At 44.1% G+C, this 57,671-nt stretch carries 51 protein-coding genes (2 of these 51 only partly in view); 37 read left to right on the top strand and 14 right to left on the bottom strand.

Going from position 1 to position 57,671, the window contains the following annotated elements:
• From BLT41_RS09105 to nifJ, 6 genes are all read left to right on the top strand, one after another.
• Positions 1-248 carry the 3' portion of a Fe-S-containing hydro-lyase gene (locus BLT41_RS09105; RefSeq protein ID WP_092160310.1) on the top strand. 307 nt of this gene lie to the left of the window's left edge, so only the last 248 of its 555 coding nucleotides appear in the window; the start codon falls outside the window, past its left edge; it ends in the stop codon at positions 246-248.
• 57 nt (positions 249-305) lie between these two features.
• Positions 306-1,625 (top strand): malic enzyme-like NAD(P)-binding protein, encoded by a 1,320-nt coding sequence (locus tag BLT41_RS09100; RefSeq protein WP_092160308.1) that lies wholly within the window; start codon positions 306-308, stop codon positions 1,623-1,625.
• 197 nt (positions 1,626-1,822) lie between these two features.
• Entirely contained in the window at positions 1,823-3,361 is a 1,539-nt protein-coding gene (locus BLT41_RS09095) for an SLC13 family permease (protein WP_092160306.1), read from the top strand.
• Between the two features lie 261 nt (positions 3,362-3,622).
• Positions 3,623-3,877 carry a hypothetical protein gene (locus BLT41_RS17315; RefSeq protein ID WP_139167345.1) on the top strand — a complete coding sequence of 85 codons (255 nt, stop codon included), beginning with the start codon at positions 3,623-3,625 and terminating at the stop codon, positions 3,875-3,877.
• A gap of 55 nt (positions 3,878-3,932) precedes the next feature.
• Positions 3,933-6,065, top strand: a complete 2,133-nt coding sequence (gene pta, locus BLT41_RS09090) for a phosphate acetyltransferase (RefSeq protein ID WP_092160304.1) — start codon at positions 3,933-3,935, stop codon at positions 6,063-6,065.
• A 171-nt stretch (positions 6,066-6,236) separates the two neighbouring features.
• Complete coding sequence (gene nifJ, locus BLT41_RS09085) at positions 6,237-9,785, top strand: pyruvate:ferredoxin (flavodoxin) oxidoreductase (RefSeq protein WP_092160302.1); 3,549 nt, start codon at positions 6,237-6,239, stop codon at positions 9,783-9,785.
• 92 nt (positions 9,786-9,877) lie between these two features.
• On the opposite strand, the gene BLT41_RS09080 is transcribed toward nifJ, so the two are convergent.
• Positions 9,878-10,468, bottom strand: coding sequence for a hypothetical protein (locus tag BLT41_RS09080; RefSeq protein ID WP_092160300.1), 591 nt, complete (start codon positions 10,466-10,468; stop codon positions 9,878-9,880).
• A gap of 394 nt (positions 10,469-10,862) precedes the next feature.
• Between BLT41_RS09080 and BLT41_RS09075 the strand changes: the two genes are divergently transcribed.
• The 9 genes from BLT41_RS09075 (at position 10,863) to dxs (ending at position 20,892) form a co-directional block, all read left to right on the top strand.
• Positions 10,863-11,549 (top strand): phosphoadenosine phosphosulfate reductase family protein, encoded by a 687-nt coding sequence (locus BLT41_RS09075; RefSeq protein ID WP_092160298.1) that lies wholly within the window; start codon positions 10,863-10,865, stop codon positions 11,547-11,549.
• On the top strand, positions 11,549-12,259 hold the full coding sequence (locus BLT41_RS09070) for a uracil-DNA glycosylase (protein ID WP_092160296.1): 711 nt from the start codon (positions 11,549-11,551) through the stop codon (positions 12,257-12,259). Before BLT41_RS09075 ends, BLT41_RS09070 begins: the two co-directional genes overlap by 1 nt.
• A 211-nt stretch (positions 12,260-12,470) precedes the next feature.
• On the top strand, positions 12,471-13,547 hold the full coding sequence (gene ispG / locus BLT41_RS09065) for a flavodoxin-dependent (E)-4-hydroxy-3-methylbut-2-enyl-diphosphate synthase (RefSeq protein WP_092160294.1): 1,077 nt from the start codon (positions 12,471-12,473) through the stop codon (positions 13,545-13,547).
• A complete protein-coding gene (locus tag BLT41_RS09060) occupies positions 13,548-15,290 on the top strand; it encodes a proline--tRNA ligase (protein WP_092160292.1) in 1,743 nt (580 codons plus the stop codon). It abuts the gene before it with no gap.
• Positions 15,291-15,368: 78 nt separating this feature from the next.
• Entirely contained in the window at positions 15,369-16,772 is a 1,404-nt protein-coding gene (gene xseA / locus BLT41_RS09055) for an exodeoxyribonuclease VII large subunit (protein WP_092160290.1), read from the top strand.
• Positions 16,773-16,789: 17 nt separating this feature from the next.
• Positions 16,790-17,689 carry a M23 family metallopeptidase gene (locus tag BLT41_RS09050; RefSeq protein WP_244512234.1) on the top strand — a complete coding sequence of 300 codons (900 nt, stop codon included), beginning with the start codon at positions 16,790-16,792 and terminating at the stop codon, positions 17,687-17,689.
• 25 nt (positions 17,690-17,714) lie between these two features.
• Positions 17,715-17,957, top strand: a complete 243-nt coding sequence (gene xseB / locus BLT41_RS09045) for an exodeoxyribonuclease VII small subunit (protein WP_092160288.1) — start codon at positions 17,715-17,717, stop codon at positions 17,955-17,957.
• On the top strand, positions 17,947-18,837 hold the full coding sequence (locus BLT41_RS09040; RefSeq protein ID WP_092160286.1) for a polyprenyl synthetase family protein: 891 nt from the start codon (positions 17,947-17,949) through the stop codon (positions 18,835-18,837). The genes xseB and BLT41_RS09040 overlap by 11 nt, the downstream gene beginning before the upstream one ends.
• Before the next feature lie 135 nt (positions 18,838-18,972).
• The gene (gene dxs / locus BLT41_RS09035) at positions 18,973-20,892 is read left to right on the top strand and encodes a 1-deoxy-D-xylulose-5-phosphate synthase (RefSeq protein WP_092160284.1); all 1,920 of its coding nucleotides are present in this window, start codon (positions 18,973-18,975) and stop codon (positions 20,890-20,892) included.
• 75 nt (positions 20,893-20,967) lie between these two features.
• Here the strand turns inward: dxs and BLT41_RS09030 are convergent, their stop codons facing one another.
• The 3 genes from BLT41_RS09030 to BLT41_RS09020 form a co-directional block, all read right to left on the bottom strand.
• Positions 20,968-21,486, bottom strand: a complete 519-nt coding sequence (locus tag BLT41_RS09030; RefSeq protein WP_092160282.1) for a hypothetical protein — start codon at positions 21,484-21,486, stop codon at positions 20,968-20,970.
• Between the two features lie 131 nt (positions 21,487-21,617).
• Entirely contained in the window at positions 21,618-23,297 is a 1,680-nt protein-coding gene (locus tag BLT41_RS09025; protein ID WP_092160280.1) for a long-chain-fatty-acid--CoA ligase, read from the bottom strand.
• Between the two features lie 113 nt (positions 23,298-23,410).
• The gene (locus tag BLT41_RS09020; RefSeq protein ID WP_092160278.1) at positions 23,411-24,049 is read right to left on the bottom strand and encodes a hypothetical protein; all 639 of its coding nucleotides are present in this window, start codon (positions 24,047-24,049) and stop codon (positions 23,411-23,413) included.
• Positions 24,050-24,188: 139 nt separating this feature from the next.
• On the opposite strand from BLT41_RS09020, the gene BLT41_RS09015 reads away from it, so the two are divergent.
• Positions 24,189-25,154, top strand: a complete 966-nt coding sequence (locus BLT41_RS09015) for a chemotaxis protein (RefSeq protein ID WP_092160277.1) — start codon at positions 24,189-24,191, stop codon at positions 25,152-25,154.
• 60 nt (positions 25,155-25,214) lie between these two features.
• Here the strand turns inward: BLT41_RS09015 and BLT41_RS09010 are convergent, their stop codons facing one another.
• From BLT41_RS09010 to BLT41_RS08995, 4 genes are all read right to left on the bottom strand, one after another.
• Positions 25,215-25,493, bottom strand: a complete 279-nt coding sequence (locus BLT41_RS09010; RefSeq protein ID WP_092160275.1) for a hypothetical protein — start codon at positions 25,491-25,493, stop codon at positions 25,215-25,217.
• A gap of 20 nt (positions 25,494-25,513) precedes the next feature.
• Positions 25,514-26,503, bottom strand: a complete 990-nt coding sequence (locus tag BLT41_RS09005; protein ID WP_092160273.1) for an NAD(P)H-dependent glycerol-3-phosphate dehydrogenase — start codon at positions 26,501-26,503, stop codon at positions 25,514-25,516.
• Positions 26,504-26,702: 199 nt separating this feature from the next.
• A complete protein-coding gene (locus BLT41_RS09000; protein ID WP_211477657.1) occupies positions 26,703-28,055 on the bottom strand; it encodes a multiheme c-type cytochrome in 1,353 nt (450 codons plus the stop codon).
• A 19-nt stretch (positions 28,056-28,074) separates the two neighbouring features.
• Positions 28,075-28,644 (bottom strand): cytochrome c3 family protein, encoded by a 570-nt coding sequence (locus BLT41_RS08995; RefSeq protein ID WP_092160409.1) that lies wholly within the window; start codon positions 28,642-28,644, stop codon positions 28,075-28,077.
• A gap of 287 nt (positions 28,645-28,931) precedes the next feature.
• Between BLT41_RS08995 and ahbB the strand changes: the two genes are divergently transcribed.
• The 8 genes from ahbB to BLT41_RS08955 all read left to right on the top strand — a co-directional run bounded on the left by ahbB (position 28,932) and on the right by BLT41_RS08955 (position 36,414).
• On the top strand, positions 28,932-29,408 hold the full coding sequence (gene ahbB, locus BLT41_RS08990; RefSeq protein ID WP_092160406.1) for a siroheme decarboxylase subunit beta: 477 nt from the start codon (positions 28,932-28,934) through the stop codon (positions 29,406-29,408).
• Positions 29,409-29,472: 64 nt separating this feature from the next.
• Positions 29,473-30,741, top strand: a complete 1,269-nt coding sequence (hemL, locus tag BLT41_RS08985) for a glutamate-1-semialdehyde 2,1-aminomutase (RefSeq protein ID WP_092160272.1) — start codon at positions 29,473-29,475, stop codon at positions 30,739-30,741.
• A 90-nt stretch (positions 30,742-30,831) separates the two neighbouring features.
• Positions 30,832-31,875, top strand: a complete 1,044-nt coding sequence (locus BLT41_RS08980) for a cobalt-precorrin 5A hydrolase (RefSeq protein ID WP_139167344.1) — start codon at positions 30,832-30,834, stop codon at positions 31,873-31,875.
• Positions 31,761-32,615 carry a precorrin-3B C(17)-methyltransferase gene (gene cobJ, locus BLT41_RS08975; RefSeq protein ID WP_092160270.1) on the top strand — a complete coding sequence of 285 codons (855 nt, stop codon included), beginning with the start codon at positions 31,761-31,763 and terminating at the stop codon, positions 32,613-32,615. The genes BLT41_RS08980 and cobJ overlap by 115 nt, the downstream gene beginning before the upstream one ends.
• Before the next feature lie 139 nt (positions 32,616-32,754).
• On the top strand, positions 32,755-33,156 hold the full coding sequence (locus tag BLT41_RS08970) for a cytochrome c3 family protein (RefSeq protein ID WP_092160268.1): 402 nt from the start codon (positions 32,755-32,757) through the stop codon (positions 33,154-33,156).
• A gap of 68 nt (positions 33,157-33,224) precedes the next feature.
• A complete protein-coding gene (locus BLT41_RS08965) occupies positions 33,225-35,201 on the top strand; it encodes a V-type ATP synthase subunit I domain-containing protein (protein ID WP_092160265.1) in 1,977 nt (658 codons plus the stop codon).
• A 292-nt stretch (positions 35,202-35,493) separates the two neighbouring features.
• Complete coding sequence (locus BLT41_RS08960; RefSeq protein WP_092160263.1) at positions 35,494-35,679, top strand: hypothetical protein; 186 nt, start codon at positions 35,494-35,496, stop codon at positions 35,677-35,679.
• Entirely contained in the window at positions 35,680-36,414 is a 735-nt protein-coding gene (locus BLT41_RS08955) for a ubiquinone/menaquinone biosynthesis methyltransferase (RefSeq protein WP_092160261.1), read from the top strand.
• Between the two features lie 5 nt (positions 36,415-36,419).
• Here the strand turns inward: BLT41_RS08955 and BLT41_RS08950 are convergent, their stop codons facing one another.
• Entirely contained in the window at positions 36,420-36,629 is a 210-nt protein-coding gene (locus BLT41_RS08950) for a DUF2065 domain-containing protein (RefSeq protein ID WP_092160402.1), read from the bottom strand.
• Positions 36,630-36,769: 140 nt separating this feature from the next.
• Here BLT41_RS08950 and BLT41_RS08945 point away from each other — a divergent pair, with 140 nt between their 5' ends.
• From BLT41_RS08945 to BLT41_RS08925, 5 genes are read left to right on the top strand one after another with little or no spacing between them, the layout of a single operon-like run.
• Entirely contained in the window at positions 36,770-38,080 is a 1,311-nt protein-coding gene (locus tag BLT41_RS08945; RefSeq protein ID WP_092160260.1) for a nucleotide sugar dehydrogenase, read from the top strand.
• Between the two features lie 5 nt (positions 38,081-38,085).
• On the top strand, positions 38,086-38,784 hold the full coding sequence (gene mqnB / locus BLT41_RS08940) for a futalosine hydrolase (RefSeq protein WP_092160258.1): 699 nt from the start codon (positions 38,086-38,088) through the stop codon (positions 38,782-38,784).
• A 59-nt stretch (positions 38,785-38,843) separates the two neighbouring features.
• On the top strand, positions 38,844-39,812 hold the full coding sequence (locus BLT41_RS08935; protein ID WP_092160256.1) for a polyprenyl synthetase family protein: 969 nt from the start codon (positions 38,844-38,846) through the stop codon (positions 39,810-39,812).
• A gap of 29 nt (positions 39,813-39,841) precedes the next feature.
• Entirely contained in the window at positions 39,842-42,334 is a 2,493-nt protein-coding gene (locus tag BLT41_RS08930; RefSeq protein ID WP_092160254.1) for an HDOD domain-containing protein, read from the top strand.
• 46 nt (positions 42,335-42,380) lie between these two features.
• Complete coding sequence (locus BLT41_RS08925; protein WP_092160252.1) at positions 42,381-45,359, top strand: AIR synthase-related protein; 2,979 nt, start codon at positions 42,381-42,383, stop codon at positions 45,357-45,359.
• 65 nt (positions 45,360-45,424) lie between these two features.
• Here the strand turns inward: BLT41_RS08925 and BLT41_RS08920 are convergent, their stop codons facing one another.
• From BLT41_RS08920 to BLT41_RS08905, 4 genes are all read right to left on the bottom strand, one after another.
• Positions 45,425-45,697 carry a YciI family protein gene (locus BLT41_RS08920; protein ID WP_139167343.1) on the bottom strand — a complete coding sequence of 91 codons (273 nt, stop codon included), beginning with the start codon at positions 45,695-45,697 and terminating at the stop codon, positions 45,425-45,427.
• Between the two features lie 73 nt (positions 45,698-45,770).
• Positions 45,771-46,187 carry a MarR family winged helix-turn-helix transcriptional regulator gene (locus BLT41_RS08915; protein WP_092160248.1) on the bottom strand — a complete coding sequence of 139 codons (417 nt, stop codon included), beginning with the start codon at positions 46,185-46,187 and terminating at the stop codon, positions 45,771-45,773.
• Between the two features lie 265 nt (positions 46,188-46,452).
• A complete protein-coding gene (groL, locus tag BLT41_RS08910; protein ID WP_092160246.1) occupies positions 46,453-48,039 on the bottom strand; it encodes a chaperonin GroEL in 1,587 nt (528 codons plus the stop codon).
• A 58-nt stretch (positions 48,040-48,097) separates the two neighbouring features.
• The gene (locus tag BLT41_RS08905) at positions 48,098-48,370 is read right to left on the bottom strand and encodes a co-chaperone GroES (RefSeq protein ID WP_092160244.1); all 273 of its coding nucleotides are present in this window, start codon (positions 48,368-48,370) and stop codon (positions 48,098-48,100) included.
• Positions 48,371-48,882: 512 nt separating this feature from the next.
• Between BLT41_RS08905 and BLT41_RS08900 the strand changes: the two genes are divergently transcribed.
• Positions 48,883-49,155 carry an HU family DNA-binding protein gene (locus BLT41_RS08900; protein ID WP_092160242.1) on the top strand — a complete coding sequence of 91 codons (273 nt, stop codon included), beginning with the start codon at positions 48,883-48,885 and terminating at the stop codon, positions 49,153-49,155.
• Positions 49,156-49,365: 210 nt separating this feature from the next.
• Positions 49,366-50,736 (top strand): MATE family efflux transporter, encoded by a 1,371-nt coding sequence (locus BLT41_RS08895; RefSeq protein ID WP_092160240.1) that lies wholly within the window; start codon positions 49,366-49,368, stop codon positions 50,734-50,736.
• 92 nt (positions 50,737-50,828) lie between these two features.
• Here BLT41_RS08895 and cbiM read toward each other — a convergent pair whose 3' ends face one another.
• The gene (cbiM, locus tag BLT41_RS08890) at positions 50,829-51,440 is read right to left on the bottom strand and encodes a cobalt transporter CbiM (RefSeq protein ID WP_092160238.1); all 612 of its coding nucleotides are present in this window, start codon (positions 51,438-51,440) and stop codon (positions 50,829-50,831) included.
• Between the two features lie 289 nt (positions 51,441-51,729).
• On the opposite strand from cbiM, the gene BLT41_RS17445 reads away from it, so the two are divergent.
• The 6 genes from BLT41_RS17445 to BLT41_RS08865 form a co-directional block, all read left to right on the top strand.
• Positions 51,730-51,903 carry a hypothetical protein gene (locus BLT41_RS17445; RefSeq protein WP_170830344.1) on the top strand — a complete coding sequence of 58 codons (174 nt, stop codon included), beginning with the start codon at positions 51,730-51,732 and terminating at the stop codon, positions 51,901-51,903.
• A gap of 175 nt (positions 51,904-52,078) precedes the next feature.
• Positions 52,079-52,264 (top strand): FeoB-associated Cys-rich membrane protein, encoded by a 186-nt coding sequence (locus BLT41_RS08885; protein WP_092160236.1) that lies wholly within the window; start codon positions 52,079-52,081, stop codon positions 52,262-52,264.
• A 760-nt stretch (positions 52,265-53,024) separates the two neighbouring features.
• A complete protein-coding gene (locus tag BLT41_RS08880) occupies positions 53,025-54,857 on the top strand; it encodes a biotin/lipoyl-containing protein (protein WP_092160234.1) in 1,833 nt (610 codons plus the stop codon).
• A gap of 33 nt (positions 54,858-54,890) precedes the next feature.
• A complete protein-coding gene (locus tag BLT41_RS08875) occupies positions 54,891-55,151 on the top strand; it encodes an OadG family protein (protein ID WP_092160232.1) in 261 nt (86 codons plus the stop codon).
• A 9-nt stretch (positions 55,152-55,160) separates the two neighbouring features.
• Positions 55,161-56,288 (top strand): sodium ion-translocating decarboxylase subunit beta, encoded by a 1,128-nt coding sequence (locus tag BLT41_RS08870; protein ID WP_092160230.1) that lies wholly within the window; start codon positions 55,161-55,163, stop codon positions 56,286-56,288.
• A 359-nt stretch (positions 56,289-56,647) separates the two neighbouring features.
• Positions 56,648-57,671, top strand: partial view of a phosphoenolpyruvate carboxykinase (ATP) gene (locus tag BLT41_RS08865; RefSeq protein WP_092160228.1) — the 5' portion only. 713 nt of this gene lie beyond the right edge of the window; the window shows 1,024 of its 1,737 coding nt (coding positions 1-1,024); it begins with the start codon at positions 56,648-56,650; its stop codon lies beyond the right edge, outside the window.

Raw genomic sequence — 57,671 nt, 5'->3', positions numbered from 1 at the left:
AAGGAAAGAGAAGCGAAGAAGTTAAGCAGGCCCTTAAAGATAATAAGGCTGTTTATTTCGGAGCAACCGGCGGAGCCGGAGCTCTTCTGTCTATGTGCATCAAAGAAGCAAAGGTAATCGCTTTTGACGAGCTCGGCCCGGAAGCTATCCGTGAGTTGACCGTTGAAGATTTTCCTTTACTGGTCATCAACGATTGTCATGGCGGAGAACTTTACGCCGTTCCGAATCGTAAAGCCGCAGGTCTTTAAATAACTACTTATTGCTAAAATAGAGGTCGAATACAACGGTTAACTCAGGAGAAAGTTATGGCTCTTTTCACTAGACAGGAAGCGCTTGATTATCATTCCAAAGGCAGAAGAGGTAAAGTTGAAGTTGTTCCGGTTAAACCTTGTGCAACTCAGAAACACCTTTCCATGGCTTACAGTCCCGGCGTAGCCGAGGCTTGCATGGAAATCGCTGCAGATAAGGAAAAATCATATCTCTACACAGGTCGTGGAAATTTGGTAGGAGTTGTTTCAAACGGAACTGCCGTTCTTGGTCTTGGAAATATAGGGCCTGAAGCAGGTAAGCCTGTTATGGAAGGCAAAGGTGTTTTATTTAAAGTCTTTGCAGATGTCGATGTTTTCGATATTAACCTTAATGTAACTGATCCTGATGAACTTTGCGCTATCGTAAAAGCACTTGAGCCTACTTTCGGTGGTATCAACCTCGAAGACATTAAAGCTCCTGAGTGTTTCTACATTGAAGAAAAGCTCAAAAAAGAAATGAATATTCCGGTCTTTCACGATGACCAGCACGGAACCGCAATTATTTCAGGTGCCGGACTGATCAATGCCGCAGAAATTACCGGTAAGAAAATTGCTGATATGCGTCTTGTTGTTTCCGGTGCCGGCGCAGCTGCTATCGCTTGTACCAACTTCTATATGTCACTCGGAATTAAACGTGAAAACGTTGCGATGTTTGACTCAAGAGGACACATCAACAAAAGCCGTTCAGGATTGAATGCTCAAAAGCTGGAATATGCAACAGACAAAGAGTACAAGGACTTAGCTGATGCCATGAAGGGCGCAGATCTGTTCCTTGGTCTTTCCGCAAAGGGTATAGTCTCAAAAGATATGGTTAAATCCATGGCGGATTCACCTATCATCTTTGCCTGTGCTAATCCTGATCCTGAAATCAGTTATACTGACGCTAAAGAAGCAAGACCCGACGCTATTATGGGAACAGGTCGTTCTGACTATCCTAATCAGGTCAACAATGTTCTTGGCTTCCCCTTCATTTTCAGAGGTGCGCTTGATGTTCGTGCAACCACCATTAATGAAGAAATGAAAATTGCAGCTGCTAATGCTCTTGCTGCTCTGGCAAAAGAACCGACTCCTGATTATGTATGCAAAGCCTACGGGGTTGATAAGCTTGAGTTCGGTATTGATTATATTATTCCTAAACCTCTTGATCTGCGTTTGATCGAGTTTGAATCCGCCGCTGTTGCACAGGCTGCAATGGACACCGGAGTGGCTCAGATCACGATTGATATTGAAGAGTATAAGAAAGAATTGCGTGAACGTCTGGCTGCTTCCAGAACTCGCGTCAATGACTTTATTGAATCTTACGATTTGGGAATTTAATTTGAAAAATCCTTTCCGGCTTCAAATGAAGCCGGAAAGGTAAAATAGGTGATGAGGTCTTGTATATGAGTTATCAGCAGTCTGCATAAGGATTAGGTGGGGTGTGATTAAGGTGCGTTGACAATCTGTTTTTTTAAGCAGAGCACCAGATTGCATTTAATTTGTCCGCAGACTGCATAAGCGCAAAGTGAGGGACTATGGGCGCTCAAGAGGACAGTGGTAAAGGTAGAATAATTGGCTTCTTTTTAGGACCGATTGTGTTTTTGACAATGATATTGATGTCGGCTCCGGATGGCATGAATCCGTCTGCATGGAAAGTTGCAGCAGTGACAGCCTTGATGGCAATCTGGTGGATATCAGAAGCTATTCCAATTCCGGCTACGGCTTTGATGCCGATCGCATTGTTTCCGCTTTTAGGGGTTATGAAATCTAAAGCGGCATGTGCTCCGTATTCTAACCATTTAATCTATCTTTTCATGGGTGGCTTCTTTTTGGCTGTCACAATGGAAAGGTGGAATTTACATCGTCGAATTGCGATTCACACAATTAAAGCGGTTGGAACAAGTCCGGGTCGTATGATTCTCGGATTTATGATTGCTACCGGTTTTCTTTCAATGTGGGTGTCCAATACTGCTACTGCAATGATGATGGTTCCCATCGGTCTGGCTGTTATTCAGCAGGCAACAGGTTTTGATTCTCAGACTCTCAGAGCGTGCCCTTCTTCAGGCCCTGAATCAAACTTTGGTAAGTGTCTCATGCTCGGTATCGCCTATTCTGCCTCTATGGGTGGTGTCGGAACAATCATCGGTACTCCTCCGAATACAGTCATGGTCGGTATGGTCGACAAAATGTACGGCGTACAGATCGGTTTCGGCGAATGGATGCTTTATGGTGTTCCTCTTGCCGTGGTCATGATTGCTGTTTCATGGTGGATTCTCACGCAGATTTTGTTCCCGACCAAGGGAATGGAGCTTGCCGGTGGTGAAGCCATTATTGATCAGGAGCTTGAAAAGCTTGGACCAATGTCCAAGGAAGAAAAGTATATCGTTATTGTCGGTTGTTTTATCGCTGCTTTCTGGCTGTCTCGCGGTTTCCTGAAAAAAGCGGCATTCATGCAGGACCTCTGGCCTAACTTTGGTTTCGTACATGATGCTACAATCGGTATTCTCGGCTCACTTATCCTCTTTGCTATTCCTACTAATTTTAAAAAAGGCGAATTCCTTCTTGATTGGAAGACCGCTGTTAAAATTCCATGGGATGTAATTCTGCTCTTCGGTGGTGGTCTGGCAATTGCGAATGGTTTTGCTAAAACCGGACTTGCCTCTTTCATTGCATCCAGATTGACCATGCTTGAAGGTATGTCTCTGCTTGCATTTGTCGCTGTAGTTGTTGTTATCACCATCTTCCTGACAGAAATTACTTCCAACACTGCTACCGCAACATTGCTTGTGCCTATTATGGGTAGTGCCGCAATTGCTATGGGTGTTCATCCCTTCGCAACTATCGTCGGCGCTTGTGTGGCAGCATCCTTCGCATTCATGCTTCCCGTTGCAACACCGCCGAACGCGGTTATTTTCGGGAGTGGGTGTATTTCGATTAAACAGATGGCCGCGGCCGGCTTTTGGCTAAACATATTCGGAGCGTTCTTAATAACGTTCTCCGTAGTTTATGCCCTGCCGATCCTCTGGGGTATCGATTTGCATGTACTTCCCGCATGGGCTGTAATGCCTAATTAAGACTACTCTCTTGTTTCCGGGCGATAAGGTTTTATCGCCCGGAAACATTCTTGAAAGATATTTAACATTTACAGTATATTGTAGCTTTTAAACCTGTCGTAAAATTACGTCGGACTCGATTCGTACGTCCTGAAGATAAAAAAATTTCTGACCGAAGCCGGATTTAAAAAGCGAGAGAACAACTAAAAACGTCCCTTCTGCTTTCGCTTTTTTGACGGTGCTTCTTAATTTAAAAAATTAAGAATTATCGGTCGACAATGTATGACAACAGTTTGTTTATTCGTTCTGATTTACGCTACCCGCAAGGCGGAAAAATTACGGATAAAGTTTCGGGTTGTCATGGGAGACATCAAAATGCCTCGCAAGCATTTTCCCGGCAGTGGCGCTATAGTTTGCCTGCTCATCGCAACATCGAGTTGTAGCGCTTACGACTTGGCAGTAAGGCGGACCTCATCAGCACCTCCTGCGTCCGCTGCCGGGATGTCTCCTACAAATAGAAATAGAAGAGTGAAATAAAAAATAACTTCTGCTAGAGTGAGTTTTTATTTCAGTTCATTAATCCGGAGATGATATGTCGAATTGTTTATATATAGCGGCGACAGAAGCTCGTAGCGGTAAGTCCGCCATAGTGCTCGGAGTAATGCAGCTGTTGCTGACTCATGTACGTAAGGTTGCGATTTTCCGGCCTATTATTCATGACGATTTTGGCGGAGGGCGGGATCATGATATCGATTTAATTTTGCGCCATTTTAAACTTCCTCAAGAATATAAGACAACTTACGCCTACACCCAGAGTCAGGCGACTCGTATGCTTAATGATGGCAAGCATTCTTTATTAATGGAAAATATTCTTGGAAAGTTCAGAGATCTCCAGCAGGAATATGATTTTGTACTTTGCGAAGGTTCTGATTATCTGGGTGGAGAAGCCGCTGTTGAATTTGAGATAAATATGGACGTTGTGAGCAATCTCGGTTGTCCGGTGCTGGCAGTGCTTAACGGCATGAATAGTGAGGAAGATGAAATCTGTGATCTGTCTCAGCGGACATTTGAATTGTTTAAAGAAAAGGGTTTGGACGTCATCGCAGTTATGATCAACAGGGCGGAGAAGAAGTTTTCCAGTGATTTGGTTGATAGGATTAAATCTGGTTTTAGTAGTGATAATAAACCTCTTGTCTATATAATTCCCGACGACAAACGACTTGGTAATCCAACTGTAAAAGATGTTTTGACGTGGCTTGATTGCAAGGTTTTGTACGGTGCAGACAGACTTGAAACACCCGTAAATGATTACGTTGTTGCTGCGATGCAGATTGAGAATTTTTTGAAGTATGTGAGCGAAGGAAGCCTTATTATTACCCCTGGAGACCGCTCGGATATAATCCTTGCAAGTCTGGCTTCGCGGCTTTCTGATGTTTACCCCAAGATTGCCGGTATTCTGTTGACAGGTGGTATACAGCCGGCAACAACCGTGCATCATTTGATAGAAGGCTGGAAAGGCGTGCCTATACCTATTCTTCTTGTTCCGGATCATACTTATAGAACCGCGCAAATCCTGCAAGGTCTACACGGAACCATTGATCCTGAAAATAAAGTTAAGGTTTTGTCTGCACTGGGACTTTTTGAAACATGTGTAGATTCACATGAATTGCAACATAAACTGGTTTCAACAACATCTTCAAGAATTACTCCATTCATGTTTGAGCATACGTTGCTTCATAAAGCCCGTGAGAAAAAACAGCATATTGTTTTACCGGAAGGAACAAGTGAAAGAATTTTAAGAGCTGCGGATATTTTGAAACGCAGAGATGTTGTGGATATTACGCTGCTCGGCAACGAAGATGAAGTGCGGCAGATTGCGTCCAACCTTGATATCAGTCTTAAGGGTATAAATGTTGTTGATCCTGTAAAATCAGTGCATTTTGAGAAGTTTGTTGATGATTACTACGAGCTTCGCAAGCACAAGTGTATCATGAAAGAGGATGCTCGTGATCGCATGAGCGATCCGACATATTTCGGAACAATGATGGTCTGGAAAGGCATAGCAGGCGGTATGGTTTCAGGGTCGGTTACTACAACAGCGCAAACGATTAAACCCGCGTTTGAATTTGTTAAAACAAAGCCCGGCGTATCAATTGTTTCAAGCGTTTTCCTCATGTGTCAGAATGATCAGGTTATGGTTTATGGAGATTGCGCTGTAAATCCGAATCCCAATGCTCAGGAGCTGGCTGAAATTGCGATCAGCTCGGCTGAGACTGCAAAAATTTTCGGTGTTGAACCGAGAGTGGCAATGCTTTCGTATTCAACAGGTGTTTCAGGCAAAGGCAAAGATGTAGACAAGGTAATGGAAGCTACTGAAATTGTTCGTGCAAAAGCACCCTGGTTGGCCGTGGAAGGGCCTCTCCAGTATGATGCGGCAATCGATCCCGATGTTGCAGCAGAACTTATGCCGAACAGCGCGGTTGCGGGAAAGGCTACTGTATTAATTTTCCCTGATCTCAATACAGGTAACAATACTTATAAGGCTGTTCAAAGATCGGTACCCGATTCAGTTGCTATAGGCCCGATACTGCAGGGGCTTAAAAAGCCTGTTAATGATTTAAGCAGAGGGTGTCAGGTTCGCGATATTGTAAATACTGTAGCGATTACGGCTATTCAAGCTCAAGCTGAGGAGGAGGCTGGCCAGAGTGTGAAAGTATCAGTTTAGTGTTTCAACGAGCTTTGTAAGTTAAATTTAATTCGGTTGCGTCAGTTCGGAATTGTGGTATGTTGATAATAATCGGTTGTGCCCTTATTTTACGGGTAGGCAAGCGGTATACACATATGCTACTATGCGTCCCTGCACTCCTTCCCAACCAAAAGACACGGAGAAAGTATAATGGCTAAAAAAATGAAAACTATGGATGGCAACCAAGCCGCTTCATACGTAGCGTATGCTATGTGCGAAACCGCAGCTATCTATCCGATAACTCCCTCCTCACCTATGGCCGAATTCGCTGACGAATGGGCTCTTAAGGGAGTAGAAAATATTTTCGGAACCACGATGGAAGTTCGCGAACTGCAGTCAGAAGGCGGAGCCTCCGGAGCTCTTCACGGTGCTCTCGCAGCTGGTAACCTTTCCTGTACGTTCACAGCTTCTCAGGGTCTTCTTCTGATGATTCCTAACATGTATAAGATTGCCGGTGAGCTTCTCCCCACAGTCTTTCATGTTTCAGCTCGCGCTTTGGCGGGCCACGCTCTTTCCATTTTCGGTGACCATCAGGACGTAATGGCCTGTCGTCAGACCGGATTTGCAATGCTGGCTTCCAACTCTGTTCAGGAAAGTCTCGACCTTGCGCTTGTATCACATCTTGCAACTGTCGAATCAGATATTCCTTTTATGCATTTCTTTGATGGTTTCAGAACTTCTCATGAAATCCAGAAAATTGAACTTATCGATTATGAAGATATGGCAAAAGCCCTTAACTGGGAAAAAGTCAGAGATTTCCGTGATCGCGCTTTGAATCCTGAACATCCTCACACCAGAGGAACTGCTCAGAATCCGGATATTTACTTCCAGGCTCTTGAATCAATCAATCCTTATAGAGATGCAGTTCCTGGTCACGTTGAAGATGCAATGAAAAAAGTGGCGGATATCACTGGTCGCGAATACAAATTATTCGACTATGTTGGTGATCCTGAAGCTGAAGATGTTATCATCGCTATGGGTTCCGGTTGTGAAGCCATTGAAGAAACCATCACAAGGCTGAATGCACAGGGTGAAAGACTTGGACTTGTAAAAGTCAGACTTTTCCGTCCGTTCTCAATGGAACATCTGGGACGCGCACTACCTGCAACTACTCAGCAGATTACTGTTCTCGACCGCACTAAAGAAGGCGGCGCAATCGGTGATCCTCTGTATCTTGATGTTTGTACTGCTCTCAGAGAAATGAATATTGATCTTCCTGTTCACGCTGGTCGTTACGGCCTCGGTTCTAAGGAATTCACTCCTTCCATGGTCAAGGCTATCTACGACAACATGAAAGCTCTTGTTCCAAGACATCATTTCACTGTCGGTATCACTGATGATGTTTCCCGTCTTTCTCTTGAAGTCGGCCCGAATCTGGACGTTACTCCTGAAGGCACTGTTCAGTGTAAGTTCTGGGGTCTCGGTTCCGATGGAACTGTCGGTGCAAATAAACAGGCAATTAAAATTATCGGTGATAAAACCGATATGTTTGCTCAGGGTTATTTTGCTTATGATTCCAAGAAATCAGGTGGTATCACTGTATCGCATCTGCGCTTTGGTGATAATCCTATTAAATCAACATATCTTGTTGAAATATCAGATTTCATAGCTTGTCATAATCCAAGTTACGTAAAACTTTACGATCTGCTTGACGGAATTCGTGCCGACGGAACATTCCTGCTGAATACCAGCATGGGACTTGAAGAGCTGGAAGCAGAATTGCCTGCAAAGCTTCGCCGCAAAATTGCTGAGAACAATCTTAAGTTCTACACAATTGATGCAGTTAAGATTGCAGGTGCAGTCGGTCTTGGCGGCCGCATCAACATGATCATGCAGACAGCATTCTTTAAATTAGCAAAAGTTATTCCTTTCGCGGACGCAGTTGCTTACCTTAAAGAATCAATTAAAGCAGCATACGGCAAAAAGGGCGATAAAATCGTCAATATGAATAATTCCGCTGTTGATGAAGCTGAAGCTAACATCAACGAAATAAAATACCCTGAATCATGGGCAACTGCTGTAGATGCGCAGGACGAAGAAGTTTTCGAGCCTGAATTCATCACAAATGTTGTTAACCCTATCCTTGCTCAGAAAGGTGACGAATTACCTGTCAGCGCATTTTCACCAGACGGACGTTTCCCAATGGGAACCAGCCGTTTTGAAAAACGCGGTGTAGCAATTATGGTTCCTGAATGGAACAAAGAAAACTGTATTCAGTGTAACCAGTGTTCATTCGTCTGTCCGCACAGTGCTCTGCGCGCCGTGCTTGTCAACGAAGAAGAAAAATCAATTGCTCCTGATAGTTTTGAAACTGTTGAAGCTAAGGGTAAAGGATTTGATGGTCTGCAGTATCGTATGCAGGTCAACTCTCTTGATTGCCAGGGTTGCGGAAACTGCGCGGATATTTGTCCTGCGAAAGAAAAAGCTCTGGTTATGAAACCTATCGCTTCTCAGACAGAGGTTCAGGTTCCTAACTATGACTTCTCTGAGATTGTCTCCTTTAAGGATGACATTCTGCCTCGCACAACTGTTAAGGGCAGCCAGTTCCAGCAGTCTTTGATGGAATTCTCCGGTGCCTGCGCAGGTTGTGGTGAAACTCCATATGCAAAAGTTCTGACCCAGCTCTTCGGTGAGCGCATGATTATCGCCAACGCAACAGGTTGCTCTTCTATCTGGGCAGCATCGGCTCCTTCCACTGCATATTGCGAGAATATGGAAGGACACGGACCAGCATGGGGTAACTCTTTATTTGAAGATGCCGCTGAATATGGTTTCGGTATGGAAATGGCTGTTTCCAATCGTCGTAACCGTCTGGTCGTGCTCATGAAGCAGGCTATGGAAGGCGATATCAGTTCAGACTTGCGCGAAGCCATGACAGGCTGGATTGAAAATAAAGATGATGCTCAGAAATCACTTGAATACGGTGATAAACTTCGTGACTATCTTGCAGTTGAAGCTGATTGCAGTGATTTGCTTTGCGAAATTGAAGAGCAGGAAGATATCTTCACCAAGAAGTCAGTATGGTGCTTCGGTGGTGACGGATGGGCATATGACATCGGCTTCGGCGGTCTTGACCACGTTCTTGCTTCCGGCAAGGATATCAACGTACTGGTAATGGATACCGAAGTGTATTCCAACACTGGTGGTCAGGCTTCTAAAGCGACTCCACTCGGGTCTATCGCTAAGTTTGCAGCCGGTGGTAAGCTGACTGCCAAGAAAGATCTTGGACGTATGATGATGACTTACGGTTACGTCTACGTAGCATCCGTATCCATGGGTGCTAACAAGAATCAGGTAATGAAAGCATTCCTTGAAGCGGAATCCTACCCCGGACCATCCCTTGTTATCGCATACGCACCTTGTATTAATCAGGGAATCAAGAAGGGTATGGGTAAAACTCAATACGAAGGTAAACTCGCTGTTGATTCCGGTTATTGGCCTCTTTATAGGTTTGACCCACGCCGCGCTGAAAATGGTGAGAATCCTCTTATTCTTGAATACAAGAACCCAGATGGAACTCTTCAGGAATTCTTGTCCGGCGAAAATCGCTACGCAATGCTCGAGCGCATGATGCCCGAGACTTCCAAGACATTGCGTTCTGGAATTGAAAAGGATTGTTTGCAGAGATATAAACTTCTCAAGCAGCTTTCCGAACTGGATTATTCCTTTGATGAGCCAGTTGAAACTCCAACTGAGTAGTCTCTGTACATTATGAATTAAAAAGCCCCCGGATTCGTTAAGTCGAATTCGGGGGTTTTCTAATGGTAAAGAAGTCACGTTTTAAGGCTTGTTTATGCTGAATTCTTCTTAAGCATAGTAAGTTCGGATTGAAGTAGGGCTAATTCGGATTGTTTCATTTTTAAAGATTCAGCAGCTTTTTCATCAGTGGAAGATTTTGCTCTGAGTTCTTGAATTTCAGCTTCTTTTTCTTCAATTTCTTTTTCTTTGTCGCTTATTTTATCAGAGCTTGCAGTTGAACCTTGGGCTGCTTCGCCTCCTTTCGCCTTACCTGCACCTTTAGCTCCTTCTGGAGGTGGACCTTCTCCTTTGCCTTCTGGCGGCCCTTCACCGTTTCCTCCGGGTGAAGGAGGCATGCCCTCAACCTTGGATGGATCAAGTCCGTGATCTTTAGCAAATTCATCCATGGTTCCTTTCAAATCTTCTTTCTGCTTGTCAGAAAGCTCAGAAGGATCGTCTGCTCCGTATTCATCAAGTTTTGATTTGAATAAAGTCATCGCTTCTGCTGAAATGGTAACCGTGTCTCCGGATTTCATTTTAGTTTGAATTAATTCTTCATCCTCAACCTGTTTTTGCTTAACAACTTGACCAGTGTCTAAAACACCATTGGCCATGCTGCCATCCAGTGATGAAATTCCAACCATGAAAACCTCCTTTTTTGGAATATAAAAAGTTGCAGATGATGTCTTTAAGCAAGTTTATGACCAAGTTGTGTTAAGAATTATAAAGTTGAATAAAGTTAAAAAGATAAGCTTAAGCAGTCTTTGCTTTTCTATATGATTTCAGTGAGAAGTAGTGTGGAATGCTTTTTGTCGATGTGTGGAATGCTTTTTGTCGATGTGTGGAATTATGTTTTACAACGATATCTTTTCCGGCAGTTTTTTCTATATATTATAGTCCGGGGGAGGAACTTACTTCCATAACCACCGAGCTGTTTTTTGAACGCAGTATATATTCTCTGTGTTTCGACCTTTCTTGATAAAAAAATCATTTCAGGCAACAACATGCATATGCACATTAAAGGAGAGAACGTTTGATATGATTACAGCAAATTCCCCGCTGGATGAGAAAGTAGCAGATACTGCCGCTCAAATGAAAACTGTTTTGCGTGAATATGAGCCGTCAAAAATTGCGGTTGCATGGACTGGCGGAAAAGATTCCACAGTAGTTCTTGCCATATGGCGCGAAGTTCTTAAGGCTGAAGGGCTGTTTAATCCTTTATCTTTTTCTATTGATACAGGTGTTAAGTTCCCTGAGGTGATGGCATTCAGAGACAGCTTGGCACAAGAGTGGGACATTGATTTAAAAGTTCTTCGTCCTGAATTGGATATAAAAACATACCCTGTAGCAAAAGATACAGTTTCCTGCTGCCGCGATTTAAAAATAAAGCCGCTTCAAAAGGCGTTGGCAGAATATGACATTCAGGTTTTAATCACCGGAATCCGGCGTGATGAGCATCCGAGCAGAGCCGCTAGAGAATCACTTGAAAAGCGGGAAAATCCAGATCATATTTTACTTAATCCTATCCTTGAGTGGACAGAGATGGATATCTGGTCATTTATTACTATGCACGCTCTTCCGCATTGTGAACTTTACGATCAAGGATATAGGTCGCTTGGATGCCAGCCCTGCACAGTATTGGGAGATGGCGGGAGCGAACGGCAGGGCCGAAGCGAAGATAAAGAAAAAAATCTGGAATTACTAACATCACTGGGATATTTCTAATGAAAATAAATTTTTGTGACGCAACATATGAAGTTGATAGCTCGTGGGATTCTTTTTTTACTACCGAAAAGCTTATTTTGCTTAAATATATCGAGTTTGCGGTCGGGACTAATTTTACCCCTCCGGCTGATAGGGTTTTGCGTTTTACGCAAGTTAATCTTGATAAGGTTCGGGTCGTTATTATCGGACAAGACCCATACCCACAGCGCGGAGTCGCAACTGGGCGTTCGTTTGAAGTCGGGAATATTGATCGTTGGGCTGACCTTAAACGAAATGCGTCATTAATGAACATGCTTAAGCTGTTTCATAAAAATTATACCGGAGCATCTGAAATCGCTGCTATCAGTAAGGTCCGCGAAGATATTGATGCCGGACTTTTCCCCATCCTTCCGCCGACTGAATTATTCACTCATTTTGAGGAGCAGGGCGTATTAATGCTCAATGCCGCTTTTACCTGTGAAATTGATAATTCAGGTAGTCATACTGAGAAGTGGCAACATTTTTCAACAGAGTTACTGACTTTTATAAGTAATAAAAAGCCGCAAGCAAAATGGTTTCTCTGGGGAAAAGATGCTCAAGAATTTTGTTCGTTTGTACCGGATGCTCAAAAACTTACGAGCTATCATCCCCGCCTATTCGACCAAAAAGAAGGTTCATTCCTAAAGGAAAATCATTTCGCAAAATGTTCTGAAATAAATTGGATCAAATGATTTTTAAAGTTTTAAAAGTAGTTTCTTTTTAAATACCCTTCTTTAGTTAAAAAGTTTTGGGATTCTTAAACCCTTTTCCCAAAAGGGTTTAAGCTGCCAGAGGCTATTATTTTCTTACTAGCTGTGGAGGTTGGCTCCGTGGCTGATATATATTATGCTCCTGCTCACGCATTTTTAGTTAATCGCGATAATTGAATAAATCAGGTGAAAAATGATCAATAGAAAAAAGACTCGTGAACTGTTCATAGGGAACGTGGGAATCGGCGGAGACAATCCTATCCGTGTTCAGTCCATGTGTAATACCGATACCCGTAACGTGCTTACTACCGGAACGCAGATCAATGCACTGGCAGAGGCGGGTTGTGAGATTGTGCGTGTAGCTGTGCCGGATGAAGAAGCGGCCGCCGCTTTGGTGGAAATTCGTAAGAATTCTCCTGTCCCTTTGATTGCGGATATTCATTTCGACTATCGTCTTGCTCTTGCTGCGATTGATGCAGGAATTGACGGACTGCGTATCAATCCCGGTAACATCGGCGGAGAAGATAAGGTTGATGCTGTTGTTTCAGCGGCAAAAGACCGCGGAGTCCCAATCCGCATCGGGGTTAATGGCGGTTCACTGGACAAGGTACTGCTTGCCAAGTATGGCGGACCCACACCTGAAGCAATGGTGGAAAGTGCTTTGGAACATGTGGCTCTTCTTGAAAAAAGAAATTTTCATGATATTAAAATATCGCTGAAATCCTCCTCCGTTTTAAACACCATAGCCGCTTATAAACGGCTGTCTGAGAAGGTTGATTATCCTCAGCACGTAGGCATCACCGAGGCCGGAACTCTTGTTCGCGGAGCGGTAAAGTCTGCGGTTGGGCTTGGTATTTTATTCTGGGAAGGTCTGGGCGACACCATGCGTGTTTCACTGACTCATGATCCTGTTGCCGAAGTAGGCGTTGCGTGGGAAATTTTGCGTGCGCTTGGTCTTCGTGAAAGAGGGCCTGAGATTGTGTCGTGTCCTACCTGCGGAAGAACCGAAATCAATCTTATTGAACTGGCTCAGCAGGTCGAAGAAAATCTGCGCGGTGTTAAGGATGTTTTTACCGTTGCCGTTATGGGTTGCGTTGTAAACGGACCGGGAGAAGCTCGCGAAGCTGATATCGGTATTGCCGGAGGCCGTGATCTAGGTATTATTTTTAGAAAAGGTGAAGTTGTCCGCAAGATTCGGGGGGCTGAAAACCTTTTGCCCGAATTTATGAAAGAGATCGAATCATTTTTGGAAGAAAAAAGAGGAAAATAAATGCGTTTAAGCCGTTTTTACATACCGACATTGAAAGAAGATCCTTCCGACGCGGAAGTTGTTTCACATAAACTTCTCATGCGTGCAGGGATGATCCGTAAGGTTACCAGTGGCATTTACAACTATCTGCCTCTTGGACTTAAATCCTTGAACAAAGTTGCAAATATCGTTCGCGAAGAAATGAACCGTGCTTATGCTCTCGAAGTGCTGATGCCTATGGTTCAACCCGGTGATCTGTGGCAGGAAACAGGTCGTTGGGATTTTTACGGAAGTGAACTTCTCAGAGTGAAAGACCGTCACGGGCGTGACTATTGCCTCGGACCTACGCACGAAGAAGTTGTTACTGACTTAGTTCGCGGAGAAGTTAAATCATACAAACAGCTTCCGCTTAATCTATATCAGATTCAGACCAAATTCCGTGACGAAATCCGTCCCCGTTTCGGCCTGATGCGTGGTCGCGAATTTGTTATGAAAGATGCCTATTCCTTTGATAAGGATGAAGCCGGAGCAGAAGATTCCTATCGCTTGATGTTTGAAGCGTATAAAAAAATATTCTCCCGTATCGGGCTGCGTTTCCGTCCTGTTCAGGCTGATTCCGGTGCTATCGGCGGAGATTTCTCGCATGAATTTCATGTTCTTGCTGATACCGGTGAAGATACAATCGCCGTTTGTATGAATGAGAAATGCGAGTACGCTGCCAACCTTGAAAAAGCTAAAGTGAATGCCCCCGCAGATGACAGCGCAAGTAAAGCTGAGTGTCCTGCAATTGAAGAAATTGCGACACCCGGTACACACACTGTCGAAGAAGTTTGTGCATTCCTTGAAATTTCTGCTGACAAGCTTGTTAAAACTTTGCTGTTCAATGTTGACGGTGAGCCTGTTGCGGCCCTTGTTCGCGGTGACCGTGAAATCAACGATGTTAAGCTTAGAAATCTTATGGGTGGAAACGAGATTGATCTTGCTTCCGAAGATGAGGTTAAAGAATGGACAGGTGCTCCTGTCGGTTTTGCCGGACCTGTAGGTCTGAAAGTTAAACGTATTTTTGCAGACCATGAACTTTGCGCTTCAACCGACTGGGTTGCCGGTGCAAACAAGGGTGATACTCATATCAAGCATCTCTCTCTTGGTCGCGATTGTAAGATTGAAAAATTTGCTGATCTTCGCGTCATTACTGAAAGTGACCCCTGCCCTGATTGCGGCGGTAAGATTGAGTTCACTAAAGGTATCGAAGTCGGGCATGTTTTCAAGCTCGGTGAGAAGTATTCCAAAGCAATGGATGCTACTTTCCTTGATGAAAATGGAAAGAGTAAACCAATGATCATGGGTTGTTATGGTATAGGTGTTTCCCGCATCATGGCTTCTGCTATTGAGCAGAATAATGATGAGAGCGGAGCTATTTTCCCTCCAGCCATCGCTCCTTTTGAACTTTGCTTGATCTCACTAGGTGGCAAAGACCTAGCCGTTGGCGAAAAAGCCGAAGAACTCTACGGACAGCTCATGGAAATGGGTATCGATGTTGCTTATGATGACCGCAAAGAAAGGCCCGGCGTAAAGTTCGCTGATGCTGATCTTATCGGCTATCCAATGCAGCTCGTGCTTGGAGGAAAGGGACTCAAAAACGGAATAGTAGAAGCCAAGAATCGCAAAACCGGCGAAAAAATTGAGCTTCCGCTTGAAGGTTTCGCAGAAGCATTCACCGCATGGCGCGCAGAAATCTGGCAGTCATGGGGACTTACTTTATAGTTTAAGGAATCCAGAGGGTGGAATCTTTTTTTAAAAAGGTTCCACCTCTCTGATCACCTAAGGCGATTTTCGTCATATATGAAAATATTTTCAGTCAGTGATATCACCCGTGCCGTTAAGGACGTTCTGGAAGCCGAGTTTCCTTTTATATGGGTAAAAGGACAGGTTACTAATCTTGCACGTCCTGCTTCCGGCCACATTTATTTTACGCTTACTGATGGTGAAGCGGGGATTTCAGTTGTCTGGTTCAAGGGCAATCAGCGCGGCAGTGTCGGTGAAGGTCCGGCTGGGAGTTCTGACGAGGAAACCGAGAGAATTAATCCTCTGACGGGCGAAGTTGAGTCCGGCGGAACGCTTAAGATTGAGGACGGCATGGAGATTCTCTGCGCCGGACATATGAATGTCTATCCGCCTCGGGGATCATATCAGCTTATTGCTGAGCTTATTCAGGAGCAGGGCGTCGGTGATTTACGATTGGCTTTTGAAGCCATGAAACGCAAGCTTGCTGATAAAGGATATTTTTCTGAAGACCGCAAAATGGAGATTCCGCGTTCTCCGTCAAAAGTTGCGGTGGTAACTGCTCCTTCGGGCGCGGCTATAATGGATTTTCTGCGTATAGCAGAAGGGCGCGGAACCGGTGCTGAGATCAGAATTTATCCTTCTCTGGTTCAGGGAGATAAAGCACCCGGGCAGATTGCTAAAGCTATTGATAAAGTTTGCGATGATGGATGGGCGGAGGTGCTCGTACTCATTCGCGGAGGCGGTTCTCTCGAGGATTTGTGGGCGTTTAATACTGAGTCTGTTGCTGATGCGCTTTTCAGGTCAAACGTTCCCGTTGTTTGCGGAGTCGGGCATGAAGTTGATACGTCCATTGCAGACTATGTTGCTGATAAACGGGTTGCAACTCCCAGTCATGCCGCTCAGGAGCTCTGGCCCAGACGCGAAACTCTTATGCAGGGCGTGGATGAACTGGAAAGCAAGCTGATCCGCAGTTATGATAATTTTCTTGAAGTTCGCAAGTCCAGCCTTGAAACGTTGCGGAAAGGGCTTTCATGGCTTTCACCTTCGCAGAGAATTGATAGACTTCTTGAATCGTTCAGTGATGAACAGTTGAGACTCAAAAGAGGCGCAGATCTTTTTGTAGAGCGTAAGACTTCGGAACTTGGCTCGTTGGTGTATAGGCTGTGCGGTTCCTTTGATGAAAGGCGTTTTGATAGTCTTGATAAAGAATTATCCGACCTTTCAGCCAGACTTGAGAGAAGCGGAAAAGTTTTTATAGATAATAAAATTTCTGAATTTGACAACATGGCTAATTCCCTGCGAATGCTTGATCCTGAGATGCCGCTTGAACGTGGATATAGTCTTGTTACCGTTGAGAAGAGCGGAACCTTTTTGCGAAGCCCTGATGAAGTGATGGATGGCGATGGACTTCTTGTTCGAGTGAAGTCTGGAGAAATACGTGCGAAAGTTGTGATCAAATGAGAATCGGAGATATTAAATTGAAAAATTCCATGAGATATATAAAAATTCTGACACTCGTAGTTGCGCTTTGTTTATTTATTGCGTCATCAGCTTTCGCGGCTGTTTCTCTGGCCTATCCCCAAAAAGCGGGACTTGGTGAACCTTTTATGGTCAGAGTTACTTCAAATAAGAATTTGGATTCAGTTTCTGTAAAGTGGCTCGGCGTAACGGTTCAGCCTGAAATAAGAAAGTGGAAAGGAAAATCTGTTGCTCTTGTAATGTTCGGAACAGATGTTCTTGCTGATAAGGCAGGAAAAAAAGAGCTGTTTATAAACGTTGTTGAAGATGGAAAAGAGCGCAAGTTCAGCCGTAAAATTAGGATTTTTAATAAAAAATATAAAGTTCAGCGGCTTACCCTGCCTGAAAAGATGGTCACCCCCCCGAAAGAAGAACTTGAACGTATCCGTAAAGATCGTGTAGAAGTTAAAGCTGCTAAAGAAACTCAATCTGAAAAAAGAATGTGGTTTGTTCCGTTTTTAAGGCCGACAAAAGGAGCCCAATCAAGTCCTTACGGAGCCCGGAGAATTTTGAACGGCAAGCCTAAGAATCCTCATCGGGGACTGGATTTCCGGGGAGCCAAGGGAACAGCTATTTATGCAATGGAAGATGGAAAAGTTTTACTGGTTAAAAACCATTACTATGCAGGGAATTCTATCTACCTTGATCACGGAAACGGGGTTGTCACGATGTATTTCCATCTTTCGCAATTCGATGTTAAGGAAGGCGACATGGTTGAGAGAGGCCAGACAATCGGTCGTATAGGATCAACCGGAAGAGTAACCGGACCGCATCTGCATATGAGCGTAAGTGTTCAAGGCCGTCTTGTTGACCCTCGTTTTGTGCTGGAAAAAAATACGGATAAGCTGCTCGGTCTTTAAGCCGATGTCAGATTAAGATAATTATATGAAAGACAATAAAAGTTTTGAAGAAAGACTGGAGCGTTTGAAAGTAATCGTTGCAGGTCTGGAGCGGGGCGATCTTCCCCTTGAAGAGGGCGTTGCTCTTTTTAAAGAAGGACAGGCTCTTGCGAAAAATTGTGCGGATCAACTCCAGAAAGCCGCTAATGAAGTTAAAATCGTTGGCGATGGATTAATTGAAGATTTTGAAGCTAAAGTTGAAAATGAGGATATGACGGATGACAGTTAAAGAAAAACTTGCGGTACATGCTGCAGAAGTTGAAAAATATCTTTCCGAATGTCTTAAGGGTCAAGGCATTCCTTATGGTTTGCTTGAATCAATGGATTACAGCCTTCTTGCCGGTGGCAAACGGCTTCGTCCCGTGCTGGTACTTGTCTGGGCGCAGATGCTCGGAGCTAAGAAAGAAGCGGTTATGCCCTTTGCCGCAAGTCTCGAGATGATTCATACTTATTCATTAATACACGACGATCTTCCCGCAATGGATGACGATGATTTGAGACGCGGTAAGCCTTCCAATCATAAAAAATTCGGTGAAGCTACCGCAATTCTTGCCGGAGACGGACTGCTGACAGAAGCATTCGGTTTCATGGCAAAAGCTGATGCTCCGGCAGAAGTCGTAGTAGAAGCTATCAGCCTTATGGCCCATTCTGCGGGTGCCTGCGGAATGGTCGGCGGTCAAACTGTAGATATGGAATATACCGGTCGTGACGGCATAACTCTTGACGAGCTCAAAGTTATGCACGCAATGAAAACCGGAGCTTTAATTCTTTCCGCTTGTAAGTCGGGCGCTATTCTGGCTAAAGGGGTAGGGGCGACCGAAGAAGATGTCAGACGTGCGGAAGAGTATGGCCGTTTGATTGGAGTCGCATTTCAGATAGTTGATGATGTCCTTGACGTTGTCGGTGATGAAGCTTCTCTCGGAAAACCTGTGGGAAGTGATGAAGAGCAGGGTAAGTCTACTTATCCTAGTCTGATTGGACTTGAAGAAAGTAAAGAGCTTGCCCGCAAATATGTGGACGAAGCTGTTGAGTTGCTTGCTCCGTATTCCGGCGCAGAAGCAGAGTTGTTATCAGAGCTTGCTCAATATATAGTTGATAGAGTATATTAATCGTTGTTTTTTATGAAAACACGCTGGCGTTTTTGTGTTAGGTGGTTAACACTGTTAAGTAGTCCTTGAGTCTACCTGTGTGACATTGCCTACGTTTTTTTGGGGAAGTATAACCCGGTGCGAGGTTCGGGGAATATGAGCAGTTCTGAAAAGTCATGTAAATGCGGGGATTATCCCCTGCTTAAAAGTATAAAGAACCCTGTCCAGATTCAGGCTCTTGGAAAAGAAGAGCAGCTTCAGCTTGCTGATGAATTGCGGCAGTGTATTATAAATACCGTTTCCAAAGGCGGCGGGCATCTTGCTCCTTCGCTTGGAGTTATTGAATTAACCATAGCACTTTTTAAGTGTTTTGATTTTGATACTGACCGTATTGTCTGGGATGTAGGTCATCAGGCTTATGCTCACAAAATTTTGACCGGACGTTATGAAAATTTTCATACGTTGCGTCACAAAGACGGCATCAGCGGTTTTCCGCGTATGGCGGAAAGTCCATATGATCATTTCGGTGTAGGTCATTCAAGTACGTCTATTTCTGCCGTTCTGGGCATGGCTGTTGCCAATGACCTTGATGGCGGAGATCGTAATTGTGTTGCTGTCATCGGTGACGGGTCTATGACTGCGGGAGAGGCCTTCGAAGGTCTTAATCAGGCCGGCGGAATGAAGCGTAAAATGGTTGTCGTTTTAAACGATAACGAGATGTCTATCTCGGCCAATGTGGGTGCTTTGTCTTCGTTCCTCAGCCGTAAGCTGTCTCATCCTGTTCTGACCAGATTCAAAAAAGATTTTGAAGGTCTTCTGAAACAGATTCCTAAGATCGGGGACGATCTTGCTATGTATGCCAAGCGCGGCGAAGATTCTTTTAAGAGTTTCTTTACCCCGGGAATGCTTTTCGAAGCACTTGATTTTACCTATCTGGGACCGATCGACGGGCATAATACCGAGGCCCTTATCGACGTTTTCGAACAGGTTAAAAAACTTGAAACTCCTGTGCTTGTTCATGTTCTGACAACTAAAGGTAAGGGTTATGCCCCTGCTGAAGATAATCCAACTTATTTTCACGGAGTCGGAAGTTTCGAGCCTGAAACAGGTATGGCTGCCAAGTTTAAAGGCGGACTCCCTTCATATACTGAAGTTTTCGGGAAGACTCTTTGTAAGCTTGCAGCTAAAGATGATAAAATTGTAGCCATCACTGCTGCAATGCCTGAAGGAACCGGAACAGATTGTTTCAGAGAAACTTTTCCTGACAGATTTGTCGACGTAGGTATTTGTGAGCAGCATGCTGTGACTTTTGCCGCCGGACTTGCAACTATGGGTTACAAGCCTGCTGTTGCAATTTATTCTACATTTTATCAGAGAGCATATGATCAGATAGTGCATGACGTTTGTCTGCAAAATTTGAATGTAAACTTTTTCCTTGATCGCGGTGGATTGGTCGGCGCTGACGGCGCGACTCATCACGGCGTTTTCGATATGTCTTTCCTGCGTCATATTCCTAATCTTATCTGTATGGCTCCTAAAGATGAATCTGAGCTTGCACGTATGGTTGCAACCGCTATTGATTTTGACGGTCCTGCTGCGGTTCGTTATCCGCGTGGTGTAGGAATCGGCGCTATACTGGAAAAAGATCCTTCTCTTCTTGAAATAGGCGAAGGAGAACTTCTCCGTGATGGATTTGACGGGTTACTGATTACTTTGGGTTCCAGAGTATGGCCTGCCGTTGAAGCTGTTGAAGAACTTGACGATGAATCCGGTAAATCCGTAGCAGTCTTTAACGCACGCTTTTTAAAGCCGCTGCCTGAAAAACAGATTCTAGAACTGGCAGCTCGTTTTAAACGGATTGTCATTGTTGAAGAAAATGCTAAAGCCGGTGGATTCAGTTCCGCTGTAATTGAGTTGCTTGTTGATTCAAACGCAATTGACGGGCATCATATAAAACGTCTTGGTATTCCTGATCGGTTTATTGAGCACGGAACACAAAAAGAACTTCGTGAAGAACTCGGTATAGATAAGAATGGAATGAAAAAGGCAATGCTTGAATTGTTGAACAAAGATTAGTTTTTACTGGAATAGAAATTATAAAATCCTGCCGGAGTGATTCGGCAGGATTTTTTTATGGCTGAATTGATGAGCTTAATTTGTTTTTAACAGCAGTTTTCCCGAATCAGCAGTAATCCCGTCAGGTGCTTTTTCCCCGAAGGTTTGAAGAATGAGAGCTGCATCTACGATTACACCCTGTTTTAGAAGGCCGGGACCGCCTTCTTTGGCAATCAGGTTGAAGAGTTTGACTGTTACGAGTATTTCGCCTTCACCGACATCTTCAGTGTTTTTAGCACTGATTTCGCTGCGAAATGCGCTGATAGCAGTATCTCGTCCCATCGCCATTCCTGCAACGCCGGGCAAGGCTCCTGAAAGTGACAAAATATCACCGTCTTTTACTCTGACCGAATCAATGTCGTCCGCAGGGCAATTATTCAGGAAAACAGTTCGAACTCTCTGTTCTATATAATCAGGAGCAAAACCAACACAACTTTTAATAAATTCCCGTATGCTCATTCCTGCTGTTCCACGTACACCGACGCCTTTTTGAAGAAGCGTTACAGTGCCGGGTGTTTCTGCTGCAATGGTCACAGTAATCATATTTTTATACATGCTTATCTCCCTTTGCTTCATCCGTTTAATACAGTAAATTATGTCTTTTTAAACATAATTGGTTGTATTATTTGATTTATTAACAATGGGTGTAAGAGGTTGCTTTGTCAAATATGAGCGGTGAAGTTTATTTATTTCTTTTTCTGAGCTTCCTCTTCGCGCAAAGCCCGTCTCAATACTTTTCCTACCATTGTTTTGGGTAGTTCTTTGCGGAATTCAACTTTTCTGGGGACTTTGTACCCGGCCAGTTTTTCGCGGCAATAGGCAATAACTTCTGTACGATCCATGGATTGCCCTTCTTTCAGTACAATATATACTTTAATGACTTCGCCGCGAGTTTTGTGCGGCAAGCCTACTGTTACTGCTTCTTGAATTTTGGGGTGCTCATATAAAATTTCATCCACTTCGCGAGGGTAAATATTGTAACCGCTGGATATGATCATGTCCTTTTTGCGGTCCACTATATAAAAATATCCTTCCTCGTCCATGTAGGCGATATCCCCGGTGTAAAGCCAGCCGTTGCGTAAGGCTCCGGCAGTTTCATCGGGTTTATTGTAATATCCTTTCATGACCTGAGGGCCGCGAACAATAAGTTCACCCATCTTACCGGGAGGTAGATGCAGACTACCCACTTCCATATCAACGATTGCGGCATCAGTGCCGGGAAGCGGAACTCCGATTGAACCGGCTTTTTTTGTGCCGTCAAGCGGATTGAGGTGTGTCACGGGGGATGCTTCTGTCAGCCCGTATCCTTCAACTATAGTTGAACCGAATACGGAGTTAAACTGCTGAATAGCTTCAACAGGCATAGGCGACGAGCCGGAAAGGCAATATTTGATTGAAGCTATATCAAACTTCGCCAATTCTTTTTGCTGGAGCAGAGAGATGTATAAAGAAGGTGCTCCGGGGAAAAGAGTCGGTTTTAATTTGTGCATAGCCTTAAGGACATCCAGCGGCACATAGCGCGGGAAAGGAACCATTGTAGCCCCTAAGGATGTTGAAAAATTAAGACAGACAGTAAGTCCGTATATATGGAAATATGGCAGAATTCCGAGAACAACCTCTTGCTGTCGTCCAAGCTTATGCAGCATTGCGTGGAATTGCTGTATGTTGGCTCCGAGGTTGGCGTGTGTGACGTTACACCCTTTAGACAGTCCGGTGGTTCCTCCGGTATATTGAAGCAGGGCAGTGTCTTCTAATGGACGAATATTGGGTGCGGAGTATGTTTCTTTTCCTTCCAGCAATGTTTCCCATTTCAGAATGGACGAACCGTTGTATGGAATTTTAGGCTTATGTTTATCTCTTAAGCTTTTCAGATTGTATAACTGCTTGAGCGGGAATTTGAGAGCGTCTGAAATTCTTGTGATGTAATATTTACGGACAGGTAATTTGTCGCGCAGTTTTTGCAGTTTGGGCCAAAGCATATCCAGAGTGATAATTATCTGGGCGCCGGAATCATTCATTTGATGTATGATTTCGGTTTCCATATAAAGAGGGTTGGTCAATGTGACGACTGCACCTGCTTTAAGGACGGCCCAATAGGATATAATCATCTGCGGGGTGTTGGGGAGCATCAATGCCACCCTGTCACCCGTTTTGATTCCGTTTTTGCGGAGGTTGGCCGCCATTACTTCGGCTGCGTTTTTCAGCTTTTCATAAGTTATAGACCAGTTTTGAAATTCTATAGCTTTTCGTTTAGGCCATTTTTCAGCTGTTCTGTCCAAATAGTCAAAGAGGGGGCAATTATTAAAATCCAGATTCTTTGGTACTTCAGGGTCGTAATGATCAAGCCATGGGCGATTAAGTTCCACTCAACACCTTCCAATTATTCAATATTTATCTGGTACCCTCGGATCAAGGGCAGGTTTCAGCTGCAAAGAGGCGTGAGTATATGGATCAGTTTAAGTTCTGGCAAGTATGTATATTAATTGCGAGTCGCCGGGGTAAAAATGGATAAAATATAGTCAGTTAAGCCTTTATTTGCTCCCTTGCCGCATTCTGAGAAAGGACATCCCAAGGCAAAAGGAACTTCCAGAGGTCTCGGTGTGCCATGGTAAACGACGAAATCCCGCTGTGCTTTATCTTCTTTTATGAGAACCTGCATGGTAATAAAACAAGTGTCGGGGCCGCTTTTTATTTTTTGAATTTCAGGAGACCACTCACTGATTAAAACTGGATAACTGTTGAAGAAAGGCCATCCGCCGTAGTTGTCTACTGCGAAGCCGACTCTTTCAGATCTTCGCTCTACAGCCAGTTTGGGAGAAATACTCCCGATTCTGGCTTCAATAAGGTAGTTAACATCACCGTTCGGGGAATAATGATAACCTAATCCTTCGAGAGCTGTGATAATGTTCTGCTCGATGGGAACAATGCCGGATTCAAGATTTTGAGGACTGCCGTCGCCTTGTAATTGAAATAGTACAACTTTGACATTAAAAGAACCTGAACTGGGGTTAAATACAGTCATCGGAACTGCCGGCTTCGTGTTGTGGCTGGCACAACCTGTTATCATCAGCAGGAACATGACCGTAATTAATTTTATAATTGCAGATTCTTTAAGCATAGTATCCTCTGGTTTTTTTATAATAAATATTGCTAAGTGCTTTCGTATACCATTACAGTTAATGGGGCAAACAGATTGCGAAAGCCGGCGTTAAACTTTTATGGTAGAGTCTCAATATCGAAGTTGAGTGGGGTAATTTATGAGCGGGAATGATATCTTGTTGGATGCTGGAACAAATGAATTTGAAATAATTGAATTTTTTATTGATGAAGCTGACGCTGGCGCTGGCGTCCAAAATAAAGATTATTTCGGAATCAATGTTGCCAAAGTTTTGGAAGTTGTGGAGGCCCCGAAGGGACTTCATTCTGCCGAAGGCGCTCCGCACCCCAGCTATCTGGGAACAATGTCGCTTCGCGATATGATTTTACCGGTTATTGACCTTTCCGTCTGGCTCGATATTGAGCGTAAGGAATCGGAATTTCAATTGATTATAGTAACTGAGATCAATTCGGTGGTTACTGGTTTTCTTGTTAGTGGAGTAACGCAGATTCATAGAATCGGCTGGACTGATTTAAAGACTCCCAACAAGTATATAGCGGATATGGATACAAATTGTATCACGGGAACAATCAGTATTAAGGATCGTTTTGTTTTAATGATCGATCTTGAAAGAATTTTGGGTGAGCTTGATCCGGGCATGGCCGAGAATCTGGAAGGCGGAGGAGCCTTGGCTCCTGAAAAATGGTCGGCACTTATTGTTGATGATTCCGCTTCTGTCCGCGCTCTGCTGAATAAAAATTTTGAAGCGGCTAATTTCGATGTACAGCTTTTCACCAACGGGCTTGAAGCATGGGAAGGATTGCTGGCTATGCGGGATAAAGCAAAAGAAGGCGGAAAGTCTATTACAGACATGGTGGATGTGATTGTTTCGGATATCGAGATGCCTCAAATGGACGGTTATACGCTTACCCGTCAGATCAAGGAAGATGCCGAACTATCAAAGCTGCCGGTGATTTTGTTTTCTTCGTTGATAACGAAGGGGCTTTATCACAAAGGTGAGAAGGTTAAAGCAGACGATCAAGTTACCAAGCCGGAATTCGGGGCGCTTACAGGGCGGGCCATAACGCAGATTGAAAAATATAAAGCTAAACGGGCCGAAGCTTAAAACACAAAAACCCCTGCCGGAATCTCCGACAGGGGTTTTAACTTTTTTGATTTCAGCTGATTATTTTTTATACCAGCCGCGTCCGGTCATACATTTGTCAAAAGTATTTGCCTGAGCATAGTTGCCGGAAAATTCAGCTTGATATGTAGTCGGTTCTGGAGGAGCTCCGTCTGTTTCTGATCCAATGGGAACTTGCTGTTCTGCTCGTTGCCGACAGAAAGCTTTATCCTTTGCAAGAATTTTATTCCGCTGTGCAGGGTCAACTATATTTGAATTATGCCATGAGGAACATCCGCCTAAAATCAGCAGTGTAGCGATAACTGTTAAAAGTCTTTTCATAGCTAACTCCTTTTCCGTTTTTATTCTGGTTTAAGATCGCGTCCCATCAGGTCGCGAACAGCTGTTGCCGGGTTTTTGTCTTTGTATAGGATTTGGTAGACTTGTTCGGTTATGGGCATTTCCACACCTAACTTTTGAGCTAAGGCATGAACTGATTCCGTTGTTTTAACTCCTTCAGCTACCATTCTCATTTTGAGAATTTCAGAAAGCTTAAGACCTTGTCCCAGCTTTAAACCGACCTGTCTGTTTCGGGAGAGATCTCCTGTGCAGGTAAGCACCAGATCACCGAGTCCTGAAAGTCCCATAAAAGTTGCGGGGTTCGCACCCATTGCAACTCCAAGTCTACTCATTTCCGCAATTCCTCGGGTAATGAGCGCGGCCCGGGCGTTATGTCCGAATTTAAGACCGTCAGCGATTCCTGCTGCAATAGCCATAATGTTTTTTATAGCGCCGCCAATTTCAACTCCTCGGAAATCGGGGTTGGTGTAGACTCGTACGTAATCACAGGCGAAAATTTCTTGAACTTCTTTGCCCAATTTTTCGTCTTCACAGCCAAATGCCAGTGAAGTAGGCATTTCAGCGCTAAGTTCATAAGCAAAAGTAGGGCCGGAAATGTGCCCGTATCTGGGGTTTAGCCCTTCAAGTGTTTCGAAAATTACCTGCGACATTGGTGCGCCGGTGTTTAGTTCTATTCCTTTGCTTGCGCAGATAATAGCTGGATTCTGGGGGAAAAATTGTTTTAAATCGCTGAGAGCGGAGCGCATAAACTGACTCGGAACAACTAGGATAAAATAGTCTGCGTCCTTCATGACTTTTTCAGGGTCACTGTCACAGATAAGTTTTTCGGAAAGCTCAAAGTCCGGTAAAAAGACTGTGTTGCGTCCGGTTTTCTTTATTTCATCAACAAGTTCCTGCTCTCTGACCCAAAGACTGACATTGTGATTATTTTTGGCAAGGGTGTTTGCTAAAGTTGTGCCCCAAGCTCCGGCACCGATAACAGCAATTTTCATATTTACTCCTTCAAGACAAAACATATTGGGAATTCCGCAGAAAAAATGGGACCATCTATTCGGCGGATATAATTTGCATTAACGTACTCAGGGCAAGGTACTCATACTAAGTGATTATGGCAACCTGCATAAACGTAAAAAAGGGGCCGCACATTGTGCGGCCCCTTCTGTTTGAATTGTTGACGAAATGGTGTGCGGCCTAGAGAGGTCCGGTGCTCATTACGTGAGACAGTTCTTCAATCTTACCGTTCTTAATGCGGTAGTCATAGATCTTCTGCATGTCCTTGTAGACTTGGAAGACCTGGAAGAAACCATGCCAATGTGCATAGTCAGGCCCATTCATAGCTGAACCCTGACGGGCGCGTCTGCCGCAATGGTGCCAGAGGTAATACATCAGCTCCTGGAAGCCGTCATCCCAAGGTTCATCAATAAGAAGGAGATTCTTTTCAGCAAGTTCCTTCTGCATCTTAGTCGCTCCGTCCCAATATGTGTTGTAGAGTTCTACAGCATCATCAAGGGTCTGGCGTTGAACATTGGTGTGAGTGGTTCCGTGACAGTTAGCACATACTAGACGCATCAGCTTGTCGCCCTTTTCACCGTCACCGCGTTCGCCGCTACGGATAACGCTCTTCTTGTGCATGAGGTCCCACTTGAGGCGTTCATTGATGTTGTGAGTCGTGCTCAGTTCACCGATTCCGCTCATGTGACATACTGCGCAGGTAGGAGCATCGTAGTCGCCCGGCTGCCAAGCGTCAGGAGCACTGTCCCATCTCCATTCTTCACCGTGAGTGAGATAACGTTGACCGTGCTTGCTTTCCAGATAAATTTCGATATCCGGATGGTCCGGTCCTAAATGACAGCTGGCGCAAGCTTCAGGCTTACGTGCTTCTTCAATGGAGAATTTATGTCTGGTATGACAGACAGTACAGGTTCCGATTGATCCGTCTGGGTAGCGTGTTCCGACACCGCCCGGCCATGTGTTTTTGATAGGTTTGTTGTCAGGTCCGAGTTCAACCTGAGTTCCGTGACACATCTGACAACCGGCTGCACGTGAAGCCATGTTTTGAGGTGTGTCTGCTTTCACTCCGATAAACTGGGCACCTTCATAATAGTACATCAGTTTGAGGAATTTTTTGTTTTCGATGACCGGAGCACCGGCAAGTTTTGCATGTCCGCTTTTCAGGAACTGATCAACTTCTTGCGGGTGACAACGGGAACATGTTTTGGAAGACACCATTGGTGAAATGAAGGTATTAGTTCCTTTCAATCCTTCACACTGACTGGCCATGGGCGAAGTTTTTTTAACAACGTGACAGTCATAACATGAGACTGTGGCGTGGGCCATTTTGCCTGTTTTCCAGTCTTCCACAATTCCGGGTGTTTTCTTGGCATGACATTCGATACATTTGGTAGCATCTTCCGAAAAACCCCTTTTAACGACCAGCTCTTTGGGAGCAAGGTTGGGAAAAGGAGCTTCCGCAGCATAAGCGACTGCAGCGGATAGCGCGATAAGCATCGCGGCTACAACTAATTTAATCATCTGCTTCAACATGATTACCCCCCAATTAAAATCATAAGTTCTTCTCGAAGAACTTGTTGGTCATTTCAATCATGTCTTTGTGACCGACATGCGGGTGACAACTGGCACATTTTTTATCAGTCTGTCCGTAGAGATAAGCCCGGTGGGCGAGAAGAGCCCCAGGTTTGACACCTTTAGGTTCCAGCTTAACATGGCAATGCCTGCAAGCGCTGTCGTAGGTGAACTTTAACCTGTTCTTCTCGGCATTTTCGGCCCAGTCGAACTCTGAAGGGTTGAACGTGATATGATGGATTACGTCACTTGTTCCGGTAATTGCTTTGGTTGTAAGATATTCCAGAAAGTTTCCGTGTGGCAGGTGGCAATCAACACACTGAGCTGCAAAGCCCTGCGGATTTTCTCCGCCGTGTACAGATTTTTGCCAAGAAGCTCTGAACGGTTTCATTTCATGACACGTTTGACAAAATACATCCGTATTTGTCGTGTCTATCATAAACCCAGATGCAAGCACCGTAACAATTGCTACCAAAAGTCCCGTTGCAACTCCCCAACGCCATTTTCGACTGAAACCGCCACTCCCTTTTAGTTTAGGGTTGTCTGGCATTTTTTCAGTCACCTCCATGCTGTTAGGAGTTATCTCTTTTAATTCAAATCCTTAATATCAAAGTTTCCAAGCATACCTCCTATAAAAAATTATTATCAATACGACTATCTCATTGGTAGAAATTTAAGTCCATAAGTTAGGTTAAAAAAGGTGATGTCTGTCTGTACAAACGGCTGATGGTAATTAATTGTGTTTCAGCCCTTGAGGATGATGTGATATGCGGGTATCACCATTTTTATAAAAACGAATCCGGCCCGAAATATTCAGGCCGCAGTCAAGGATGGGATATGGCTATAAAATTTACCGAGATTGAAGAGAATATTTTGGCACTTGCTGGCAGTACCCTTTCTGAGAGTGCTACGCCCTATGCTGATATTGCTGAGAAAGCCGGAACTGATGAAAAAACAGTTCTTGAGTTGCTGACTCGTCTTAAAGATGAAAAAATAATTCGCCGTTTCGGTGCCACTCTCAGGCACCAGAAGGCAGGATACGGAGCCAACGCAATGGTTGCGTGGCGTGTGGAAGAGTCTCAGAACCCCGAGAAAATCGGTGAGCAGATGGCTAAAAGGTCGGAAATCAGCCATTGCTATTTGCGCACTGTTTATCCTGACTGGCCTTACAATTTGTATACGATGATTCACGGCAAAGGTCCTGATGACTGCAAAAAAGTAGTCAAAGAACTGATGGCGGAAACTGGTATCACTGATCATTGCATTTTGCGGAGTCTTAAAGAACTCAAAAAGACTTCGATGAAATATTTCTAATTTTCAAATCCCTCAGAACGTGGGGATTTAATAAATACTATTCAACAGATAAGGAGTGTCTTTTATGGCTTCATCTTCTGATCTTTTTAAACATGCGCAGGAAGTTCTTCCCGGCGGTGTTAACAGCCCTGTAAGAGCTTGCAAAAGCGTCGGCTGTGAACCTCTTTTTATAGAAAAAGCTGACGGCAGCCGCATGTGGTCTGTCGACGGACAGGAACTCATCGACTATGTAATGAGTTGGGGGCCGATGATACTCGGTCACGGTTATCAGGCAATTAAAGATGCCGCTCATAAGGCCGTAGACATGGGCGCAAGTTTCGGCGCTCCCTGTCCCGATGAAATTACTCTCGCAGAAGAAATCATCAAAATGATCCCTTCTATCGACATGGTTCGTATGGTTAACTCCGGCACCGAAGCAACCATGAGTGCTCTTCGCCTCGCACGCGGTGTGACCGGCAGAGATAAAGTACTCAAGTTCGAAGGTTGTTACCATGGTCACAGTGATTGTTTTCTCGCCAGCGCCGGCTCCGGTCTGGCAACTTTCTGCATTCCCGGAACTCCCGGTGTTCCCGAAGGCACAGTAAAAGATACTTTGCTTGCTCCTTATAACGATCTTGCAGCAGTTAAAGCTGTCTTTGAAAAAGAAGGCAAAAACATTGCAGCCATTATCGTTGAGCCTGTAGCCGGTAACATGGGTCTCGTTTTGCCTGCTGAAGGATTTCTTCAGGGACTTCGCGATATCTGTGACGAATACGGCGCACTTTTGATTTTCGATGAAGTTATCACCGGATTCAGAGTCGCTTCCGGCGGTGTGCAGAAACGTTTCGGAATCGAAGCTGATCTCACCACCTTAGGTAAGATCATCGGCGGCGGTTTCCCTGTAGGAGCATACGGAGGCAAGCGTAAGTACATGAGCCGCATTTCCCCTTGCGGTGATGTTTATCAGGCTGGAACCCTTTCCGGTAATCCTGTTGCTATGGCAGCCGGAATCGCAACTCTCCGCACATTGCAGAAGCAGGATTATGATGCTCTTGAAGCTCGTACTCTTAAGCTTGCTCAGGACCTTAAAGCCGCGCTTGAAGCTAATGGTTTCAGCATTCATTTGAATCACATTGCTTCAATCTTTACCCTGTTCTTCACAGACAAGCCGGTAACAGATTTTGAGTCCGCAAAAAACGGTAACGCAGATGTTTATTCCGCATTTTACCGCCACATGCGCGCAAATGGGTTCAACCTCGCACCATCAAGTTTTGAATGTACATTCACTTCTTTCGCTCACAGCGAAGCAGATTACGAAGCTACTTTAGAAGCTGTTAAAAGCTTTAAAGGTTAGTTTGTAAGACGTTGACGTTATAAAAAAGATTGCATTAAAACGGGAAGGGGAGACTCTTCCCGTTTTTTTTACATTATTATGAGAAGTCTTATGAATAGCCAGAAAACAGCCATATACGCCCTCACCGCCAAAGGTGCGGATCTTGCGCGCTCCATTGCGCTTGATACAGGAGCGGTTTCCTATGTCCTTGAGCGCTATGCAGAGGACCGGGATATTTCTTTTACTCAATTTCTCCCGCTCATTGCGGAAACTTTTTCTCTTTATGATTCACATATTTTTATTGCCGCATCCGGCATTGTTGTTCGTGCCATTGCACCGCATTTGAAATCTAAAGATATTGATCCAGCGGTGGTGGTGCTTGATCAGAAAGGGCAGTTTGCTATTTCGCTTGTATCGGGACATTTGGGCGGGGCTAATGAACTTACGCGTATGATTGCGGAAATGATCGGAGCTACCGCTGTGATTACTACTGCCACCGATTGTTCCGGAGTTCCTTCAATAGATATGATTGCTTATGATAATGAACTGGAGATCGGTGATATCGGTTTAATTAAGCATGTTAATGCCGCCCTGCTGGATGGCGAGAAGGTCGGAGTCTACGATCCTGAGTCTTTTCTGGACATAGAGGGTTTGAGTGATTATTTTTATAGAGTTGAGGACGCTGTTGATTTAATTGAGCTGCGTTGCGGGGTTTGTGTTGACTGGCGGGTTCACGATTTGCCGGAAAGTGTTTTGAAAATTTATCCGCAATGTTTACGGCTCGGGGTTGGATGCCGCAGAGGTGTTCCGGCTGTGGAAATCCGTGGGCTTATTGTGGCAGTTTTGGCTGATCATGGAGTTGCCGGGCAATCTATTGCTTCTATGGGTACTATTGATGCTAAAAATGATGAAGAGGGAATGCTCGAATTTGCGGAGCGCATGGGACTTGAGATTAATTTTTTCAGTGCGGATGAATTAGATAAAATTGAAGGAACCACTCCTTCGGGACTGGTCATGAAACATATGGGAGTTGGCAGCGTATGCGAAGCGGCAGCAATGAAACAGGCCGGGGGGCAGGACTTGATAATTCCGAAGAACAAAAGTGCTCGGGTGACAATGGCTCTGGCGAAGGATTTTCGGGTAAAGGATATTTGAAAATTGTGGGTCTCGGGCCGGGTGATGAATGTTTAATGGCTCCGCAGGCACTGGAAGCTATCCATCAGGCTGACGTTGTGGTAGGGTACACTGGCTATATAAAGTTGATTGCTCCGAATTTGCTTGAGGGCAAAGAGGTTTTATCCACCGGTATGATGGCAGAAGTTGAACGCTGCCGCAGGGCTGTGGATGAAGCTTTATCCGGCAAAAAGGTTGTGATGGTCTGTAGCGGGGATCCCGGTATCTATGCCATGGCCGGCCTTGTTATGGAGCTACTTGAAGTTCGCGATCTTTTCAGAGATATTTGTTTTGAGGTCGTTCCGGGGATACCTGCTTTTGTTGCGGCGGCGGCCTTACTCGGAGCTCCGTTGATGCACGATTTTGCTTCGGTCAGTTTAAGTGATCTGCTTACCCCTTGGGATAAGATTGAAAAAAGACTTAAATGCGCCGCTGATGCTGACTTTGTTATCGCAATTTATAATCCCCGCTCTAAGAAAAGGGCCGGGCATTTGAATGATGCTATAAGAATTATAAAGACATTTCGGTCTGGAACAACTCCTGTGGGAATTGTGAACAAGGCTTACAGGGAAGGTCAAAGGGTTCAGTTAGTGACTCTTGATACGGTAAATGAGCAAGATGTTGATATGCAAACTGTCCTGATTATTGGTAATTCTTCTACCAGAGCTGTCTCGGGGAAAATGTTAACCCCGCGTGGTTATGCTGGAAAGTATGACATATGATAAATCTGGAAAAGTGTTTAATTTAGTAGCGGTTAATAGATTGTTTTTGTTGAGTGTGCTTGACATGGTTTTTTTTCTAAATTAAATCCTCATGAAGACTGTAATTAGGTTAACGTTATTTTAATGGAGGAAACTTAGGATGAAAAAGACCTTATTGATTTGTATGGTTACAGCTGCATTGGTATGTGCTTTCGCACTTCCAACTTTGTACGCTGTAGACGCTCCCGGCGACATGGTTTTGAAAGCACCTGCTGGTGCTAAGATGACCAAACAGCCTGTTAATTTTTCTCACAAAGGGCATGCTGCTCTTGACTGTAAAAAATGCCATCACACATGGGACGGCGCTGCTGCAGTAAAGAAATGTTCTACTGAAGGTTGTCATGTTGACACAAGTAAGAAAGGCAAGAAAAAGCCTGAGTCCTTCTACTCTGCTTTCCATGCTAAGTCTGCACAGAGCTGTGTAGGTTGTCATAAAGCTTTGAAGAAAGCTAAAGCTAAGACTGGACCTACTAAGTGTAGCGCTTGTCATCCTAAGAAGTAAGTCTTCTTGATTTTGTAATGAAAGGGGGCTTTCGGGCCCCCTTTTCAAATTTTCACAGAGGGTAAGCTATGACCCCGGATTCACCGGATAAGCAGGCAAAGGATGAGGTTCTTGACCTTAATGATATCGCGGAAGAAATCGTTGAAGACGATGCTTCTGGAGGTCATGATGTAGATGCCAGTTTTGAGCAGGAACTTGAAGACCTTTTTTCCGAAGATCTGGAGCTTGAAGAGCCCGCTGTCGTTAATCATGAAGACGATTCAGAGGATGAAGATCTTCTTGTGCTCGATGATATTGTCGAAGAAGTCAGTGATGAAGATCTGATGATCCTTGATGACGTTGTGGAAGAAGAGGAAGAAAATATTCTGGAACTTGATGATATTCTGGAACTCGATGACATTGTCGAGGAAGTTGATGAATTAGAATCTCCGGATTCTGATACAGATGATCTTTTAGAAAATTTTGATCTCGGTGAAGAATCGCTTATGGCTGAGGCGGATGATTCCGTTGAAGGTGAGATTGATCCCGAAGGCTTGGATAATGTTATCGACGAGCTGGGCGGAGAAATTACCGTTGCCGCAGATGATGAAGAGGATATTGATAACCTGTTTGACAGCGACACAGATGTCGCGGACCTTGATCAACTGTTGGAAGAGTCCGGTGATAATGGCGAGAGTGGTGAACTTGATGATTTGCTTGGTGAGGTCTCTGACGGAGTGGATCTTTCCGGTCTGGGAGAGGATGTCCTTGCAGATGAAGATATTGAAGGACTGCTTTCGGACGAGGAAGATATTATAGAGATTTCGGAAGAAGGACTTGAACCTCTCGATGATGTTCTTGACGCAGATTTTGATGTCGTAGACGAACCGGTCGAAACAGTAGAACCTGCTGAAAAAGTAGAAGTTGAAGCGGTTGAAGTTGAAGCTGTTGAGATTGAAACAGCAGAAATTATTGATGTTGCTGAACCGGTTGAAGTTATCGAGACTGTTGAGGTTGCTGAAACCGTATTAGATGCCGAAGAAGATTTTGAAGATGTTGACCTCGATTCAATTCTTGAAAGTACCACAGATTTAGACCTATCCCTTACTGCTGAAGATGAAGAGCTTGATACATCATTTGATGATGCAGAAATTCTTGATTCAGATAGTGGTGACGATATTATGCTGGATGACGACGATATCGATCTCGGAGAATTGCTTGAAGATGTTGATATAGATTTTTCCGATCTTGATGAAGAAGAGTCTATGCAAATTGATGAACCCGTTTCTGCTGTTGTCAGTTCTGAAGCTGTTGATGACTTGACTGATAAAGTTGAGTTTCTTGATTCAGAGTTAGCAAAAATGAAGGGTCTTATTGAAGCAACTGCTGTTGGATGCAGGGGTGCTAATCTTGAGGAAAAAGTAGGTCTGGCGGAAAAACGTGCGGAAGACCTTGAGAATTCGCTTTCTGAAGCTTCTGAAAGAATCATAGATCTGGAAGAAAAAGTTGCTCAGATTGATGCTCTTGAAAGTACTGTTTCTTCTTTGTTGGCTACCGTTCAGGGGCTTGAAGAACGATTGTCAGGGGGAGAGATTGAGTCTGTTGTCGGGCAGAAGTTAAGCGAAGAGCTTAAAGCTGATTCTCCCGCTGTGATTGCAATTGCAGCTACGGCGGCTGACGAGATACAGGCACGAGTTGAAGAACAGATTCAGATTGGACTTCGTGAAATTAAGGTTGAAATAGGTGAGCGGATAGCAGCTGTAGAAGTAAAACTTGAAACTGCTCCTGATGTGGAAGAGCTTGTGCGTAAGGAATTGGAAAAAGAACTTGATCCTGATTCCACATCATTTTATCGCATAAAGAGTCGTCTCACAGAAGATATTGAAGATTATCTGGCTCCGCGTTTAGTTGAAAAAATAGAAGACATTAAGGGCGAAATTGAAGACGCCTTTAAATCCTCTATCGATGATATTCTGGCTGAAAAGCTCGAAAAATCGGTTCCGGCCGAGGCTGCGCGGATTATTCGTGAAGAAATTGCGGCTCTTGCCCGCGATTTTGAAGAATAGACAAGCTAAAAAAATACAGATTAATTTAACGGCCCGCTGGAGTAATTTTCCAGCGGGCCGTTTTAGTTTATGTGTCTTAATTATTAAGGTTTATTGCTCTTTCCACAGGTTTTTAATTCCTATTTAGGGGTAAATAAGCGGGTCGACTAAATAGGGGTCTCATGTTAAAGAGCCTCTCAAAAGAGAGGGGCTTTCCAGTTTTTTTCTTTTTACCCGCCCGGTAGCCCTACCTGTGGAGGTCGTGGCCATTTCCCCCGGGCGGGGTTTTTTCAGCGTAAGCAGGAGGCATATTATGGATAAAATTGAGAAGCAGGCTTTGCAGGTAACTAAGGAAATCGTAGTGAAATTTATTGAAGTGGGAAGAATTTCTCCTTCTAATTTTTCTGAGACTTTCAGTTCAATTTATGCCGATGTTATAGCATCTGTCAGATTGCAGCAGCAAAGTAAGCCGAAAGACGCTAGCGGAGAATCTGAGTAGATGCAGGATCAGACACACCAGGAGCACGGTAAAAAAGTTGCGGCCATGTTTGGGCGCATTGCCGGATGGTATGATTTTTTGAACCACGCTTTGAGCGCGGGGCAGGATATTTACTGGCGGTATAGGCTGGTAAAGCTAGTCCGTCCGGCTAAGAACGGTTTGGTACTTGACCTTGCTGCCGGAACTCTTGATGTTTCTGTGGAGCTGAAGAAACAGTATCCGGACATTAAAATTCTAGCTATGGATTTTGCTTTTCCTATGCTTGCTTGTGGTAAGTCTAAGAAGCTCGACGGAAAGCATGAGCACACCAGAGGGACTTCTATTGCCGCCGTACAGGCTGACGGAAAGAAACTTCCGCTGCCGGATTCCTGTCTTGACGGAGCAACTATCGCGTTTGGAATTCGCAATATTCTTCCTCGTGAAGAAGCTTATAAAGAGATTTTGCGAACACTGAAACCCGGTGCCAGATTCTGTATTCTTGAATTCGGTTCTGGACGCAAACGTATATGGAAAGGGTTCTATAATTTTTATTTGAATAGAATCCTTCCGCTCTTGGGAAAGGTTGTATCAGGCGATTCCGGAGCCTATACTTATTTGGCAGATACAATCCGTTCTTTTCCGGATGAAAGAACTTTGGGCACAGAGCTTCGTAACTCAGGGTTCGGCCGAGTTATGTTTATTCCGTTGCTTTCCGGTATTGTATATATTCATGTGGCTGAAAAGCCGGCAGAATAAAGTCGTCAGAGTTCTGCGAGAGATTGTCCGAAAGAGATCAGCAATAATCCGAAGATCATTGCGATAAGACCCAGAATACGTAATTGTTTCGGGCCTCTTTCGATAATAGAAATTAGAATTCTGGGCATACGCTCAGAAAACAAAAAGTATGGAATTCCTTCAAGAATGAAGGCCAAGCCTAGGGCTGATAGCAGAAAAGACCAGTCAATATTCATAATAGCAGCAGTTTTATATGGGCTGCCACACATTGTCTACCCCTCTGTCAGTAGTTTGTTGATAAAAATTTTAGTTATTAAGTAATGAATAGAGTTGTCGGTATCCGTTTTTCCGGAAAAACATTAAAGGACATGATGTTATGATAAAATTTGAAGATATTAAAGATAAGAAAACTTATGTTGCAGTCGTCGGGCTTGGTTATGTAGGACTGCCTCTGGCTGTTGCTCTAGGACGTCATTTTAATGTCTTGGGGCTGGATATTTCTGAACAGCGTATAAGTGAACTTCGCACTGGCTATGACCGCACTGCTGAAGTTCTTGAAACAGACTTTCATAATTTTGTAGAATTCAGCAGTAATCCCGCAGACCTTAAAAAGGCAGGGATTATTATCATTGCTGTGCCTACTCCGATTGATGAAGCACGCAATCCTGACCTTCGTCCGGTCGTAGGCGCGTCCACCATGGTCGGTCAAAACATGTCTGAAGGGACAATTGTTGTATACGAATCAACAGTCTATCCCGGTCTTACCGAAGACATCTGCATTCCTATTCTTGAAAAAGAGTCTGGTCTTGAATATCAGAAAGAATTCGGAGTCGGCTATTCACCTGAAAGAATCAATCCGGGCGACAGAGAACATACCTTGCAGACAATCGTAAAGGTTGTAGCCGGTAGTTCTGATGAAGTTACTGAACTTCTTGATAATTTATACTCGACCATTGTTACTGCCGGAACTCACAGAGCTTCGTGTATTAAAGTTGCTGAAGCCGCCAAAGTTATTGAAAATACTCAGCGTGATCTTAACATCGCATTGATGAATGAGCTTTCCATGATTTTTGACCGTCTGGGTATTGATACTCTTGATGTGCTTGAAGCTGCCGGAACAAAATGGAACTTTCTTCCGTTTCGTCCAGGTTTAGTCGGTGGTCATTGTATCGGAGTTGATCCTTATTATCTCACAACAAAGGCAGAAGCTCTTGGTCATCATCCGCAGGTTATTCTTGCCGGACGTAAAATCAATGACTCTGTTGGTAAATTTTTAGCTGAAACCACAATCAAACAGATGATTGATGGAGACAGCAAAGTTAAAAACGCTAAAGTCGGTATCCTCGGTCTGACTTTTAAGGAAAATGTTCCTGATCTGCGTAACACCAAAGTCGTTGACGTTGTTGAAGAATTACGTTCTTTCGGTGTGAATGTTCTTGTTCATGATCCTTATGCTGATCCGAAGGAAGCTGTAGAAGAATACGGACTGGAAACAGTACCTTTTTCTGAGTTTAAAGGCCTTGATGCGCTTATTCTTGCTGTTTCACATAAGGAATACCACAGTCTCGGTTTTGATGAAATTAAGAGCTGGTTCAGAAAGCCTGAGAATGCTCTGGTCATTGATGTAAAATGTTTCTTTGACCGGGATGAATTGACTAAAGCCGGAATTAGATTCTGGAGACTTTAAAGTCTGTGAAAACTATTCTTTTTGTCACTGCGACTGTAAAGGAAATGAAAGCCGCCCTTGGCGGAGTGTGCATATTGCCTGCGTTAAAGCAGGGAGTTGCGGTTCCTTTTGATTTTCGTGGCAAATCAGGTTTATTGCTGGTTACCGGTATTGGAATTATTAATTCGGCTTTTGCATTGGGACAAACTCTTGCAAAATATGAAATAGAGCTTGTTGTTCTTGCCGGAGTGGCAGGAACCTTCGATCCGGAACGTTTTCCTGTTGGATCTGCATGCGTTGTAAAAACAGAGATCTGGCCGGAATACGGACTTAAGAAAGAAAAAGATGTCGACCCGAAAGGGCTTGGTTTCAGTCTGGCTGAAGTAGATAATAAACCGATATGGGACAGAGTTGATCTTTTTTCAGGCAGTGCTCTTAAAAAGTCAGTGCTTGACCGATTTGAAAAACTGCCCGAAGCTGTTTCCTTAACAGTAAGCGGAGTTACTGCAACGGCGGATGAAGCCTTAAGACTCAAAACTGAGTTTGGGGCGGATATAGAAAATATGGAAGGTTTTGCAACCGCGTATGGATGTACTCTTTCGGGTATACCCGTATGTCAGGTGCGAACTGTATCGAACCTTGTGGGATCAAGAGACCGTAAAGATTGGGATTTGCTGGGAGCTTTAGCCGAACTCGGCCGAATTTGCTCTGCATTGGTTAAGTAAAACCGCCCGATTTTTTGCTGTGCTTCTTTCCACTCACAACTGGGATAATTCATACGCGGATGACTGAGTTATTAGCCTATTTTGAACAAGAGTTGCCTAAGATAAACGGTTTTTTGGATGAAGAGACCGATAAGCTTGAGGGGTTGGTAAAGGGGGTTGCGAAGCATGTACTGCTTGCTCCCGGTAAACGGATACGTCCGATTCTCACCATACTTTCTGCCCGGGCTTTAGGATATTCAAAGGAAGATATTTATCCTTTAGCAAGCTCGCTTGAGCTGCTGCACGCTGCAACCTTGCTTCATGACGACATACTAGATGACGCTGATCTGAGAAGGGGAGTTACGGCTTCACATCTTGTTTTCGGTATTACAGAGACCGTTCTTGCCGGGGATGTTCTTCTTGCTCTTGCCAATTTAATCGGCGCTGATTACGGAAAATCCCGTATAAGCTCGATTCTGGCTTCAGCGATAATGTCCACAGCAGAAGGAGAAATTCGGGAAATAGCACATATTTCAGAGCCGAAAGTGGACCGTGATATATATATGGATATTATCATAGGTAAAACTGCAAGGCTTCTTGAAGCTTCATGTCGCATCGGGGCAGCTGTTGCTTGTGACGACACAGAACTTGAAGACGCTCTCGGAGATTTTGGCCTTAATATGGGCATTGCTTTTCAACTGGTTGACGATGCTCTTGATTATGAATCTCCTGTCGGAGATACAGGTAAGCCGGAAGGCGGAGATTTGAAAGAAGGCAAGGTTACTTTACCTTTAATTCTCTATCTTGAGATGTTAGAGGATAAGGAAGCTGAATCTTTGCTTGCTGAGATTAAAAATCGTACTCTTTCTGATGCTAGGCGGGATGAAGTGCTTGAAAGTATCCGTGCGCATGGGTTGGGAACAAAAACAAGGCAATCCGCAGCCGAATACATTGAAAAGGCTAAAGCCTGTCTGACTCCATTGTCTGACAGTGTTGAAAGCCGAGTTCTCAAGCTGTCCGCCGACTTTGTTTTGACCCGCCGTAAGTAGGTGTAGTTTAAAAACAGGAGCCGCGACCTATGAGTCTGGACGAGATCCTTGAATCACCACGACTGATGATGAAGCTAAGTTTTCCTCCGGTGATGCTTCAACTGATGGAGGAGGCTGCTAAGCCTGAGCCTGATTTTTCTGTGCTGGGAAAAATTATCAGCATGGACCCGGCTCTTTCAACTACCATACTTAATCTGGTCAACTCTCCTTTCTATGGTTTGTCACAGGAAGTTTCAGATCTTAAGCGCGCGGCTATAGTTCTGGGAACGAGAGAGTTGTTGAATCTTGCGGTTACTGTTTCGTTTCAAAAACATATTTCTGCCCATCTTGAGAAACAAGACTACAAGATTTACAGTGATTGGATGCTCACCGTGTGGGGAGCTATTTCAGCTCAATTGATTGCTTCCAGAATTTGTCCTGAATATGCTGATAAAATGTATCTTTGCTGTCTTCTTAAAGATATCTCTCTGTTGTTTCTCAGATGTGCTGCTCCTGATGAAATTCCTGAGATGCTTTCAAGTGATTCAGTTACAAGATCTTATTCCGGTCAGGCAGAAGCTGAGAATGATAGTTGGGGTATGACTCATGGAGCACTCAGTCAGCTTTTGCTTTCTCGCTGGAAACTTAAGACTCTTGAGTGTCCTTCTATCCTGCATCATCATTCTTTAGAGGAATTAGATTCTTTCGATTTGCCGACTCAGGCTGTAATTCTGGGTACTAAATGGGCTGAAATGGAACTGGGCAATTCTTCTGCTCCGTTTAATGTTTTGCAGTTTGAAGTTCAGCTTCAGAACGCTTTGGACATGGATGAAGAAGCGATTGAAGATTTCAGAAGTGTTTGCCGGACTAAATTTCAATCCATGCTCGGCACATTGGGAATGGATGAAGGGGGGAGTGGAACCCATTTTTATAATCATTCCATAAAGACACTTCAAGCCAGTTATTTTATGAGCCTCGAGCTTCTTACAGCCGAAGGTGGAGTGGATTCAATCTCCCGGATAATAGGGCGTCATGTTAAGCTTAACTGGGATATAAATGAATGGGAGCTTGCCCTTAAGTCTCCTGATTTTGATAAATATTATTTGTATAGAGTCGGAGAGTCTGGACTGGAAAGGGTTTTCTCACGGGTTGATAAAAAAGACCTCAAGTGGAATGTGCGGACTGATGGTATAACCATTTCCAGCCGTGGTGTTTTCCTTGGTGAGTTTCGGTGTTTGTGTCCGGGGCTTTCTGAGAGTGAGAAGAGTGATTTAAAATTATATTTCCGATTTATCGGTCAGGCTTATGAGCATTACAGTCTTAGGCAGCATTTGCTGGAAGGGCGGGCTGTAACTCTTGAAACTCTGCCTCTCGGGATTGCCCGCTTAGATATTAAGGGCAGTGTTCTTGATATGAACGATGAGATGGCACGTATTATCGGAGGAGCTGAAATTTCCGGAGCGAAGGAGTTCAGCGAATTATTTAATATGGGTGTCGGTGCTGGACTTGGCAAGGGATGGGCTGATTTTCTTGTAGATAACTCCAAGACTTCTTTCAGCAAAATCCTTTGTGTAAGACTTCGTACGGGAGGAATCCCGCGTGATGCCTGCCTTTATATCTCAGCATATAAGCAAAAAAGTGGTGAAGACTGGCTCATTTCTGTAATTATGGAAGATGTTCGCGAAATTTCGGAAACTCAGATTCAGGCGCTTAAGCAGAAAGATTTTCTGGAAGGTCTTATTGATTCCATGCGTGATGTTGTTTTCACTGTCGATGTTCGCGGAAATATACATTATGTTTCATCGCGTTATTCCAAAATTTTTCTAGGGCGTAATCTCTTTGATATAGCGAGTCCTTCAGGTGCTTTTACCGGCCGATGGGGGCCTGAACTGTTTGAGCAGCCTAAATCTGTTGTGGAAGTTTTGATGAAAAGAACGGATTCTACTGGCTTACCGTTTGAACTTGTCATCAGTAAACTTGAAGGTGCCGGCGAGAAATATCTGATCGTCGCCCGTGATATGACTGCCATCAGAAGGTTGGAAGAAAAACTGAAAAAGCAGGCTGTCTTTGACGGGCTGACAGAGTTGTTCAATCATACTCAGTTCAACACGATGCTCGGACGTGAAATAACCCGTAGTAAAAGAACCGGGCGGCCTGTCGGTATATTGTTTTTTGATTTGGACAGGTTCAAAAAAGTTAATGATACAGAAGGACATCAGGCCGGAGATGAGGTCTTGAAGAGTGTCGCGGTTATTTTGAAGGAAGAACTCAGAGCAGGAATGGATTTCCCGTGTCGATACGGCGGAGATGAATTTGGAGTGATTGTTACAGAGGTCCGGCCTGAATCCCTTGAAATGATAGGGAATAGAATTCGGATGAAAATAGATACTAAATTTTCAGGGAGAGTAACCATCAGTGGCGGTATGACCGTTTATGAAGATGGAGATTCTCCGGTCAGTATGCTTAAGCGGGCTGACACAGCGGCATATGAAGCCAAGGATTTGGGTGGTAATTTGTTGAAATGGGCGAAAAAAGAATCTTGAGCGTATCGCTGAGATTTTATTATTTATATTAAAAAAGGAGATAACCATGCTCTGGCGGGTTGAGGTTGGTCTTAAAAATAATGTCCGGGATGTTCACGGGAATAAAATTTCCCGTAAAATCAGGGAAGAGCTCGGCATAGAAGCCGGTGAAGTCCGGACCATTAAAGTTTATACTGTTGAAGGTCTTGAAAAAGCCGATATTGATAAGGTGCTGGAGCTTGGAGTTCTGCATGATCCTGTCCTGCACATTCCGTCTCTTACCCCTCTTGCGGCTGATTTCGCCTGGAATCTGGAAGTCGGATTCCGTCCGGGTGTAACGGATAACGAAGGTCGCACTGCAAAAGAATCTCTGATTCTGGTTATTAATCCTGAAGATGCTGCAAAAGTTAAGGTTTATACCTCTACTCAGTACATTTTTTCAGAAAAGCTTGAGAAAGAGCAGATTGCATCTATTGCAAAAGATCTTTTAGCTAACGAATTGATTCAGCGTTATGAAATTTGTTCTGCTGAAGAATGGGAAAAATCTCCCGGATTTGAAGCTAAAGCGGCTCAGGTCACAGGTAGAGCCAGTGACGAAGTTGCAATTATTGATCTTCTTGCAATGAATGATGATGAAATGATGGCGTTCAGCCGTGCGAATACTCTCGCCATGAGTATTGAAGAATTTCATTCCATTCGTGACTACTATTCTGATCCCGAAGTTCTTGCAGAACGTAAGAAAATGGGGATTGATCCTAATCCAACAGATGCTGAACTTGAAGCTCTTGCACAGACATGGTCTGAGCACTGCAAGCACAAAATTTTCAGTTCTAAAATTGAATACGAGAACAGAGAGACCGGAGTTTCTTCTACCGTAGACAGTCTCTACAAATCCTGCATTCAGAATACCACCAAGGAAATCCGTAAAGACAAAGGCGATGACGACTTTTGTCTGTCAGTTTTCAAGGACAATGCCGGGGTTATCAAATTTAACGACAAGCTGAATGTTTGCGTTAAAATGGAAACTCATAACAGCCCTTCCGCTCTTGACCCTTACGGCGGAGCGCTGACAGGAATTGTCGGTGTTAACCGCGACCCTATGGGAACCGGACTGGGTGCAAACCTTCTTTGTAACACTGATGTTTTCTGTTTTGCTTCTCCTTTTTACGAAGGAGAACTTCCTCCGCGTTTACTTCATCCTCGCAGAGTTCTCGAAGGAGTCCGCGAAGGTGTTGAACACGGCGGTAATAAATCAGGTGTGCCTACTGTAAACGGTTCCATTGTTTTCGATGAAAGATACCTCGGTAAACCTCTTGTTTATTGCGGAACTGTCGGAACAATGCCCGTTAAGGTTGCCGGACGTCTGAGCCATGAAAAGAAAGCTCAGGTCGGCGATATTATCGTCATGACCGGCGGTCGCATCGGTAAAGACGGAATTCACGGCGCAACTTTTTCATCCGAAGAATTACACGAAGGATCTCCTGCTACAGCCGTTCAGATCGGTGACCCTATTACTCAGCGTAAGATGTATGACTGCCTCATGCGCGCCCGTGATACCGGTCTATATAGTGCTATTACTGATAACGGAGCTGGCGGGTTGTCTTCTTCCGTTGGAGAAATGGCCGAAGATACCGGTGGTTGTGATCTCGATCTTGCTAAGGCTCCGCTTAAATATGACGGTCTTAAGCCTTGGGAAATTCTTGTTTCCGAAGCTCAGGAGCGTATGACTCTGGCTGTTCCTCCCGAAAAGCTGGACGAATTCATGGCCTTGGCAAAAGAGATGGACGTTGAAGCAACTGCGCTTGGTACTTACACAGACAGCGGTATCTATAACATTAGATACGGTGATAAGCCTGTTGCAGCACTTCGTATGGACTTCCTGCATGACGGTGTTCCTCAGATGCAGCTTAAAGCTGTTTGGGACCGCCCAGTTGTTGATTTCAAAGGTGAGCCGGAAGTTAAAGATCATACTGCTCTGCTTAAAGATATGCTTGGCAGGCTTAATATATGCAGCAAAGAATACGTCATCCGTCAGTATGACCACGAGGTTCAGGGGCGCAGTGTCGTTAAACCTCTCGTCGGTAAGAAGCAGGACGGTCCCGCTGATGCCGGTGTACTGAGACCTGACCTTGATTCCGATAAGGGGCTTGTTGTCTCTCACGGAATATGTCCTAAGTTCAGTGATCTCGACACATACTGGATGATGGCTAATGCTATTGATGAAGCTGTCAGAAACGCCGTAGCCGTGGGTGGTGACATTTCACACATGGCCGGAATTGATAACTTCTGCTGGTGTGATCCGGTTCAATCCGAAACAACTCCTGACGGACATTACAAGCTTGCTCAGTTGGTCAGAGCTAATCAGGCTCTTTCTCACTTCAGTCGCGCATATGGCGTGCCTTGTATCTCCGGTAAAGACTCAATGAAAAATGACTACAAGGGCGGGGGCGTAAAAATCTCCATTCCTCCAACGGTTCTTTTCTCTACGGTCGGGATTGTTCCTGATATTAATAAGTGTGTCACTTCCGATTTCAAGAATCCCGGTGACTTTGTATATGTTTTAGGTATTACCAGAAATGAACTTGGCGGCTCGGAAGTTTCTTCCCAGCTCGGGTTTGTTCATCCTTCTGTTCCGCATGTAGAAGCACTTACTGCTCTTAAACGTTATGAAACAGTTCAGACAGCCATGAGCCAGGGGCTTATTTCAGCCTGTCATGACCTTTCTGACGGCGGACTCGGAGTTGCGCTGGCTGAGATGTCAATCGGCGGTAGAATCGGCGTAGAGGCTGATCTCTGTTCCGTTCCTTCCGAGTATGGTTTGAGTACTCTAGCTATCCTTTACAGTGAATCTGCAAGTAGATTTGTTGTGACTGTATCGCCTGAGCTTGCTCAGAAGTTTGAAGCCCTGTTCGAAGGACAGGTTTTCGGACGTATAGGTATGACAACCGGACTTGATACTTTCGGCCTTGCAGAAGGAACAACCGGAATAGTCAGAAGCAAGATTCATCTTCTTGCAGATGCCTTCAAAGGCACTCTCGACTGGTAGATTCTGCACGTAATATTGCTTTTAGAAGAGCCGCATCGGTTAATTTCGATGCGGCTCTTTTTTCGCTAATGAGCCACCCACGGTTTTAACCAGGATTCTCCTATCAAGTCGTGGATTACGAACGGATCACCTGCAACTGTCATACTTGCCGACTCTTTACTTTTCGCTTTAAAAAGGATCATTCCTCCTGATCTGTCAGCAAACGGTCCCCCTTTGTACCCATCCAGTTTCAAAGACATCCAATATTTAGCATGGTCAGGGGCGGCTTGTTTGATGATTTCAGGTTTCTTTTTCATGAAATAAAAATAAACATACGTCTGTGTTGTATCCTTTTTCATATCCCCTCCATTAGCTGGTGTTGCTAGAAACAGAACAAAAAAAATGAGAATGCACCACTTCATATCGCCTCCTTTACTTCATCGCTCCAATAGAGCTTAAGGTCTTCACCATCTGTTTCAAGTCGGTATCAGAAATTTGTTCCAACCATTTTTCATTCCATGTTTTCATGGTTTTCATACATTTTTTGACAACATCTCGTCCCTTGTCGGTTACTTCGCACATTACTACTCTAGAATCTTTCTTCTCTTTTGATGTTTTAACCATCCCGAGTGATGTAAGGCGGGTTATTGATTTGGAAACATTTGATTTTTCATATAACAGATCTGAAAGAATTTCTTTCTGAGAAATAGGCCCTTGGTTTTTTATCACCACCAGTATTACAAATTGTTGTTGTGTCAACTCGAACTCGCGTGAGATTCGTGCTCCTTCGCGTTGTAAATATGTACCAAGTCTAAGCAGTTCCATAACCATTTGATTCGAAGTAGACATAATCGCCTCACATAGAAAGTTTCTTTGTCAACCTTTTATTAAAATGTATAAATATAGTTTCCTTGTCAACTAAAAGTTTAGCTTTCGGTAAAGCTCATTTTAATAAGCAGAAACAATCATGACATAATTGAAAGATAAAATTCAATAATTCAAGGTTAATACTTGTAGAAAGACTGGATGATCAGGCAGGATGAGGACTAAAAAAAAGGCCCGGAAGCGTGAGCTTCCGGGCCTTTAATATTTATAACCGTGAAGTTAAAGACTTCTATTCGTCGTCTTCAACAGCGTCGGAGATGGAGCATTCGGTTGTCAGCAGAAGGCTGGAAACGGAAGCTGCATTCTGGAGAGCGATACGGGTAACCTTTTTAGGATCGATAACACCGGCCTTGATAAGGTCTTCGTATACGCCAGTTGCTGCGTTAAAGCCGAAGCCTTCTTTGCCTTCAGCAACTTTTTCAACAACGATAGAACCTTCGAAACCAGCGTTTTCAGCGATCATGCGAAGAGGCTGCTGAACAGCACGGCGAATGATACCGATACCGGCAAGTTCGTCATCGTTACCAGCTTTGAGGCCGTCGAGAACTTTAGCGCAACGAACAAGAGCGGTTCCGCCACCTGCTACGATGCCTTCTTCAACAGCTGCGCGAGTTGCGTTAAGAGCATCTTCAACGCGAGCTTTCTTTTCTTTCATTTCGATTTCAGTTGCTGCGCCGACTTTGATTACTGCAACACCGCCAACAAGCTTGGCGAGACGTTCCTGTAATTTTTCGCGGTCATAGTCAGAAGTAGAGTCAGCTGCCTGACTTTCGATTCTGCGTACACGAGCTTTGATATCATCAACAGAACCGGCACCGTCAACGATGATGGTGTTTTCTTTGTCGATTCTGATGCGTTTAGCTGTTCCAAGTCCGTCGATAGTCATAGCGTCAAGGGACAAACCTACGTCTTCAGATACAACCTGAGCACCGGTCAGAACAGCGATGTCCTGAAGCATTTCTTTACGGCGATCACCAAAGCCAGGAGCTTTGATAGCACAAACCTGAAGGTTGGCGCGGAGTCTGTTAACTACGAGAGTTGCAAGAGCTTCACCGTCGATATCTTCTGCAACGATGAGCAGAGGACGGGACATTTTGAGAACCTGCTCAAGAATGGGCAGAAGATCTTTCATGCTGGAAACTTTCTTTTCGCAGAGAAGGATCATAGGATCTTCAAATTCGCAGACCATTTTGTCTGTGTCAGTTGCGAAGTAAGGAGAAAGATATCCGCGGTCAAACTGCATGCCTTCAACTACATCCAGTTCTGTCTTCATGGATTTAGCTTCTTCAACAGTGATAACGCCTTCTTTACCGACTTTGTCCATTGCTTCAGCAAGGATTTCGCCGATTGTGGAATCGCTGTTTGCGGAAATTGTTCCGACCTGAGCGATTTCAGATTTATCACGAGTTGGTTTAGCAAGTTTGTTGAGTTCTTCAACAATAGCTGAAACAGCGGCGTCAATTCCGCGTTTGATGGACATTGGGTTACGTCCGGCAGCAACGAGCTTTACACCTTCAGCAAAAATGGACTGAGCAAGAACTGTAGCGGTAGTTGTACCGTCACCGGCGATGTCGTTGGTTTTGGAAGCAACTTCCTTAACCATCTGAGCGCCCATGTTCTGGAATTTATCTTCCAGATCAATAGCCTTAGCAACGGTAACACCGTCTTTAGTAATGACGGGTGCGCCCCAGGACTGTTCGATCACAACATTACGACCACGGGGTCCGAGTGTTACTTTTACAGCGTCGGCGAGAGTGTCAACGCCGATTTTGAGATGTTCACGTGCTGTTACATTAAATTCAATAGCTTTAGCCATTTAAAGATCCTCCTGAGAGAAATTCGTTTGATTTATATATAGAGGCGCTAGCGGAAAATTATTCAACAACTGCGAGAATTTCTTCTTCGCGCATGATGATGAAGTCTTCACCATCAATAGAAAGTTCGTTGCCTGCATATTTAGCGAAGAGCACAACGTCACCTTCTTTTACGGACATAGGAGCTTTATCTTTACCTGGACCGGCTGCAGCAACAACACCTTTCATAGGTTTTTCCTGAGCGGAATCAGGGATGATAATACCACCGGCTGTTTTCTGTTCGCTTTCCAGACGCTTAATGAGTACGCGATCCTGTAACGGTTTGAGAGTCATGTTTCCTCCTGAACTAAATAAAGTATTGGTTGATAATCACTTAATAATCTGCGGGGTTGTGGCAGATTCTTCTTTGATTTTTAAAGTCGAGTTGCCTATTGTGTCATCCAAGGCAGTTCGCTTCATGCGTATGAAGTTGAATTAAATTAAGACAGAAGAGCAATATGTCAACACCGTATAATGAAAAAAACGGTATTAAAGTATTTGATTTTGCTTTTCGTTGAAAGGAGTGATCTGTATATGTCTCTTAATCCGAAAAGTATATAAATTATGCGGTTCAGCTTGACAATTAGCAGTTCTTCCCTGTAGTCCGCCACGTCCAGCCAAAAAAGGTTAAATAATGTTTTGCTTTTGTATAAAGCTTGATTTGATATCATTCTGATAAAAGTAATGCTTAGTCAGTTATGATTTGATATTACCCTATGGCTTTTTATTGTTTAATGGTGTAGTGGGCCTGTTGGGGTACGGATATACCGCTCGGGTTGCGGTTTAAAAAAATGAAGGAGTTTATTATGAGTAAGACTGTTCTTGTTAAGAAGTTCCGGGAAAAATTAGACATGAGTGCTAAAGATGCTTCCGCAGCGATTGATGGCGTTCTCGGCGCAATTGAAGATGGACTTAAGGAAGAAGGCAATGTGACCCTTACTGGTTTCGGTACCTTTAAAACTGTTGAACGTTCCGCACGTACAGGTCGTAACCCTCAGACTGGCCAGGCCATTGAGATTCCTGCTTCTCGCGGAGTAAAGTTTGCCCCCGGAAAATTTCTTAAGGACGCAGTTAAATAAGCTTATTCAATATTGACTGTTAAGCCGCTTCCGGGGATTCCGGGAGCGGCTTTTTTTATGGCTGATGATAAAAGTTTAATTTTGATAAATTTGGCCAGTATAAATTCTTTATTTCTTGCTAAAGGGTGTTTGTGAAAGTTCTGGTTGCGTGAACTTTCGGCAAGATCTAAGCGTATTGCTACTAAATTGTTATTTACGGAGTAATGTTAAATGTCTTCTCTTTGGACCAGGCCTTTCGGCTACCGGGATGTTTTAAAAATCAGCCTTCCTCTTGCTGTAAGTATGGCTTCAACCACTCTTATGCAGATCACTGACAGGATCTTTTTGGGAAGATATTCGGTTGAAGCTATTGCCGCCGCGCTTCCAGCTGGAATTCTCGCGTTTTTATTCATATCCTTTTTTATGGGCGTTGCCAGCTACATCAACGTTTTTATCGCTCAGTATACCGGTGCCGTAAGACCTGATAAAGTCGCAACGAGTCTCTGGCAGGGGATATATTTTTCGCTTGCCGCTTGGGTTATTTTAATTCTGGTAGGCCATTTTTTGACCCCTTTGCTTGTTTTGGGTGGTCATCCACCGGAAGTTACTGAACTTGAAACTCAGTATTTTAGAATTTTGATGTTCGGAGCCGGTTTGCCGGTGCTTGATACTGCTCTTTCAAGCTTTTATTCTGGTCGCGGTTTGACTCGGACAGTTATGCTCGTAAATATGGCGGGTGCTTTGGTTAATATTCCGCTCGATTATGCCCTTATTAATGGTTTCTGGTTTTTTCCGGAAATGGGCATCCAAGGGGCCGGAATCGCTACCGTTGCAGCCGGGGGCGTAATTGTAGGGCTTTATTGTCCACTTATCTTTAATAGTAAGAATGAAAAGCAATATGGAATTATAAGTAATTTCAAATTTGCACCGGATCTTTTCATCCGGTTTATCAAGTATGGCCTGTCAAATGGTACACAATTTTTTCTGGATATTTTTGCAGTAACTTTTTTTGTCTATATGGTGGGCAGGCTGGGAACAACTATCCTTGCAGCTAGTAATATAGCTCTTTCGATTGACGGGATTTCTTTTTTCCCGGCGTATGGGATATCCGTCGGGGTAAGCACCTTAGTCGGTCAGGCCATCGGGCAGGGACGCCCTGATTATGCGAAAAGGGCGACGGTCTGCGCGTTTCATATTACATGTGTCTGGATGCTCTTTATGGGGCTTATTTACGTCACGATTCCAGATGTATTGATAAGTATGTTTCGTCCGCATGATATAAGTGATGTTCAGTTTATCGAAGTTCTCGAACATGGTAGAATATTCTTGCTGTTTATGGTCTTTTATATCTTTTTCGATGGGCTTGCGCTCGTCTACTCAGGCGCGCTTAAGGGAGCGGGTGATGTTGTTTATGTTATGAAAGCTGTCGGGTTTTTCTGTGTAACGCTGATGGTTATTCCGTGTTATCTGGGCGTAGAAGTATTTAAGGCAGGCCCGAATTTTCTCTGGGCAATTTTTACAGCCTATGTGCTCGTGCTCAGTTTTGTTTTTTATTTCCGTTTCAAGGGTGGAAAGTGGGAAAGTATGAAAGTTATCGAATAGATGGAAATTGTTTTTATCTGGAAAGCAAGAAGGGCATAAGAGGAATTCCTCTTATGCCCTTTATTTTGTGAAATTTTGAAGCGGCTATTTTGTTAAGCTGATTCCTGAGTGACTACCAGCATTTCCGGGCGGACCTTATATAGAAAGCTGTAAGTGAACAGGCAGATAAAGCCTTCGATAATCATTATGGGAATATGTGAATATACGATTAGCTGAGCAACTCCGATAAAACTGTCATCGGTGAAGGATAGCGCGAAAGCAGTCAGTATAGCAGAAAGTGCGATTGAAAGAGCACCGCACATAAAAGCAGCGATACTCATACTTTTTCCGCCCTTGCTGAGCAGGGAGCGAAACAAATAGTGGCAGAGAACAGCCGGTAAAGCCATTGTGGCTGTGTTGACTCCGATTACGGTAAGCCCGCCGTACTGGAAAAGGATGGCTTGCAGAAGCAGTCCTGTAAATATAGCAGGAAAGGCTGCCCAGCCGAGTATAAGCCCCATAAGTCCACTGAGAATAAGGTGTGCGCTTGAAGGACCAAGAGGAATATGAATAAGCGAGGCTACAAAGAAAACCGAAGAAAGGAGAGCTACTGTAATGAGGTTTTCCGAATCGAGCTTTTTAAGGCCTATCGTTGTGCCGATGGCGGTCACAGTTATTCCTACAGCAAGGACGGGAAGGGATAGAACTCCTTCAGATATGTGCATGGCTCACGATCCTCTTTATAATTGAGCAAGAACGTTCGGGCTTGTTTTATACTTTTAGGTGCATGTGTGCATACTTTTTTTAGAAATATAGCACCACCGTGTGTGTGTCAAGAACTCAGCATAAACTTTGCTATTGAAATTTTAAGGTTGTTACTTTTTTGTGATCTATATTTTTATATGTTTTTGGCTAACAGCATGATTTTTCCTAATTTTATCTGCTGGATGCAGTTTTTAGAAAATATTTAGATATTGGTGTATTTGTTGCAACGCTAGGTGGAGGAGGAAAAATATGCACAAAATGCGATTGTCTGAAAAAGTCATTCCTGTTCTGTTTGATGTTGTTGTATATGGCGGATTTGCGGCGTTCTTGTTCGCAAGCTATATAACTTTTCGAACTCTTGTGGAAAGATTTCCTGAACCGGCTCACAAAATCATTGGTATGCTGCAAAATTTTCTCGCATGAGTGATTGAAGTGTATGCAAAAAAATCCTCCTCAGCCTGTTCGGTTGAGTGAGGATTTTTTTATATGGTTATTTTGAAGTAGAAAATTTTTAATTATCGATTAGGATTGACTTAAGCTGTATAAATATTATTTATAAGGTAAATGAAAATGAGTTTCTATATCAGCGGGAGATATTGTGCAGGATATATTAGTGTTTGTAATTATAGCAGTAGCGGCTTTGTACTTGGGAATTAAATGGTTCAGGAAAGGGGGGTCGGGATGCGGTTGCGGGTGTGATTGTGGCGGTGCAAATAAAACTTCTAAGGGAGATTGTTCCGGTCCTGATGAATCTCAGATTGGAGATCTTAGAAAGAAGAAGTAAATACGGAGCAACAGGTTAATGACTTGTTGCCTATTTTATATTTTTTTGAAAATTACAATTTTGATTGTTCACTCGCATTTAAAGGAAAAGCCATCCAGTTTAGGGTGGCTTTTCCTTTAAATGAACTATTAGTGTAAGGTTTTGTGTCGTAACGGAATTAAGCTTTAAAAAATAATTTTGAGCATAATGGATATTAAGGAGCTCAATACGTCTTTTTGCAGATTAAAACTGATTTAAATTAATCAATGCGTAGTCATGCATAATTTAAGAGACAAAATTGTAAAAAAGCAACTTTTCTTGCGTAAATTTCTTCTTTATTGATTGGTAATCCTGTGCTTAATCTTACGATGTCAGTGTAAATTTAGCTTTTGATTGCGAAACGCGTAATTTATGATTATTCTGCATTATAATGACATAATTTTTTTATAACAAAACTTTTTTCTATAAAATCAGATAGTTAATTATCTAAATCCTTTTTTCATTATTTTTTTTTGTTTGTTATAGAAGTTTTCTTTTCAGTTTGCTGTCCAAAACTGGCACTAATTTTTTTTATGCTGCGGTTTCTTGCTGAATTTGTAATTGAATTATGCTACTTGATGTTCACTTTCAGCTTGTCATAATGTCATGTGATATTCCTACATGGCGAATATGTTCTCATAAATAACTGGTTTCCTTTAGAAATATATGTTTAACAAGAATGTTTAAACGTAGGCTGTCGAGTCTGCGGTGAATCACTCATTCACATACCAAGGGAGGGGAAGTGGCCAAGAAGAAAATTAGGTTCATGTGTACTGCCTTCCGTGACGGTTTTCAGTCCGTTTACGGTGCCCGAGTCAAAACCGATGATTTCCTGCCTGCAGTTGAAGCTGCAAGAGACGCAGGTATAAACTGGTTTGAAGCAGGCGGAGGAGCACGGTTCCAGGCTCTTTATTTTTATTCCAATGAAGATGCATTTGATATGATGGACAGATTCAGGGCTACTGCCGGACCTGACGCAGATTTACAAACTTTGGCTCGCGGAGTTAACGTTGTAGGTCTTGAATCTCAATCCAGTGATGTTATCAAGGCTCATGCTGATCTTTTTGCCAAACATGGTATTACCACCATCCGAAATTTTGACGCTCTCAATGACGTTAACAACCTGATCTATAGCGGGCAGTGCATTGCAAATGCCGGTCTGAAACATCAGGTTGTCGTTACAATGATGGAGCTGCCTCCCGGATGTTCGGGCGCCCATGACGCCGCATTCTACGAAAGTACTCTCCGTCAGATTTTGGATGCAGATATTCCTTTTGATTCAGTCTGTTTCAAAGATGCTTCCGGAACGTCTACTCCTGCTAAAGTTTTTGAGACCATCAAGCGCGCTCGCAAGATGCTTCCCGCAGATGTAATGCTCAATTTTCATACTCATGAAACAGCTGGAATCGGCGGACTCTGTTATAAATCCGCCATTGACGCAGGAGCTGATGCGATTGATTTGTCAATGGCTCCAGCATCCGGCGGAACCTGTCAGACTGATATCGTCACCATGTGGCATATCCTGCGCGGAACAGATTATACCCTCGATATAGATATAGATAAAATTATTGTTGCTGAAGATGTCTTCCGTGACTGCATGAAGGATTACTTCCTGCCGCCCGAAGCAACTCAGGTCGACCCTATGATTCCTTTCAGCCCGATGCCCGGTGGCGCGCTGACTGCGAATACTCAGATGCTCAGAGATAACGGTCTGATGGATCGCTACCCTGAGATCATCCGTGCCATGAGTGAAGTTGTCCGCAAAGGTGGATTCGGTACTTCCGTTACTCCTGTTTCCCAGTTCTACTTCCAGCAGGCGTTCAATAACGTCATGTTCGGTCCATGGGAAAAGTTTGCTGACGGTTACGGCAAAATGGTTCTGGGATACTTCGGTAAAACACCGGTTGCTCCGGATGCTGAAATTGTTAAACGTGCATCCGAACAGATGGGACTTGAGCCTACCACTAAAAGCCCTATTGAACTCAACGATGCTGATCCAGAGAAAGGGCTTGCTCCTGCTCGCAAGCGTCTTGAAGAAGAAGGTCTTCCTGTTACTGACGAAAATGTTTTCATCGTTGCAACTTGTAAGGACAAAGGAATCACCTATCTTAAAGGTGATGCCCGCGTAGGAGTCCGTTATAAGAAAGACGTTGAAGCTGAACAGGTTGCTAAGCTTACCGGAAAAACTGCTTCTGCAAGTGGATCCGGTTCAGGAACTGTGGATGTTTCAGTTAACGGCTTGTCCTATACTGTTACTGTCGACGGTGACACAGCAACTCTGAATGGCAAATCTTTCAGTATCGGTTCCGGAGATGGAACTTCTGCCGCGGCAGCTTCCGGCGCTCCAGCCGGCGGCGTAACTGAACCCATTGCAGCCCCCATGCCCGGACTTATTGTCCGTCTGGCAGTTAATCCGGGAACTGTGGTTCAGGAAGGTCAGACTTTGCTGATTATGGAAGCTATGAAGATGGAAATGGAAGTTAAGGCTCACAGGCCCGGAACATTGGTCTCTTTCGCGGTTACCGCCGGTGATCAAGTTCAGCAGGGACAGCCTTTAGCTCAGATGACTATCTAGCCGGACACTTATTAAAAGCAAAAGGAGATCCCAATGCAAGAAATGGTGTTCAGTTGGCAGCACGTGGTCAATGGTAACGGATTAGCTATTTCCATAACTGGTATGGGTATTGTGTTCGTAGCTTTGATGCTGGTGAGCCTTTATATCGCTATGCTTCCAAGGTTAGCTGGATTCTTCAATAAGATTATCCCGCCTGCAGCTCATCACTGCGGGATGGAGCCAGCTCCTTCGGGACCGGTTGAAGCTGAAATAGTCGCAGCTGCAGTTGCATATCTGCATAAAAACAAGAGTTAGACGGACGTCATGGATATACTTTTTCATTTTTTAAGTACAACGGGCTTTGCGGAAATGACTCCGGGCAATTTTATAATGATTGTCATCGGAATTGTTTTTATCGCCCTTGCAATTATAAAGGACTATGAGCCGCTTTTGCTCCTTCCTATCGGGTTCGGAGCAATTATAGGTAATATCCCGTCTATCGCGGGTATGCCTCTCAGCGTTTATGACGAAGGGAGTGTGCTCTCTTATCTATACTTCGGGGTCAGCAAAGGTGTTTTTCCTCCGCTGATATTTCTTGGAATCGGAGCTATGACCGACTTTTCGTGCATGCTCTCCAACCCAAAGTTAATCCTTCTAGGGGCGGCGGCTCAGATGGGTATATTCATTACCCTTGTCGGAGCGCTATACCTAGGCTTCAGTCCGGCTGAAGCCGGTGCTATCGGAATTATCGGCGGGGCTGACGGTCCTACTGCGATATTCCTTGCGTCCAAGTTGGCGCCGCATCTGCTGGGAGCTATTGCCATTGCGGCTTATTCGTACATGGCACTTGTTCCCGTTATTCAGCCTCCGATTATGAAGCTGCTTACAACTAAAAAAGAACGTTTGATCCGCATGTCTTCTCCAAGACAGGTTACTACACGCGAGAAAATTCTTTTTCCCGTCGGAGCATTTATTATCACTGCGTTAATCGCACCTGGTTCAATTGCTCTGGTAGGGATGCTTTTCTTCGGTAACCTTTTAAAGGAATCCGGCGTAACTGAACGTCTGGCTGAAACAGCACGTACTTCGCTCATTGACTCTGTTACTATCCTTCTGGGTGTATCGGTCGGAGCATCAACACAGGCTCAGACTTTTCTGACTCCTGACAGCTTGCTGATTTTTGGTCTTGGTGCAGCTTCCTTCTGTGTAGCTACTGCCAGTGGATTACTCTTTGCCAAGCTTATGAATCTTTTCCTTAAAGATAAGATCAACCCTTTGGTTGGAGCTGCCGGTGTCTCGGCTGTTCCTGACTCTGCGCGTGTTGTGCAGATGGTTGCCCGTAAAGATGATCCGCACAACTTCCTGCTGATGCACGCCATGGCTCCGAATGTAGCTGGTGTACTTGGTTCTGCGGTTGGGGCAGGAGTTCTCTGGTCGGTACTTGGGTTATAGGGATAAATCATGAAAGTCGTCACAAATCGAGCGAGAATGAAAAAGCTTAAGCAAGCTTTAAAAAGTAATAAACTCGGCTTGACGACAACCATGCCGGTGAAAAAGATAAACTTTGTTCATTAATGAAAAAAAAGCGCACTCTCGAAATGAGAATGCGCTTTTTTTTTCGTAATAAATCAAATTGTACCGTTTTATTGTAGTATTTGGGTGACCACTCTTAAGTACATTCGTTAGGTTTGTTCAGTTCTTCACAATATTTCGGGAGAGGGCTGTTAAGTAGAGTGGATTTTTCTGGGGAATAGGGTTAGGGCGGTTCTTAACATTTAGTCAGACTTATATTTTCATTGGAGGAGTAAACAGTGGCTAGTCAGTCTACCTATGAGTTCTATAAAAACGATCTTTCTAAAATACCGCCTTTACGGGCTATTGCGGAAACTCTCGTTAATGATAAAAGAGTAAGAAAAATAAATGCTGCCGAGGCATACGAACTTGCTAAGAAGCAGTGGGATGTCATGGATACTGATCAGAAGATCTATCCTAAGGCTGCAAAACGGTTAGGTCTGCCGGAAGGCGCCACTGTTTTAAACAACTGTCATGGTAAGATCGTAGGTCGTACAGGTCAGGCCCGCAGATTTTATAATAATCTGAATGGACCGGACCAGCGTAAAGTGCTTGGCGACCTTAGAGAAGCTATCTCTGACATGCAGCAGCGTCCTTTGATCAAGGCTGAAGCTATTATCGGTCTTGATAAAGATCTTATGATCAGAGCTACCATCGTCGGCGGCGAAGATGATGCTGCAAATATTTTTAATTGGCTCGTCAACTTTACTCCTTATGAAGAGTTGGCAGCAGAGTATGAAAAAAGCGCGAAACTGCCCATTCAGGATATCATCATTATCGGTGATAATCTTTGGCGCAACGAAGACCCTTTTTATCATAATCAGGGATTCCCTCAGCTCGCACTTGTCGATGAAGAATGCAATGTCATCTACAATTTCGGCATGCGTTACTTCGGTGAACGCAAAAAAGGAACTTTGACTCTCGCATGGACTTCCGGCATTCGCGTAGGCATGGCAGCATGTCATGGCGGAATCAAGGAACTTGATTTCTCCGGCTGTGCTGATGAAAATGCAAAGAAAATCGGACAGCGCTCCATAGCTTTCTTCGGACTTTCCGGAACAGGAAAGTCTTCTCATACAAATTCTCATGATAACGGCGGCACTCTTCCTGAAGGATTTTCCAAGAAAGTTTTGCACGATGATGCTTTTCAGATTGATACGGCTAACCGTGTCTGCCGGGCATGGGAACCTACTTTGTTTGATAAGACAGATTCAAGGCCGGTTGGACATCCCGACTGGGAATATATGGTTTCAGTAATGAACC

The sequence above is a fragment of the Maridesulfovibrio ferrireducens genome (assembly GCF_900101105.1).
GTDB lineage: Bacteria > Desulfobacterota > Desulfovibrionia > Desulfovibrionales > Desulfovibrionaceae > Maridesulfovibrio > Maridesulfovibrio ferrireducens.
This window is presented reverse-complemented; position numbering and strand designations above follow the sequence as displayed.

Excerpts from the sequence above, each read along its gene's own strand:
- BLT41_RS09070 (WP_092160296.1), top strand. The coding sequence starts at position 11,549 with ATGAAAATAAATTTTTGTGACGCAACATATGAAGTTGATAGCTCGTGG.
- BLT41_RS08895 (WP_092160240.1), top strand. The coding sequence starts at position 49,366 with ATGTCTTCTCTTTGGACCAGGCCTTTCGGCTACCGGGATGTTTTAAAA.
- BLT41_RS09100 (WP_092160308.1), top strand. The coding sequence starts at position 306 with ATGGCTCTTTTCACTAGACAGGAAGCGCTTGATTATCATTCCAAAGGC.
- BLT41_RS09015 (WP_092160277.1), top strand. The coding sequence starts at position 24,189 with ATGAGCGGGAATGATATCTTGTTGGATGCTGGAACAAATGAATTTGAA.
- BLT41_RS08875 (WP_092160232.1), top strand. The coding sequence starts at position 54,891 with ATGCAAGAAATGGTGTTCAGTTGGCAGCACGTGGTCAATGGTAACGGA.
- BLT41_RS08920 (WP_139167343.1), bottom strand. The coding sequence starts at position 45,697 with ATGAAAAAGGATACAACACAGACGTATGTTTATTTTTATTTCATGAAA.
- BLT41_RS09010 (WP_092160275.1), bottom strand. The coding sequence starts at position 25,493 with ATGAAAAGACTTTTAACAGTTATCGCTACACTGCTGATTTTAGGCGGA.
- xseA (WP_092160290.1), top strand. The coding sequence starts at position 15,369 with ATGAAAATATTTTCAGTCAGTGATATCACCCGTGCCGTTAAGGACGTT.
- BLT41_RS09060 (WP_092160292.1), top strand. The coding sequence starts at position 13,548 with ATGCGTTTAAGCCGTTTTTACATACCGACATTGAAAGAAGATCCTTCC.
- dxs (WP_092160284.1), top strand. The coding sequence starts at position 18,973 with ATGAGCAGTTCTGAAAAGTCATGTAAATGCGGGGATTATCCCCTGCTT.
- BLT41_RS09030 (WP_092160282.1), bottom strand. The coding sequence starts at position 21,486 with ATGTATAAAAATATGATTACTGTGACCATTGCAGCAGAAACACCCGGC.
- BLT41_RS09020 (WP_092160278.1), bottom strand. The coding sequence starts at position 24,049 with ATGCTTAAAGAATCTGCAATTATAAAATTAATTACGGTCATGTTCCTG.
- BLT41_RS09075 (WP_092160298.1), top strand. The coding sequence starts at position 10,863 with ATGATTACAGCAAATTCCCCGCTGGATGAGAAAGTAGCAGATACTGCC.
- ahbB (WP_092160406.1), top strand. The coding sequence starts at position 28,932 with ATGGCTATAAAATTTACCGAGATTGAAGAGAATATTTTGGCACTTGCT.
- BLT41_RS09080 (WP_092160300.1), bottom strand. The coding sequence starts at position 10,468 with ATGGTTGGAATTTCATCACTGGATGGCAGCATGGCCAATGGTGTTTTA.
- pta (WP_092160304.1), top strand. The coding sequence starts at position 3,933 with ATGTCGAATTGTTTATATATAGCGGCGACAGAAGCTCGTAGCGGTAAG.
- BLT41_RS08980 (WP_139167344.1), top strand. The coding sequence starts at position 30,832 with ATGAATAGCCAGAAAACAGCCATATACGCCCTCACCGCCAAAGGTGCG.
- BLT41_RS08915 (WP_092160248.1), bottom strand. The coding sequence starts at position 46,187 with ATGTCTACTTCGAATCAAATGGTTATGGAACTGCTTAGACTTGGTACA.
- BLT41_RS08960 (WP_092160263.1), top strand. The coding sequence starts at position 35,494 with ATGGATAAAATTGAGAAGCAGGCTTTGCAGGTAACTAAGGAAATCGTA.
- BLT41_RS09005 (WP_092160273.1), bottom strand. The coding sequence starts at position 26,503 with ATGAAAATTGCTGTTATCGGTGCCGGAGCTTGGGGCACAACTTTAGCA.
- BLT41_RS08970 (WP_092160268.1), top strand. The coding sequence starts at position 32,755 with ATGAAAAAGACCTTATTGATTTGTATGGTTACAGCTGCATTGGTATGT.
- BLT41_RS08930 (WP_092160254.1), top strand. The coding sequence starts at position 39,842 with ATGAGTCTGGACGAGATCCTTGAATCACCACGACTGATGATGAAGCTA.
- BLT41_RS09000 (WP_211477657.1), bottom strand. The coding sequence starts at position 28,055 with ATGTTGAAGCAGATGATTAAATTAGTTGTAGCCGCGATGCTTATCGCG.
- BLT41_RS08870 (WP_092160230.1), top strand. The coding sequence starts at position 55,161 with ATGGATATACTTTTTCATTTTTTAAGTACAACGGGCTTTGCGGAAATG.
- ispG (WP_092160294.1), top strand. The coding sequence starts at position 12,471 with ATGATCAATAGAAAAAAGACTCGTGAACTGTTCATAGGGAACGTGGGA.
- BLT41_RS08965 (WP_092160265.1), top strand. The coding sequence starts at position 33,225 with ATGACCCCGGATTCACCGGATAAGCAGGCAAAGGATGAGGTTCTTGAC.
- BLT41_RS08905 (WP_092160244.1), bottom strand. The coding sequence starts at position 48,370 with ATGACTCTCAAACCGTTACAGGATCGCGTACTCATTAAGCGTCTGGAA.
- BLT41_RS08935 (WP_092160256.1), top strand. The coding sequence starts at position 38,844 with ATGACTGAGTTATTAGCCTATTTTGAACAAGAGTTGCCTAAGATAAAC.
- BLT41_RS17315 (WP_139167345.1), top strand. The coding sequence starts at position 3,623 with ATGACAACAGTTTGTTTATTCGTTCTGATTTACGCTACCCGCAAGGCG.
- BLT41_RS08945 (WP_092160260.1), top strand. The coding sequence starts at position 36,770 with ATGATAAAATTTGAAGATATTAAAGATAAGAAAACTTATGTTGCAGTC.
- BLT41_RS08995 (WP_092160409.1), bottom strand. The coding sequence starts at position 28,644 with ATGCCAGACAACCCTAAACTAAAAGGGAGTGGCGGTTTCAGTCGAAAA.
- xseB (WP_092160288.1), top strand. The coding sequence starts at position 17,715 with ATGAAAGACAATAAAAGTTTTGAAGAAAGACTGGAGCGTTTGAAAGTA.
- BLT41_RS09040 (WP_092160286.1), top strand. The coding sequence starts at position 17,947 with ATGACAGTTAAAGAAAAACTTGCGGTACATGCTGCAGAAGTTGAAAAA.
- cbiM (WP_092160238.1), bottom strand. The coding sequence starts at position 51,440 with ATGCACATATCTGAAGGAGTTCTATCCCTTCCCGTCCTTGCTGTAGGA.
- hemL (WP_092160272.1), top strand. The coding sequence starts at position 29,473 with ATGGCTTCATCTTCTGATCTTTTTAAACATGCGCAGGAAGTTCTTCCC.
- BLT41_RS08900 (WP_092160242.1), top strand. The coding sequence starts at position 48,883 with ATGAGTAAGACTGTTCTTGTTAAGAAGTTCCGGGAAAAATTAGACATG.
- BLT41_RS08955 (WP_092160261.1), top strand. The coding sequence starts at position 35,680 with ATGCAGGATCAGACACACCAGGAGCACGGTAAAAAAGTTGCGGCCATG.
- cobJ (WP_092160270.1), top strand. The coding sequence starts at position 31,761 with ATGCGAAGCGGCAGCAATGAAACAGGCCGGGGGGCAGGACTTGATAAT.
- nifJ (WP_092160302.1), top strand. The coding sequence starts at position 6,237 with ATGGCTAAAAAAATGAAAACTATGGATGGCAACCAAGCCGCTTCATAC.
- BLT41_RS09095 (WP_092160306.1), top strand. The coding sequence starts at position 1,823 with ATGGGCGCTCAAGAGGACAGTGGTAAAGGTAGAATAATTGGCTTCTTT.
- BLT41_RS17445 (WP_170830344.1), top strand. The coding sequence starts at position 51,730 with ATGCACAAAATGCGATTGTCTGAAAAAGTCATTCCTGTTCTGTTTGAT.
- groL (WP_092160246.1), bottom strand. The coding sequence starts at position 48,039 with ATGGCTAAAGCTATTGAATTTAATGTAACAGCACGTGAACATCTCAAA.
- BLT41_RS08950 (WP_092160402.1), bottom strand. The coding sequence starts at position 36,629 with ATGAATATTGACTGGTCTTTTCTGCTATCAGCCCTAGGCTTGGCCTTC.
- BLT41_RS08925 (WP_092160252.1), top strand. The coding sequence starts at position 42,381 with ATGCTCTGGCGGGTTGAGGTTGGTCTTAAAAATAATGTCCGGGATGTT.